General features: G+C 75.9%; 48 protein-coding genes and 4 tRNA genes (1 of these 52 cut by a window edge). 25 read left to right on the top strand and 27 right to left on the bottom strand.

What is annotated here, in order from left to right:
- Both ACI8AX_RS16290 and ACI8AX_RS16285 read left to right on the top strand, forming a co-directional pair.
- Nucleotides 1-147: the 3' end of a sulfate adenylyltransferase subunit 1 gene (locus ACI8AX_RS16290; protein WP_456550879.1), read on the top strand. 1,170 nt of this gene lie to the left of the window's left edge; the window shows 147 of its 1,317 coding nt (coding positions 1,171-1,317); its start codon lies beyond the left edge, outside the window; it ends in the stop codon at nt 145-147.
- Between the two features lie 38 nt (nt 148-185).
- Nucleotides 186-1,421, top strand: a complete 1,236-nt coding sequence (locus ACI8AX_RS16285; RefSeq protein WP_456550878.1) for an MFS transporter — start codon at nt 186-188, stop codon at nt 1,419-1,421.
- Here ACI8AX_RS16285 and ACI8AX_RS16280 read toward each other — a convergent pair.
- From ACI8AX_RS16280 to ACI8AX_RS16270, 3 genes are all read right to left on the bottom strand, one after another.
- The gene (locus tag ACI8AX_RS16280; protein WP_456550877.1) at nt 1,408-2,769 is read right to left on the bottom strand and encodes a cytochrome P450; all 1,362 of its coding nucleotides are present in this window, start codon (nt 2,767-2,769) and stop codon (nt 1,408-1,410) included. The genes ACI8AX_RS16285 and ACI8AX_RS16280 overlap by 14 nt on opposite strands.
- A 113-nt stretch (nt 2,770-2,882) precedes the next feature.
- Nucleotides 2,883-3,047 carry a hypothetical protein gene (locus ACI8AX_RS16275; protein WP_456550876.1) on the bottom strand — a complete coding sequence of 55 codons (165 nt, stop codon included), beginning with the start codon at nt 3,045-3,047 and terminating at the stop codon, nt 2,883-2,885.
- A gap of 84 nt (nt 3,048-3,131) precedes the next feature.
- Complete coding sequence (locus ACI8AX_RS16270; protein ID WP_456550875.1) at nt 3,132-3,521, bottom strand: ATP-binding protein; 390 nt, start codon at nt 3,519-3,521, stop codon at nt 3,132-3,134.
- A gap of 225 nt (nt 3,522-3,746) precedes the next feature.
- Between ACI8AX_RS16270 and ACI8AX_RS16265 the strand changes: the two genes are divergently transcribed.
- Nucleotides 3,747-4,127, top strand: coding sequence for a hypothetical protein (locus tag ACI8AX_RS16265; RefSeq protein WP_456550874.1), 381 nt, complete (start codon nt 3,747-3,749; stop codon nt 4,125-4,127).
- 51 nt (nt 4,128-4,178) lie between these two features.
- On the opposite strand, the gene hrpA is transcribed toward ACI8AX_RS16265, so the two are convergent.
- Nucleotides 4,179-8,135: an ATP-dependent RNA helicase HrpA gene (hrpA, locus tag ACI8AX_RS16260; protein WP_456550873.1), complete on the bottom strand. Its 3,957-nt coding sequence runs from the start codon at nt 8,133-8,135 to the stop codon at nt 4,179-4,181.
- 255 nt (nt 8,136-8,390) lie between these two features.
- Here hrpA and ACI8AX_RS16255 point away from each other — a divergent pair, with 255 nt between their 5' ends.
- Together ACI8AX_RS16255 and ACI8AX_RS16250 are read left to right on the top strand one after the other, a co-directional pair.
- Entirely contained in the window at nt 8,391-8,954 is a 564-nt protein-coding gene (locus ACI8AX_RS16255; protein ID WP_456550872.1) for a MarR family winged helix-turn-helix transcriptional regulator, read from the top strand.
- Complete coding sequence (locus ACI8AX_RS16250; protein ID WP_456550871.1) at nt 8,951-10,714, top strand: MDR family MFS transporter; 1,764 nt, start codon at nt 8,951-8,953, stop codon at nt 10,712-10,714. The genes ACI8AX_RS16255 and ACI8AX_RS16250 overlap by 4 nt, the downstream gene beginning before the upstream one ends.
- A gap of 107 nt (nt 10,715-10,821) precedes the next feature.
- Here the strand turns inward: ACI8AX_RS16250 and ACI8AX_RS16245 are convergent, their stop codons facing one another.
- Nucleotides 10,822-11,991, bottom strand: a complete 1,170-nt coding sequence (locus ACI8AX_RS16245; protein WP_456550870.1) for a zinc-dependent alcohol dehydrogenase — start codon at nt 11,989-11,991, stop codon at nt 10,822-10,824.
- On the bottom strand, nt 11,988-12,446 hold the full coding sequence (locus tag ACI8AX_RS16240; RefSeq protein ID WP_456550869.1) for a hypothetical protein: 459 nt from the start codon (nt 12,444-12,446) through the stop codon (nt 11,988-11,990). Before ACI8AX_RS16240 ends, ACI8AX_RS16245 begins: the two co-directional genes overlap by 4 nt.
- A 109-nt stretch (nt 12,447-12,555) precedes the next feature.
- Here ACI8AX_RS16240 and ACI8AX_RS16235 point away from each other — a divergent pair, with 109 nt between their 5' ends.
- Complete coding sequence (locus ACI8AX_RS16235; protein WP_456550868.1) at nt 12,556-14,352, top strand: acyl-CoA dehydrogenase; 1,797 nt, start codon at nt 12,556-12,558, stop codon at nt 14,350-14,352.
- Nucleotides 14,353-14,424: 72 nt separating this feature from the next.
- Here the strand turns inward: ACI8AX_RS16235 and ACI8AX_RS16230 are convergent, their stop codons facing one another.
- On the bottom strand, nt 14,425-14,601 hold the full coding sequence (locus ACI8AX_RS16230) for a hypothetical protein (RefSeq protein ID WP_456550867.1): 177 nt from the start codon (nt 14,599-14,601) through the stop codon (nt 14,425-14,427).
- Nucleotides 14,602-14,884: 283 nt separating this feature from the next.
- Between ACI8AX_RS16230 and ACI8AX_RS16225 the strand changes: the two genes are divergently transcribed.
- Both ACI8AX_RS16225 and ACI8AX_RS16220 read left to right on the top strand, forming a co-directional pair.
- Nucleotides 14,885-16,309: an MFS transporter gene (locus ACI8AX_RS16225; protein WP_456550866.1), complete on the top strand. Its 1,425-nt coding sequence runs from the start codon at nt 14,885-14,887 to the stop codon at nt 16,307-16,309.
- Nucleotides 16,310-16,409: 100 nt separating this feature from the next.
- Nucleotides 16,410-17,453, top strand: a complete 1,044-nt coding sequence (locus tag ACI8AX_RS16220) for a YihY/virulence factor BrkB family protein (protein WP_456550865.1) — start codon at nt 16,410-16,412, stop codon at nt 17,451-17,453.
- A 286-nt stretch (nt 17,454-17,739) separates the two neighbouring features.
- On the opposite strand, the gene ACI8AX_RS16215 is transcribed toward ACI8AX_RS16220, so the two are convergent.
- Entirely contained in the window at nt 17,740-18,447 is a 708-nt protein-coding gene (locus tag ACI8AX_RS16215; RefSeq protein WP_456550864.1) for a hemerythrin domain-containing protein, read from the bottom strand.
- A 150-nt stretch (nt 18,448-18,597) separates the two neighbouring features.
- Here ACI8AX_RS16215 and ACI8AX_RS16210 point away from each other — a divergent pair, with 150 nt between their 5' ends.
- Nucleotides 18,598-19,773: an acyl-CoA dehydrogenase family protein gene (locus tag ACI8AX_RS16210; RefSeq protein WP_456550863.1), complete on the top strand. Its 1,176-nt coding sequence runs from the start codon at nt 18,598-18,600 to the stop codon at nt 19,771-19,773.
- Between the two features lie 216 nt (nt 19,774-19,989).
- Here the strand turns inward: ACI8AX_RS16210 and ACI8AX_RS16205 are convergent, their stop codons facing one another.
- On the bottom strand, nt 19,990-20,832 hold the full coding sequence (locus tag ACI8AX_RS16205) for a class II aldolase/adducin family protein (RefSeq protein WP_456550862.1): 843 nt from the start codon (nt 20,830-20,832) through the stop codon (nt 19,990-19,992).
- A gap of 164 nt (nt 20,833-20,996) precedes the next feature.
- Here ACI8AX_RS16205 and ACI8AX_RS16200 point away from each other — a divergent pair, with 164 nt between their 5' ends.
- Together ACI8AX_RS16200 and phaZ are read left to right on the top strand one after the other, a co-directional pair.
- Nucleotides 20,997-22,799 carry a PHA/PHB synthase family protein gene (locus ACI8AX_RS16200; RefSeq protein WP_456550861.1) on the top strand — a complete coding sequence of 601 codons (1,803 nt, stop codon included), beginning with the start codon at nt 20,997-20,999 and terminating at the stop codon, nt 22,797-22,799.
- Nucleotides 22,789-23,628, top strand: a complete 840-nt coding sequence (phaZ, locus tag ACI8AX_RS16195) for a poly(3-hydroxyalkanoate) depolymerase (protein ID WP_456550860.1) — start codon at nt 22,789-22,791, stop codon at nt 23,626-23,628. The genes ACI8AX_RS16200 and phaZ overlap by 11 nt, the downstream gene beginning before the upstream one ends.
- A 22-nt stretch (nt 23,629-23,650) precedes the next feature.
- Here phaZ and ACI8AX_RS16190 read toward each other — a convergent pair whose 3' ends face one another.
- The 3 genes from ACI8AX_RS16190 to ACI8AX_RS16180 form a co-directional block, all read right to left on the bottom strand.
- A complete protein-coding gene (locus tag ACI8AX_RS16190) occupies nt 23,651-25,027 on the bottom strand; it encodes a neutral zinc metallopeptidase (protein ID WP_456550859.1) in 1,377 nt (458 codons plus the stop codon).
- Between the two features lie 113 nt (nt 25,028-25,140).
- Entirely contained in the window at nt 25,141-27,759 is a 2,619-nt protein-coding gene (locus tag ACI8AX_RS16185; RefSeq protein ID WP_456550858.1) for a putative bifunctional diguanylate cyclase/phosphodiesterase, read from the bottom strand.
- 75 nt (nt 27,760-27,834) lie between these two features.
- Nucleotides 27,835-30,801, bottom strand: a complete 2,967-nt coding sequence (locus ACI8AX_RS16180; protein ID WP_456550857.1) for an AfsR/SARP family transcriptional regulator — start codon at nt 30,799-30,801, stop codon at nt 27,835-27,837.
- A 179-nt stretch (nt 30,802-30,980) separates the two neighbouring features.
- Between ACI8AX_RS16180 and ACI8AX_RS16175 the strand changes: the two genes are divergently transcribed.
- Genes ACI8AX_RS16175 through ACI8AX_RS16165 form a run of 3 tightly spaced genes read left to right on the top strand, consistent with a single transcriptional unit; the run spans nt 30,981 to nt 33,552 of the window.
- A complete protein-coding gene (locus ACI8AX_RS16175) occupies nt 30,981-31,598 on the top strand; it encodes an FMN-dependent NADH-azoreductase (RefSeq protein ID WP_456550856.1) in 618 nt (205 codons plus the stop codon).
- On the top strand, nt 31,598-32,839 hold the full coding sequence (locus tag ACI8AX_RS16170; protein WP_456550855.1) for a PhzF family phenazine biosynthesis isomerase: 1,242 nt from the start codon (nt 31,598-31,600) through the stop codon (nt 32,837-32,839). The genes ACI8AX_RS16175 and ACI8AX_RS16170 overlap by 1 nt, the downstream gene beginning before the upstream one ends.
- 26 nt (nt 32,840-32,865) lie before the next feature.
- Nucleotides 32,866-33,552 carry a hypothetical protein gene (locus ACI8AX_RS16165; protein ID WP_456550854.1) on the top strand — a complete coding sequence of 229 codons (687 nt, stop codon included), beginning with the start codon at nt 32,866-32,868 and terminating at the stop codon, nt 33,550-33,552.
- A gap of 4 nt (nt 33,553-33,556) precedes the next feature.
- Here the strand turns inward: ACI8AX_RS16165 and ACI8AX_RS16160 are convergent, their stop codons facing one another.
- The 8 genes from ACI8AX_RS16160 to ACI8AX_RS16125 all read right to left on the bottom strand — a co-directional run bounded on the left by ACI8AX_RS16160 (nt 33,557) and on the right by ACI8AX_RS16125 (nt 39,832).
- A complete protein-coding gene (locus tag ACI8AX_RS16160) occupies nt 33,557-34,225 on the bottom strand; it encodes an enoyl-CoA hydratase/isomerase family protein (protein WP_456550853.1) in 669 nt (222 codons plus the stop codon).
- Between the two features lie 11 nt (nt 34,226-34,236).
- Nucleotides 34,237-35,685: an argininosuccinate synthase gene (gene argG, locus ACI8AX_RS16155; RefSeq protein WP_456550852.1), complete on the bottom strand. Its 1,449-nt coding sequence runs from the start codon at nt 35,683-35,685 to the stop codon at nt 34,237-34,239.
- 81 nt (nt 35,686-35,766) lie between these two features.
- Nucleotides 35,767-36,381, bottom strand: a complete 615-nt coding sequence (locus ACI8AX_RS16150) for a hypothetical protein (protein ID WP_456550851.1) — start codon at nt 36,379-36,381, stop codon at nt 35,767-35,769.
- A 190-nt stretch (nt 36,382-36,571) separates the two neighbouring features.
- On the bottom strand, nt 36,572-37,471 hold the full coding sequence (locus ACI8AX_RS16145; protein ID WP_456550850.1) for a hypothetical protein: 900 nt from the start codon (nt 37,469-37,471) through the stop codon (nt 36,572-36,574).
- On the bottom strand, nt 37,461-37,712 hold the full coding sequence (locus ACI8AX_RS16140) for a hypothetical protein (protein ID WP_456550849.1): 252 nt from the start codon (nt 37,710-37,712) through the stop codon (nt 37,461-37,463). Before ACI8AX_RS16140 ends, ACI8AX_RS16145 begins: the two co-directional genes overlap by 11 nt.
- Before the next feature lie 211 nt (nt 37,713-37,923).
- A complete protein-coding gene (locus ACI8AX_RS16135; RefSeq protein WP_456550848.1) occupies nt 37,924-39,096 on the bottom strand; it encodes an FAD-dependent oxidoreductase in 1,173 nt (390 codons plus the stop codon).
- Nucleotides 39,093-39,338, bottom strand: a complete 246-nt coding sequence (locus ACI8AX_RS16130) for a helix-turn-helix domain-containing protein (RefSeq protein WP_456550847.1) — start codon at nt 39,336-39,338, stop codon at nt 39,093-39,095. Before ACI8AX_RS16130 ends, ACI8AX_RS16135 begins: the two co-directional genes overlap by 4 nt.
- Nucleotides 39,338-39,832 carry a DUF2975 domain-containing protein gene (locus ACI8AX_RS16125; RefSeq protein ID WP_456550846.1) on the bottom strand — a complete coding sequence of 165 codons (495 nt, stop codon included), beginning with the start codon at nt 39,830-39,832 and terminating at the stop codon, nt 39,338-39,340. The genes ACI8AX_RS16130 and ACI8AX_RS16125 overlap by 1 nt, the downstream gene beginning before the upstream one ends.
- 148 nt (nt 39,833-39,980) lie before the next feature.
- Here ACI8AX_RS16125 and ACI8AX_RS16120 point away from each other — a divergent pair, with 148 nt between their 5' ends.
- Genes ACI8AX_RS16120 through ACI8AX_RS16105 form a run of 4 tightly spaced genes read left to right on the top strand, consistent with a single transcriptional unit; the run spans nt 39,981 to nt 43,734 of the window.
- A complete protein-coding gene (locus ACI8AX_RS16120) occupies nt 39,981-40,427 on the top strand; it encodes a helix-turn-helix transcriptional regulator (RefSeq protein ID WP_456550845.1) in 447 nt (148 codons plus the stop codon).
- Nucleotides 40,428-40,432: 5 nt separating this feature from the next.
- Nucleotides 40,433-40,852, top strand: a complete 420-nt coding sequence (locus tag ACI8AX_RS16115; protein ID WP_456550844.1) for a VOC family protein — start codon at nt 40,433-40,435, stop codon at nt 40,850-40,852.
- 28 nt (nt 40,853-40,880) lie between these two features.
- Nucleotides 40,881-43,256, top strand: coding sequence for an ATP-binding cassette domain-containing protein (locus tag ACI8AX_RS16110; RefSeq protein ID WP_456550843.1), 2,376 nt, complete (start codon nt 40,881-40,883; stop codon nt 43,254-43,256).
- Between the two features lie 58 nt (nt 43,257-43,314).
- Complete coding sequence (locus tag ACI8AX_RS16105; protein ID WP_456550842.1) at nt 43,315-43,734, top strand: hypothetical protein; 420 nt, start codon at nt 43,315-43,317, stop codon at nt 43,732-43,734.
- On the opposite strand, the gene ACI8AX_RS16100 is transcribed toward ACI8AX_RS16105, so the two are convergent.
- The 3 genes from ACI8AX_RS16100 to ACI8AX_RS16090 all read right to left on the bottom strand — a co-directional run bounded on the left by ACI8AX_RS16100 (nt 43,727) and on the right by ACI8AX_RS16090 (nt 48,108).
- Nucleotides 43,727-46,081, bottom strand: coding sequence for a lysylphosphatidylglycerol synthase domain-containing protein (locus ACI8AX_RS16100; protein ID WP_456550841.1), 2,355 nt, complete (start codon nt 46,079-46,081; stop codon nt 43,727-43,729). The genes ACI8AX_RS16105 and ACI8AX_RS16100 overlap by 8 nt on opposite strands.
- Before the next feature lie 552 nt (nt 46,082-46,633).
- Nucleotides 46,634-46,706 (bottom strand) — tRNA-Lys (locus ACI8AX_RS16095).
- On the bottom strand, nt 46,669-48,108 hold the full coding sequence (locus ACI8AX_RS16090) for a putative bifunctional diguanylate cyclase/phosphodiesterase (protein WP_456550889.1): 1,440 nt from the start codon (nt 48,106-48,108) through the stop codon (nt 46,669-46,671). Before ACI8AX_RS16090 ends, ACI8AX_RS16095 begins: the two co-directional genes overlap by 38 nt.
- A gap of 1,143 nt (nt 48,109-49,251) precedes the next feature.
- On the opposite strand from ACI8AX_RS16090, the gene gvpJ reads away from it, so the two are divergent.
- Nucleotides 49,252-49,614, top strand: coding sequence for a gas vesicle protein GvpJ (gene gvpJ, locus ACI8AX_RS16085; RefSeq protein ID WP_456550888.1), 363 nt, complete (start codon nt 49,252-49,254; stop codon nt 49,612-49,614).
- Nucleotides 49,615-49,817: 203 nt separating this feature from the next.
- Here gvpJ and ACI8AX_RS16080 read toward each other — a convergent pair whose 3' ends face one another.
- The 3 genes from ACI8AX_RS16080 to ACI8AX_RS16070 are packed head-to-tail and all read right to left on the bottom strand — an operon-like array spanning nt 49,818 to nt 52,085.
- Nucleotides 49,818-50,726 carry a hypothetical protein gene (locus ACI8AX_RS16080; RefSeq protein WP_456550840.1) on the bottom strand — a complete coding sequence of 303 codons (909 nt, stop codon included), beginning with the start codon at nt 50,724-50,726 and terminating at the stop codon, nt 49,818-49,820.
- Nucleotides 50,727-50,747: 21 nt separating this feature from the next.
- Nucleotides 50,748-51,623, bottom strand: coding sequence for a Rieske 2Fe-2S domain-containing protein (locus ACI8AX_RS16075; RefSeq protein ID WP_456550839.1), 876 nt, complete (start codon nt 51,621-51,623; stop codon nt 50,748-50,750).
- Nucleotides 51,624-51,632: 9 nt separating this feature from the next.
- Complete coding sequence (locus ACI8AX_RS16070; protein WP_456550838.1) at nt 51,633-52,085, bottom strand: VanZ family protein; 453 nt, start codon at nt 52,083-52,085, stop codon at nt 51,633-51,635.
- 167 nt (nt 52,086-52,252) lie between these two features.
- Here ACI8AX_RS16070 and ACI8AX_RS16065 point away from each other — a divergent pair, with 167 nt between their 5' ends.
- From ACI8AX_RS16065 to ACI8AX_RS16055, 3 genes are all read left to right on the top strand, one after another.
- Nucleotides 52,253-52,723, top strand: coding sequence for a GtrA family protein (locus ACI8AX_RS16065; protein WP_456550837.1), 471 nt, complete (start codon nt 52,253-52,255; stop codon nt 52,721-52,723).
- An 80-nt stretch (nt 52,724-52,803) separates the two neighbouring features.
- Entirely contained in the window at nt 52,804-54,318 is a 1,515-nt protein-coding gene (locus tag ACI8AX_RS16060; protein WP_456550836.1) for a metallophosphoesterase family protein, read from the top strand.
- 53 nt (nt 54,319-54,371) lie between these two features.
- Complete coding sequence (locus tag ACI8AX_RS16055; RefSeq protein WP_456550835.1) at nt 54,372-54,704, top strand: hypothetical protein; 333 nt, start codon at nt 54,372-54,374, stop codon at nt 54,702-54,704.
- A gap of 566 nt (nt 54,705-55,270) precedes the next feature.
- Here ACI8AX_RS16055 and ACI8AX_RS16050 read toward each other — a convergent pair.
- The gene (locus ACI8AX_RS16050; RefSeq protein ID WP_456550834.1) at nt 55,271-55,975 is read right to left on the bottom strand and encodes an AMIN-like domain-containing (lipo)protein; all 705 of its coding nucleotides are present in this window, start codon (nt 55,973-55,975) and stop codon (nt 55,271-55,273) included.
- A gap of 139 nt (nt 55,976-56,114) precedes the next feature.
- On the opposite strand from ACI8AX_RS16050, the gene ACI8AX_RS16045 reads away from it, so the two are divergent.
- The 3 genes from ACI8AX_RS16045 (at nt 56,115) to ACI8AX_RS16035 (ending at nt 56,385) form a co-directional block, all read left to right on the top strand.
- A tRNA-Glu gene (locus tag ACI8AX_RS16045) sits at nt 56,115-56,187 on the top strand.
- A gap of 24 nt (nt 56,188-56,211) precedes the next feature.
- A tRNA-Asp gene (locus ACI8AX_RS16040) sits at nt 56,212-56,285 on the top strand.
- A 26-nt stretch (nt 56,286-56,311) separates the two neighbouring features.
- Nucleotides 56,312-56,385: transfer RNA gene (locus ACI8AX_RS16035), tRNA-Phe, on the top strand.
- Nucleotides 56,386-56,449: the final 64 nt, after the last annotated feature.

The following is a 56,449-nucleotide window of genomic DNA, read 5'->3' as shown; positions in this document are numbered from 1 at the left end:
AACGACATCGGCCGCGTGAAGCTGCGCACCACCCAGCCGCTGTTCGTCGACGACTACCTGCGCAATCGGGTCACGGGGCGGTTCATCCTGGTCGACGAGGCGACGAACGCCACCGTCGGCGCCGGGATGCTGACCCCCGCGGGATGACGGACCCCCTCCTCCCCACCCCTCGCAGGCTCGGGGCGGTGCCCGGGAGGGGGCCGGGACCGACCCCTCGCACCCGCCTCGCCACCTGGCTGCTGGTCGCCGCCATCGTCGCGGTCGCGCTGAACCAGCGCCCGGCGGTGGTGGCGGTCGCGCCGCTGCTGGGCGACCTGCGCGAGGACACCGGGCTGTCCTCGGCGATGGCCGGCCTGCTCACCACGGTGCCGGTGCTCTGCTTCGGCGCGTTCGCCCCGGTGGCGCCCCGGCTGGCCCGGCGGATCGGGCTGGAGACCGCGGTCGGCGCCTCCCTGCTGCTCCTGGCGCTGGGCATCGCGCTGCGGCTGCTCTCCCCCGTCGCGCTGCTCTACGCCGGCAGCCTCCTCGCCGGCGCCGCGATCGCGCTGGCCAACGTGCTGCTGCCGGCCTACGTGAAGCGGGAGTTCCTGCGTCCGGGCGCTGTGATGGGCGTGTACTCGGCGTCCCTGAACGTCGGGGCGGCCGCCGGCGCCGCGCTGACGCTGCCGGTGGCCGGCGCCCTGGACCTGGGCTGGCGGGCCGGGCTGGGCCTGTGGCTCTTCCTCGCCCTCGGCGCGCTGGTGCTGTGGCTGCCGGTCGCCGGCACCGGCCGGCGGCGCACCGGCGACGCGCCGCCCGGCGGCTCCTGGGACCTGCTCCGGCTGCCGCTGGCGCGCCGGGTCTGCGCCTTCCTGGCGATGCAGAGCGTGCAGTTCTACGCCATCGCCGCCTGGCTGCCCACGCTGCTCGCCGACGCCGGGGTGCCGCGGTCCGAGGGCGGGCTGCTGCTCGGGCTGTCCAACGTGGTCGGGGCGGCCGGCGCCCTGGTCGCGCCCGCGCAGGCCGGCCGGATGCGCGGGCAGCGGCCGCTGGTGGTCGCCGTCGTGGCCGCCTACGCCGTCGGCCTCGCCGGCCTGCTGGTGCTCCCGGACACCGCCACCGTCGTGTGGGTCTGCGCGTGGGGCGTCGCGCAAGGTTCGGGCTTCGCGCTGGCCCTGACGCTGATCGTGCTGCGCAGCCCCACCCCGCTGGTCGCCGCACGGCTGGGCGGGGTGGCGCAGTGCCTGGGCTACCTCCTGGCCGCCTCCGGACCGCTGGTGCTCGGGGCGCTGCACGACGCGACCCGCGGGTGGTCGTGGCCGCTGGTCGTGCTGCTGGTCGCCGTCGTCCCGATGGCCTGGGCCGGGTGGGGCGCCGCACGCGACGCCGTCCTCCCTGCCCCGGAGGACGACGCCGTGCCGCAGCCGGTCAGCGCAGGCTGACCGGGAGCACCTCGAAGCCCCGCAACGTCCGCAGGTCGCGGCGCACCGGGCGCCCGGCGACCCGCAGCCGGGGGAAGCGCTCGCTCAGCGCCTGCAGCGCGACCTCCGCCTCGAGCCGGGCCAGGCCCGCCCCGAGGCAGTAGTGGACGCCGCCGGAGAAGGCCAGGTGATCGCGCGCGTTGGCCCGGCCGACGTCGAACCGGGTGGGGTCGGGGAAGACCCCGGGGTCGCGGTTGGCCGCGCCCAGCAGCACCGTGACGCGGCTGCCCGCCGGCACGGTCCGCCCGGCCACCTCGACGTCGTCCCGCGCGGTGCGGCCGGTGAGCTGGACGGGGCTGTCGTACCGGAGCGCCTCCTCCACCGCGTCGGCCCAGCCGGCCGGCTCCGCGCGCAGCGCGTCCCACTGGTCGCGGTGGGCGTCCAGGGCGACCACGGCGTTGCCGAGCAGGTTCACCGTGGTCTCGAAGCCGGCGCCGAGCAGCAGCATCACCGTGGCGTGCAGCTCCCGCTCGGTCAGCGCCTCCTCGCCCGGCAGCCCGACCAGACGGCTGACCAGGTCGTCGCCGGGGTCGCGGCGCAGCCGGTCGAAGTGCTGCCGGAGGAACCCGTGCATCGCGCGCAGGCCGCGCTCGGCGGCCACGTAGCGGCGCAGCGGCAGCCCGGGGTCGAGCGTCGCCGCCGCCGCGGCGCCCCACCGCAGGAAGTCCTCGCGGCGGTCGGTCGGCACGCCGAGCAGCTCGGCGATCACCAGCACCGGCAGCTGGGCGGCGTAGCGGTCGACGAGGTCGACCGGGCCGGCGCCGGCGTCGGCCGCGAGCTCGTCGAGCAGCGCGTCGGCGGTGCGGCGGATCATCGGCTCGAACGCGGCGGTGGCCCGCGGCGTGAAGGCACGGCTGACCAGCCGCCGGTAGCGGGTGTGGTCGGGCGCGTCGACCACGAGCATCGACGGCGGCTCGGCCACGCCCGTGGCGTCGAGCTCGTCGCCGAAGCGCAGGGCCCAGCCGACCAGGCCCGGGACGCGGGAGCGGTCCCAGCCGACGCCGAAGCGGTCCGAGCGCAGCACCTCCTGCGCCACGGCGTGGGAGGTGGTCACCAGCCCGAGGGCGCTGGGCACCAGCGGGCCGAGCTCGCGCAGCTGCTCGTGGACGGCGTAGGGCTGCTCGCGGACGGCGGGGTCGCGCAGCAGCCGGCCGACGAGGTCCCCGCCGCGGGCGGCGCGGGCGAGGTAGACGGCGGGCAGGCCGTGCCGGACGACGTAGCGGGCGGCGGTCCGGGCGGGCCGCAGCAGCGGCGAGCGGATCGGCTCGGGGGCCGGCGGGGACTGCCGCGGTGCGGTCAGCGAGGTCATGCGCGCCTCTCTGCGGGGGGACGTCGTCGTCCGCCGCAGTCTGTCAGCGCCCCGCGCCCGGCCCGGCGCCGCCCGGTCGTGCCGGGCGGCGACGGGCGCTCGTCAGGAGGGGCTCAGCCCTGGTCGGTGGGGGCGGGGGCGTCGAGGTCCTTCCCCGCCCAGTCCTTGCCCGCCTGGTCGGCGTGCTCGGAGGCGCTGTCGGTCTGGCCGGCGACGGTCTCCACCATCTCCTCGTCGGACAGGCCCTCACCGGCGCTGTGGGTCCCGGGCTCGGTCATCGCGCATCTCCTTCGACTGCGGGGACATCTCGTCCCTGCGCCCCTCCCCGGCGACCGGCGAGGTCAAACCCCCGCCGCGCGGAGTCACAGGCCGGGCGGACGCAGCTCGAACCAGACGCGCTTGCCGCCGCGGTGGTCCTCGGCACCCCACTGATCGGCGGTCGCGGCCACCAGCCGCATACCGCGGCCGCGCGGGTTCCCCGAGTCCAGCTCGCGGATGACGGGACGGACGCCGGAGCCGTCGACGACGCCGATCCGCAGCCAGTCGTCGGAGAGGGTCAGCTCCAGGGTGAGGACGCTCTCCCCGCCGACGTGGTCGACGACGTTGGCCACCAACTCGGTCACCAGCAGCGCCGCGTCGTCGGGGTCGTGCGGCGCGCGCCAGGACCGCAGCAGGTCCAGCACGAGGTGGCGGGCGACGGGCACGCTCCACGCGACGGGGAGCAGGTCGACGCTCGCGCGCAGGGTGGACACAGCCGGCCTCCGGGGTGCTGCAGGTGGGACCGGGACGGCGCGCCGCGGCGTACGCATGACGCGCCATCCCGTTGCGTGCAACGGAAGCATGTCCCGGGCGTCCTGCGCAACCCCCATTGCATGTCACCGGCCTTGCATGGGACGGGTGTTGCGTGCAATACCCGTTCAGATGCATAGTGGACAACTGAATCGCCATGACGAGGCGGGCGATCGACGGAGGACCTGGTGACGACGGACACCCGCAGCGGGGACGACGCGGCCCTGGGGGCACTGCGCGGCCTGGCGGCCGCCCTGGACACCTGCGCCGAGGAGCTCCGCCACGCCCGCGAGCGCGCCCAGCACCTCGTCGAGCAGCGGGAGACCGGCCGGCCGTGGCTCGAGATCGTGACCGCGGAGTCGCGCCCCCTGGTGGTCGAGCGGATCAGCACGGTGCTCGCCACGCTCGCGACGGCCGGCAGCGCCTGGCGCCGTGAGCAGGCCCGCGCCCTGCACGACGAGCAGGTCAGCATCAACCGGATCGCGGCGCTGTTCGGCGTCACCCGCCAGCGCATCTCCGCCCTGCTCCGCGAGCGGCCCGACGAGGACGCCGTGCCCGCGATCGACTGACGCCCGCGGAGGGGGTCCGCCGGCGTGACGCCCACGGACCCCTCCGCGACCTCAGGCGGAGATGCGGTCGATCGCCTTGTAGATGCGCTGCTCGGAGACCGCGCGCGGGGTGCCCAGCTGCTGGGCGAACAGCGCCACCCGCAGCTCCTCGAGCATCCAGCGGACCGCCGTGACCGGGTCGTCCGGCGCGCCGCCGGGCGGGACCTGCCGGCGCAGCTGCTCGTACTCGGCGGTCACCGCCTCCACCTGCTGCATCCACAGCGCGTCCCGGGCGGCGTTGGCCGGCAGCTTCTCCAGCCGGTGCGCCATGCCCTTCAGGTAGCGGACGACGTCGGGCAGCCGGCGGCGGCCGGTCGCGGCGACGAACCCCTTGTGCAGCAGCCCGGCCATCTGCCGGCGGAGGTCCGCGACCGCGGCGTCGGGGACCCGGCGGCCGGGCGCGGCGCCGATGGCGACGGCGACCTCGCGGGCCTGGGTGAGCACCGCCTCGACCCGCGTCACGGTGTCCTTCGTCAGCGGCGGCAGCTGCGCGCGTGCGGTGTCGACCAGCGCGGCGAAGGCGGCCGCCTCCCGCGGCGGGCCACCGGCCGCGGCGATCAGCTCGTCGGCGGCGGCGTCGACGCAGTCGGCGACCAGGTCGGGGATCTCCCCGTCGGGGTTGAACTGCAGCGCCAGCCGCGACCGCGGGCCGAGCCCCTTGGCGATCTGCCGGGCCGGCGACCCGGCGGCCAGCACCAGCAGCCGGCGCACGCCGCGCCAGTGCAGCCGCGCGGCCTCGGCCTCGGTGGCCACCACCCGGACCCCGGCGGTCTCGCCCTCGTCGACCACGGCGGGGAAGGCGGTGACAACGTGCCCGCCGCGGCTGACCTCGACGGTGCGCGGCAGGTCGCCGATCGCCCACGTGGTCAGGCCGGTGCGCTCGAGGTCGGCGGCCGCCCGGGCCAGGCTGGCACGGGCCTGCGGCGCCACCTCCGCCCGCAGGGCGTGCAGGTCCTTGCCGCGGGCCAGCGTGCGGTCGCGGTCGTCGACCACCCGGAAGGTGGCCCGCAGGTGGCCGGGCACCTGCTCGGGCGCCCAGGCGTCCGGCGGGACGACGACGGCCGCGGCCCGGCGCAGCTCGCGCTCCAGCGCCGGCAGCAGCGGCTCGGTCGGCTCGATCCGCGGCAGCACCTCCCGCACCCGGTCGGGGATCGGCACCAGCGCGCGGCGGACCTGCTTGGGCAGGGTGCGCAGCAGCGCGGTGACCAGCTCCTCCCGCAGCCCCGGCACGGTGAAGGCCAGGGAGCTGCCCGCCGTCCGCTCGGCGACGGTGTCGAGCACGGCCAGCGGGACGTCGACGGTCACGCCGTCCTCCGGCGCCCCGGGGGCGAAGGCGTACGACAGCGGCAGCGTGAGGCCCTGCGTCAGCGGGACGGCGTCGGGGAAGTCCTCCTCGCGGACCTGCCCGGCGGCCGCGGCGTTCGTGAGCTCCTCGACGGTGAGGGTCATCAGGTCCGGCGTGCGCCGCCGGGCCTCCTTCCACCAGCGGTCGAAGTGCCGGGTGGAGACGACGTCGGCCGGCACGCGGGCGTCGTAGAGCTCGAACAGCGTCTCGTCGTCGACCCGGATGTCCCGGCGACGGGCGCGCTCCTCCAGCTCGGCCACCCGCTCCAGCGCCCGCTGATTCTCCGCCCAGAAGCGGTGGTGCGTCGTCCACTCGCCCTGCACCAGCGCGTGCCGGATGAACAGCTCGCGGGAGACGACGGGGTCGATCGAGCCGTACTGCACCCGCCGGCCGACCACGAGCGGCAGCCCGTAGAGGGTGACCCGCTCGGTGGCGACGACCGAGCCGCGCCGGGCGTCCCACCGCGGCTCGGAGTACTCCCGCGTCACCAGGTGGTCGGCCAGCTCCTCGACCACCTCGGGGTCGATGCGGGCCACGGTGCGGGCGAACAGCCGGCTGGTCTCCACCAGCTCGGCGGCCACGACCCAGCGCGGCGGCTTCTTCGCCAGCGGCGTGCCCGGGGCGATGACGAAGCGGGCGTTGCGGGCGCCCAGGTACTCGCGGCCGCCGCGGCGCCGGTCGCCGTCCTTCTTGCGGGGGTCCTCGACCTGCAGGCCGATCTGGCTGAGCAGGCCGGCGAGCAGGGCGGTGGTGATCGAGCGCTCGTCGGGCTCGACGGCCGGCTCGGTGAGCGTCATGCCCAGGCGGCGGCAGGTGCTGCGCAACTGACCGTAGAGGTCCTGCCACTCGCGGATGCGCAGGTAGTGCAGGAACTCGCGCTTCACGGTGCGGCGGAACTGGTTGCCGCTGAGCGCGTCCTGCCGCTCCTCGAGGTACCGCCACAGGTTCAGCAGCGCGAGGAAGTCGGAGTGCTCGTCGGCGAAGCGGGCGTGTGCCTGGTCGGCGGCCTGCTGGTGCTCGGCCGGGCGCTCGCGGGGGTCCTGGATGGTCAGGCCGGCGGCGATCACCAGCACCTCGTCGAGCACGCCGCGCCGGTCGGCCTCGACCACCATGCGGGCCAGCCGGGGGTCCAGCGGCAGCGCGGCCAGCGACCGGCCGGTCGGCGTCAGCTTCCGCTCGGCGTCGAGCGCGCCGAGCTCCTCGAGCAGGGCCAGCCCGTCGGCGACCGCGCGGCGGTCCGGCGGGTCGATGAAGGGGAACTCCTCGACGGCGCCGAGGTCCAGCGCGGCCATCTGCAGGAGCACCGCGGCCAGGCTGGTGCGCAGGATCTCCGGGTCGGTGTACTCCGGCCGGGCGTCGAAGTCGTCTTCGGTGTAGAGCCGGATCGCGATGCCCTCGGACGTGCGTCCGCAGCGGCCCGACCGCTGCCGGGCCGAGGCCTGGCTGACCGGCTCGATCGGCAGCCGCTGCACCTTGGTGCGCGCGCTGTACCGGGAGATGCGCGCCGTCCCGGGGTCGACGACGTAGCGGATGCCCGGCACGGTCAGCGAGGTCTCGGCGACGTTGGTGGCGAGCACCACCCGCCGGCCGGTGTGCGGCTGGAAGACCCGGTGCTGGTCGGCGGCCGACAGCCGGGAGTAGAGCGGCAGCACCTCGACGCCCGGGAACCGGTCGGTCAGCGCCTCGGCGGTGTCGCGGATCTCGCGCTCGCCGGCGAGGAAGACGAGGACGTCGCCGGGTCCCTCGGCGACCAGCTCCTCGACCGCGTCGCCGATCGCGGTGACCTGGTCGCGGTCGGGGTCGGCCTCCGGGTCGTCGGGGTCCACGACGGGGCGGTAGCGGATCTCGACCGGGTAGGTGCGGCCGCTGACCTCGACGACCGGCACCTCGGCGCCGTCGTCGCTGAAGTGCTTGGCGATCCGCTCGACGTCGATCGTCGCCGAGGTGATGACGACCTTGAGGTCGGGACGGCGGGGCAGGATGCGGGCCAGGTAGCCGAGCAGGAAGTCGATGTTGAGGCTGCGCTCGTGCGCCTCGTCGATGATCAGCGTGTCGTACTGGCGCAGCAGCCGGTCGTGGGCGATCTCGGCGAGCAGCACGCCGTCGGTCATGACCTTGACCAGGGTGGAGTCCGACACCTGGTCGGTGAACCGGACCTTCCAGCCGACGACGTCGCCCAGCGGCCGCTCCAGCTCCTCGGCGATGCGCTCGGCCACCGTGCGGGCGGCGATCCGGCGGGGCTGGGTGTGCCCGATCCGGCCGCGCACGCCCCGGCCGAGCTCGAGCGCGATCTTGGGCAGCTGGGTGGTCTTGCCCGACCCGGTCTCCCCGGCGACGACCACGACCTGGTGCTCGCGCAGGGCGGCGGCGATGTCGTCGCGGCGCGCGGAGACCGGCAGCTCGGCCGGGTAGGTCACCGGCGGGACGGCGGCGCGGCGGCGGGCGATCCGCTCCTCGGCAGCGGCGACGTCGGCGACGACCCGCTCCCGCTGCCGGGCGCGGGCCTCGGGGTCCCGGGTGCGTCGGGTGCCGTCCAGCCGGCGGCCGAGGCGGTGCTCGTCCTCGACGGTCAGCGCGGCCAGCCGGGAGCGGAGGTCGCCGGTGGCCGGCGCGTCGACGGCCATGGCGGAGCTCCTCTCGGGTGGGCTGGTCCCGGTGTCCGGTCGGGACGGTCCGGCGCGCGTGGTGACCGGCTGGGCGGGTACCGGTCCTCCCAGGATCCCACTCCCCGCGACACGGTCCGGTCGAGGCAGCGGCCGGCGTGCCCGACGTCACGCTCGATGCGTCCTGCAACTGGATGCGTGCACTCAACAACCGGTTGTACCGTGCACCTGTTCCCGGCGCCGCGCCGCCGTCCCGCCTCCGATTCCGGAGACCTCGTGAGCCCTCCCGCACCGGCGATCCCTGACGTCCGCACGGCTCAGCTGCACACCCTCGGCGAGCAGTTGCCGCGGATGATGCGGGTGATCCACGCGCTCAAGGCCGCCACCGCGGGCGACAGCCGTGACCGGGCGGCCCACGTGCTGCTCTTCCCGCTCGTCCGGCTCGGGCCCCTGCGGCAGGGCGCTCTCGCCGACCTGGTGCACGCCGACCCCTCCACGGTCAGCCGGCACGTGGCCACGCTCGTCGAGGGCGGGCTGGTGCAGCGCGTCGCCGACGAGCGGGACGGCCGGGCCAGCCGGCTGGTCGTCACCGACGCGGGGCACGCCGCGCTCGCGTCGCTCCGGGCCGAGCGGGAGGCCGTCCTCGCGCGGGTCACCGCCGACTGGGACGACGCCGACCTCGCCGCCCTCACCGACCTCTTCGGGCGCCTCCTGGACGGCCTGACCGCCGTCCTGCCCTCCGACGCCACGCCCGACACCCCGCCCGACACCACGGCCGACACCACGGCCGACGCCACGGCCGACGCCACGGCCCTCCCCGATCCGAGAGAGACCCGATGACCCGGACCACCCCCGCGCCGACGCCCGCCGGGGCGACCGCCCCCGGCGACGACGGCGCCTTCACCCACCGGCAGATCGTCACGATCATCGTCGGGCTGATGGTGGCCATGTTCCTGGCCGCCCTGGACCAGACCGTCGTCGCCACCGCGATCCGCACGATCGCCGACGACCTCGACGGCTTCGACCTGCAGGCCTGGGCGACGACGGCCTTCCTCATCACGTCGACGATCTCGACGCCGCTCTACGGGAAGCTGTCCGACATCTACGGGCGGCGGCCGTTCTACCTGTTCGCGATCGCGGCCTTCGTCGTCGGCTCGGCGCTGTGCGGCATCTCGACGTCGATGTACGAGCTGGCCGTGTGGCGGGCCGTTCAGGGCGTCGGCGCCGGCGGCCTGATGTCGCTGGCGCTGGCGATCATCGGCGACATCGTGCCGCCGCGGGAGCGCTCCCGGTACCAGGGCTACTTCATGGCCGTCTTCGGCAGCTCGAGCGTGCTCGGCCCGGTCGTCGGCGGCTTCCTCGCCGGCCAGGAGTCGCTGGCCGGCCTGGCCGGCTGGCGCTGGATCTTCTGGATCAACGTGCCGCTGGGCATCCTCGCCTTCGCCGTCGTCATGCGGGTGCTGCACCTGCCGCACGAGCGCCGCGAGCACCGCATCGACTGGCCCGGCGCGCTCGCGCTGGTCACCTTCCTGGTGCCGCTGCTGATCGTCGCCGAGCAGGGCCGCATCTGGGGCTGGACCGACCCGAGGTCGGTCACCTGCTACGTCGTCGGCGCCGTCGGCTTCGTGCTCTTCGTCCTGGCCGAGCGCCGCTACGGCGACGACGCGCTGCTGCCACTGCGGCTGTTCCGCAACCGCAGCTTCAGCGTCGCGGGCGTCGGCAGCATCCTGGTCGGTGCCGGCATGTTCGGCGGCCTGCTGCTGCTCCCGCAGTACCTGCAGATCGTCAAGGGCTCCAGCGCCACCGAGGCCGGCCTGCAGATGATCCCGCTGGTGGTCGGGATCATGACCGGGGCGATGAGCTCCGGCATCGCGATCAGCCGCACCGGCCGCTACAAGGTCTTCCCGCTCGTCGGCATCGTGTTCATGGCCGCGGCCCTGCTCGGCATGTCGCTGCTCGTCGGGGTCGACACCTCGGTCTGGGCGCTCGTGCCGCTGATGGTCCTGCTCGGCCTGGGTCTGGGCTTCAACTTCCAGCCGGTGATCATCGCGGTGCAGAACGCCGTCTCCCCGCGGGAGATGGGTGTGGCGACGTCGTCGGTGACGTTCTTCCGGCAGATGGGCGGCACGATCGGGACGGCGGTGTTCCTCTCGGTGCTGTTCACCCGCCTGCCGGTCGAGATCGGCGACTCCTTCCGCGCCGCGGGCATCGACACCGCCGGCGGCGGGGTGGACCTGGAGTCGGCGCTGAGCGACACCTCGCGGGTCGCCGGGCTGCCGGCGCCGGTGGTGCACGCCTTCGGCGACGGCTTCTCCAACGCCATGGACCTGGTGTTCCTGATCGCCGCCCTCGTGGTCGCGGCCGGCTTCTTCGTGATGCTGTTCCTGCCGCAGCTGGCGCTGTCGAACAAGTCCGGCATCCAGGCCCGGCAGGCCGCCGACCAGGCCACCGCGACGGGCGACCCGGCGCCGGCCGACGACGCCGTCCGCGCCGCCGGCGCCGCCGCCCCGACGTCGGTCAGCCCGGCGCAGGGCCCGGCGGCCGGTGACGGCACGCAGGGCGACGGCGTGGCCGACCGCGGACCCCGCCACCGCGCGTAGCGGGGGGCCCTCGGTGTCGGCTCTGCGGGCGCCCTCCGGACGTTGCGGGCAGGATCAGGCCCGCAACGTCCGGAGACGGTCCGCAGGGTCGCGCCGCAGCGCCGCTGTCACGGCACGAAGACGGCGCGGACGCAGCCGTCCTGCTTCTCCTTGAACAGCTCGTAGCCGCGGGGCGCGTCGTCCAGCGGCATCACGTGCGTGGCGAGGTGCTCGGTGACCAGCTCCCCGCTCTCCATCCACTCCAGCAGCCGCGGGATGTAGCGGGGCCCGTGCACCTGCGCCCCGCGCAGGGTCAGCCCCTTGTTCATGAGGGCGCCGAGCGGGAACTTGTCCACCATCGACGCGAAGACGCCGAGGGTGAACACGCTGCCGCCCTTCCGGCAGGCCATGACCGCCTCGCGGACGGCGGTCGGCCGGTCGGTCTGCAGCCGCAGCTGCTGCTTCACCTGGTCGTAGGCGCCGTGGACGCCGGGGCTGTGCGCCTCCATGCCCACGGCCTCGATGCACACGTCCGGCCCGCGGCCGCCGGTGAGCTCACGCAGCTCGGCGGCCACGTCGGTGGTCGTGTAGTCGATGGTCTCCGCCCCGGCGTACGTGCGCGCCTGCTCCAGCCGCTCGGGGAGACGGTCGATCACGACGATGCGCTCGGCACCGACGAGGGCCGCGATCCGGGCCGCCATCTGCCCCACCCCGCCGGCGCCCCACACCGCGACGGTGTCGCCGGGCTGCACGCCGCCGAGGTCCACCCCGGTGAAGGCGGTCGAGGCGGCGTCGGAGGCGAACAGCGCCCGGTCGTCGGAGACGCCGTCGGGGACGACGAAGCTGCCGACGTCGGCGAAGGGAACCCGCACGTACTCCGCGTGGCTGCCGGCGTAGCCGCCGACGGCGTGCGAGTAGCCGATGCAGCCGCCGACGCTCTGGCCCCACAGCCCCTCGGTGATCCCGGGGTTGGGGTTGCTGTTGTCGCACAGCGAGTACAGCTCGTGGCGGCAGTACCAGCAGGAGCCGCAGGAGACGAACGAGGCGACGACGACCCGGTCGCCCACCTCCCGCTCCCGGACCCCCTTGCCGACCTCGACGACCTCGCCCATGAACTCGTGGCCGATCACGTCGCCGGCCCGCATGAAGGGGATGTAGCCCGACAGCAGGTGCAGGTCGGAGCCGCAGGTCGTCGTCCGCCGCACCCTCAGGATCACGTCGTGGTCGTTGAGCAGCTGCGGCTCGGGGACGTCCTCCACCGACAGCTGGTTGACCCCGGTCCAGGTCACCGCCTTCACAGCACGCCCTCCTTCTTGGCGCGCGCGACCGCGCCGTCGAGCAGCCGGCCGTTCGGCGTCTGCGCGCGGTGGCCGTGCGGGCGCGGGTCCATCCGCAGCACCTCGCCGACCTCGAGCAGCTGCTTGGCGGTGCGCAGCGCGGCCCGCAGCCGGCCGATCTCCTCCTCCGAGGCCTCCCCCCGGTAGCGGGCGGCGATCTCGGTGCCCTTGTCGCCGGGCGCGGGCGTGACCCGGACCTCGACCAGCGTCCCCAGCGCGGCCAGGGGCGCGGGCAGGGCGGCGGGGTCGACGTCGGACGGCGCGCACAGCACCGTCACCGCCCGCCAGCGCCGCGCGGCCCGCGCGGGATCGTCGGACACCGAGGCGGTGCCGACGCCCGGCAGCTTCAGGCCCTGCAGACGGCTGAGCAGGGCGCCACCGAGGTCGGCGGCACGGTCGAGGAGCGGGTTGGGCATGGATCCCCCTTGGCGGACGAGTCGTTCCCACCTACCCGCGAGACCGGCCGGGGCAACCGGCCTACGGTGAGGCGTACCGCCCGTCGCCGTGCGCTCCTGGAGGCCCCCCGTGCCCGCGTCCTCGCTGATCCTCAACCGCCGGGACCTGCAGTTCCTGCTGCACGAGTGGCTCGAGGTGGAGAGCCTGGTGAAGCGGGAGCGCTACGCCGAGCACTCCCGCGAGACCTTCGACGCCGTCCTCGAGCTGGCCGAGCAGATCGCCACCGAGCACTTCGCGCCGCACAACCGCACGGCCGACGAGAACGAGCCCCGGTTCGTCGACGGCCGGGTGGAGATGATCCCCGAGGTCAAGCAGGCCCTCGACGTCTTCGCCGAGGCGGGCCTGATGGCCAGCGAGTTCGACGAGCGCTTCGGCGGCATGCAGCTGCCGCACACCGTCGGGCAGGCGGTGTTCGCCTGGTTCAAGGCGGCGAACGTGGGGACGTCGGCCTACCCGTTCCTCACCATGGCCAACGCCCGGCTGCTCATCGCCCACGGCAGCCAGGAGCAGGTGGACACCTACGTGGCGCCGATGGTCGAGGGCCGCTGGTTCGGCACGATGGCGCTGTCGGAGCCGCAGGCCGGGTCCTCGCTGGCCGACATCACCACCCGCGCCGAGCGCCAGGACGACGGCACCTACCGGCTGACCGGCAACAAGATGTGGATCTCCGGCGGCGACCACGAGCTGACCGAGAACATCGTCCACCTGGTGCTCGCCAAGGTCCCCGGCGGGCCCCCCGGCGTGAAGGGCATCTCGCTGTTCGTCGTCCCCAAGTACCTGGTGGGCACCGACGGCGCCCTCGGCGAGCGCAACGACGTCGTCCTCGCCGGGCTCAACCACAAGATGGGCTACCGGGGGACGACGAACACGCTGCTCAACTTCGGCGAGGGCGTGCACACCCCCGGCGGGCGGGCGGGCGCGGTCGGGTACCTCGTCGGGGAGGAGCACCGCGGCCTCACCTACATGTTCCACATGATGAACGAGGCGCGGATCGGCGTCGGGATGGGCGCGACCGTGCTCGGCTACACCGGGTACCTGCACGCGCTGGAGTACGCGCGCACCCGCACCCAGGGCCGCCCGCCCACGGCCAAGGACCCGAGCAGCCCGCCGGTGCGGATCGTCGAGCACACCGACGTCCGCCGGATGCTGCTCGCCGCGAAGTCCTACGCCGAGGGCGGCATGGCGCTGGGTCTGTACTGCGCGCGGCTGGTCGACGAGGAGCAGACCGCGGAGACGCCCGAGGCCCGCGACCGCGCCCACCTGCTGCTGGAGATGCTGACCCCCGTCGCCAAGGCCTGGCCCTCGCAGTGGGGGCCGGTCGCCGACGACCTGGCCATCCAGGTGCACGGCGGCTACGGCTACACCCGCGACTACCCCGTCGAGCAGTTCTACCGGGACAACCGGCTGAACCCGATCCACGAGGGCACCAACGGCATCCAGGGTCTGGACCTGCTCGGCCGCAAGGTGCTGATGCAGGGCGGCGCCGGGCTGCGGCTGCTCGGCGAGACCATCACCGCCACCACCGCGCGCGCCGCCCGCACCGGCTGGGCCGGCTTCGCCGCGGACCTGGAGGCGGCGGTCACCCGGCTCGGCGCGGTGACCGGCACGCTGTGGGGCGCCGGCGACCCGGCGGTCACCCTGGCCAACGCCACCGCCTACCTCGAGGCGGCCGGGCACGTCGTCGTCGCCTGGCTGTGGCTGGAGCAGGCGCTGGCCACCCGCGAGGAGACCAGCGACTTCCACGAGGGCAAGCGCGCCGCCGCCCGCTACTTCCACCGCTACGAGCTGCCCAAGGTGCACACCCAGCTGGACCTGCTGGAGTCGCTCGACCGGACCGTGCTCGACACCGACGAGCGCTGGCTGTGACACACCCGCGCCCCGCGGCTCACGAGGAGCGGCGGGGCGCGGTGGGTGCGAGCCGGCGGGCGCCGGCCCGGGTCAGGCGCTGACGGCGGTCGCCGGCACCGGCTCCGCAGCGGTCGTCGCGGCGGACCGGACGGCCTGCGCGGCGCGCTGCTCGCGCTCGTAGCGGGCGGTGCTGGAGGACCCCATCACGATCACCAGTCCGGTCAGGACCAGGAACCCGAGGAGGGTCACGGCCGGCCAGAACATCATCGAGGACTTCCCCCTGTCGTACTCTCCGCCGGCCCGCCAGGTGCGCGGGGCGGCATGTCGTCGGGACCTGTGTTGCCCGTGGATCTACCTCTCAATCGTCGATACGTGATCACTTCCTGACTCCTGGTGATGCGATTCACAGGCCCGGCCGGCCCGGCGGACCTCCGCGACGGCGTGCTCTGATCCTGGGGTGACGCACCCACCCGCGACTCCGCGTCCGGTTCCGGCGGGTCCCGCCCGTCCGGCGCGTCACGGCCCGCTCGTGCTGACGCTCGCACTCGCAGTGACCACGCTCTCGCTCCTGCAGAGCCTGGTCGTGCCGCTGCTGGGGACCATCGCCGAGGAGCTCGGGGTCTCGGCGGCCGCCGCCGGCTGGGTGCTGACGGCGAACCTGCTCGCCGCGGCCGTCTCGACGCCGGTGCTGGGCCGGCTCGGGGACACCCGTGGCGAGCGGCCGGTGTTCCTCGGGATCCTCGCCGTGGTCGCGGCGGGCACCGTGCTGACGCTGGTGGCGACCTCGCTGCCGCTGCTGCTGGCCGGCCGTGCGCTCCAGGGGACCTCCTACGGCCTGTTCCCGCTCGCGATCAGCGTGCTGCGCCGGGAGCTGCCCGGCGAGCGGCTCAGCGTCGCGATGTCGGTGGTGAGCAGCACGCTGGCGGTGGGCGGCGTGGTCGGGCTGGTCGCGACCGGCCTGCTCTCCCGCGGCTCGGGCAGCTACCGGGACGCGTTCTGGATCGGGCTGGCCGTCGCGCTGCTGACCCTGGTCATGGCCGCGCTGGTGCTGCCCCGCCGTCCCCCGACCGCCTCCGGCACCGTCGACTGGTGGGGCGCGGCCACGCTCGGCGCCGGCCTGGTGCTGCTCCTGCTGCCGGTGTCGCAGGGCAACGCCTGGGGGTGGACGTCGGTCCCGACGCTCGCCTGCGCGGCCGGCGCGGTCGCCGTCCTCGCCGGGTGGGTGGTCCTGCAGCGCCGGCGCCGGGACCCGCTCGTCCGGCCGGCGCTGCTCACCGACCCGCGGACGCTGGCCCCCAACGTGGCCGGGCTGATGACCGGCCTGGGCCTGTTCGTGTCCTTCATCGCCGTCATGCAGTACGTGCAGACGCCGGCGGAGGTGGCCGGCTACGGCTTCGGGGCGTCGGTGCTCGAGGCGGCGGTGGTCTACCTGCTGCCGGGCGGTGTCGCCGGCATCGTGCTCGCGCCGCTGGCCGGCCGGGTCGTCGCGCGGATCGGCGCGCTGCCCACCCTGCTGGCCGGCGGGCTGGCGGGGCTGGTCGGCTTCGGGTTGCTGGCCCTCCTGCGCGGCGCGCCGGCCGGGGTGGTGGCCGGCGGGCTGCTGACCCAGGTCTGGGTGACCGTCGCCTACGCCGCGCTCCCGACGCTCGTCGTCCAGGCGGTGCGGCCGAGCGAGACCGGGGTGGCCAACGCCGTCAACTCGATCACCCGGTCGGTCGGCCAGGCGGTGGGGAGCGCCCTGACCGTGGCGCTGCTGACCGCCGGCACCGACCCGGCGACCGGGCTGCCCCGGGCGTCGGCGTTCACGCTCGTGTGCCTGATCGGCGTCGCCGCGGCACTGGTCGTCGCCCTGGTCAGCCTCGTCGCGATGCTGCGCGGGCGGGGGCGGCCGGCCGGTGGGCCGGACCCCCTGGCCGACGTCGAGCAGGCCACCGCGGGGTCGGGCGAGTGGTCCCCGGTGAGCGGCCTGCGCTGATCGCGGACGGGTCACGACACCCCGGCGCGGCGAATGGAACGGCGCCGTCCGGGGCACCGGGGACGGAGAACGCTGTAAACGCCCCGACCGGAGGACTCCGATGGCCCGATCCACCGGCTCCCGCAGCAGCGGCACCGCTGCGAAGGACACCCGCTTCTCCGGCAACGTCGCCGGCGACCCGGCACCCCACGACGACAAGGTCAACTCGACCCGGTTCGACAACGCCCCCCGCGGCGCGGACACGGCGCCCACCACGATGGGCACGATCAAGCGCACGGTGAAGGAGTTCAGCGAGGACCAGCTCACCGACCGTGCTGCGTCACTGACGTACTACGGCGTCCTCGCGCTGTTCCCCGCGATCATCGCCCTGCTGTCGATCGTCGGTCTGCTGACCGACCCGCGGCAGCTCTCCGACGCCCTCACCGCGGTCGTCCCGGCCGACGCGGCCGACACGCTCAACCCCGTGATCGAGCAGATCGCCGGCAACACGAGCACGGCCGGCTTCGGGCTGGTCATCGGTCTCGCCGCCGCCATCTGGTCGGCCTCCGGCTACGTCGGCGCCTTCACCCGGGCGGCCAACGTGGTCTACGAGACGCCCGAGGGCCGCAAGATCTGGAAGCTCAAGCCGCTCCAGCTGCTGATCACGCTGATCGGCGTCCTCTTCGCCGCGCTCATCGTCGCGATGCTGGTGCTCAGCGGCCCGGTCGTGGAGGCCGTGGGCAGCGCCATCGGGCTGGGCGACACCACGCTGACGGTGTGGAACGTCGTCAAGTGGCCGGTGATGGTGGTCCTGCTGGCCCTGATGATCGCGATCCTCTACTACGCCACCCCGAACGCGAAGCTGCGTGGCTTCAAGTGGGTGAGCCCCGGCGCGGGCGTCGCGATCCTCGTCGCCGTCGTGGCCTCGGCCGCGTTCGCGTTCTACGTCAGCAACTTCGGCAGCTACAACAAGACCTACGGCGCGCTGGCCGGCGTCGTGATCTTCCTGATCTGGTTCTGGCTGATCAACCTGTCGCTGCTGTTCGGCATCGAGCTCGACGCCGAGCTCGAGCGGACCAAGGAGCTCAAGGAGGGCGTGCCGGAGGCCCACAAGGAGATCCAGCTCGACGCCCGCGCCGAGCCCAAGCCGCGCCAGACGAACTAGCCGCCGCGGCACACGAGGAGAGGCCCGGTCCCCCGCGGGGGCCGGGCCTCTCCTCGTGCACGGAGTCGGGGGGGGGGGGGGGGGGGGGGGGGGGGGGGGGGGGGGGCGGGGGGGGGGGGGGGGGGGGGGGGGGGGGGGGGGGGGGGGGGGGGGGGGGCCGCGGGGGGGGCCCCCCCCGCCGCGCCCGCGGCCCCCCCCCCCCCCCCCCCCCCCCCCCCCCCCCCCCCCCCCCCCCCCCCCCCCCCCCCCCCCCCCCCCCCCCCCCCCCCCCCCCCCCCCACTCCGGTCAGCGGGAGGTGGGCGGGCGGTCGCCGTGCCGGGCCGGCGGTGTGCGCTCCACCAGCGCGGCCACCCCCGCCAGCCCACGGCTGACCGCCTCACCGACCGGCGCCAGCCGCTCCGGTGCCCGGCGGACGCCGGCGTCGACCCAGTCCCGCGTGCGGTCGAGCACCGACAGCGGCAGCGCCGACAGCGCGTTGCCCGGCGGACGGCGCGCCACGGTGGGGTGCGGGCGGGTGGGCGAGATCCGCCGCACCAGCTCCCACTGCCGGCCCAGCCGGCGCAGCTCGTGCGGGTCGAGCCGCTCCTGCAGCCGCGGCAGCAGCACGTCCTCCTCGTCCCGGACGTCCTCGCGCAGCACCTGCACCAGGCGGGCCAGGCGCGCCGGCCGCTGCGGGTCGTCCAGGCCGCCCTCCTCGAGCGCCGCCACGAGTTCGTTGACCTCCTGGTGCTCCTCCTCGATGCGCAGGGTGAGCTCCTCGCCGTCGGGCAGCACCCGGCGGACGGCGGGCCACAGCACCGCCTCCTCGGCGAAGGCGTGCGCGAAGACCAGCCGGTCGATGCGCTGCAGCACCTCCTCCTGCTCGCGGCCGGTGCTGCCGTCGAGCTCGTGCAGCAGCTCGTCGAGCCGGACGTGCTCGCGGCGCTGCCGGGTCAGGACGCTGCCGGGGCCGCCGAGGTCGGCCTCGGTCTGGTCGGCGATGGAACGGGGCACGGGGACGACCTCTCGATGCGGGACGGATCCGTCCCCCTCTTCCCCGCGGCGTCGTGCGGCATGCCACGCGGGCGCCCGGGTTGCCCGTCCCGCCCGCGCGGGTAGGCCCTGCGCCCGCGGACGACGGAGACCGCGGCCCGAGGAGGCACGATGACCCCGCCCGTGACGTCGGACTTCTACGAGCTCGAGGCGCTGCTGGACGACGCGGACCGCGAGGTGCTGCACCGCGTGCGGGCGTTCATGGACGAGCGGGTCGAGCCGGTCATCAACGACTTCTGGACCCGCGGGGAGTTCCCGCACGAGCTCGTCCCGGGCCTGGCCGAGCTCGGCGTCGCCGGCGCGCAGTACTCCGGGTACGGCTCCCCCGGCCGGTCGGCGCTGTTCGACGGGATGGTCGCGATGGAGTTCTCCCGCGGCGACCCGTCGATCGCCACGTTCATGGGCGTCCACGGCGGCCTGGCCATGGGCACGGTGCACCTGTGCGGCTCCGAGGAGCAGAAGGAGCGCTGGCTGCCGGCGATGTCCCGCATGGAGCTGATCGGCGCCTTCGGCCTGACCGAGCCCGACCACGGTTCCGACGTCGCCCGCGGCCTGCAGACGACGGCCCGCCGCGAGGGCGACGAGTGGGTGCTGACCGGCGCGAAGAAGTGGATCGGCAACGGCAGCTTCGCCGACCTGGTGATCATCTGGGCGCGGGACGAGGAGACCGACCAGGTGCTCGGCTTCGTCGTCGAGAAGGGGGCGCCGGGGTTCTCCGCCGTCGACCTGAAGGACAAGATCGCGCTGCGGGCGGTGCAGAACGCGCACATCACCCTGGACGGCGTCCGGGTGCCGGAGACCGACCGGCTGCAGGGCGCGAACTCCTTCCGCGACACCGCGCAGGTGCTCCGGGCGACGCGGGTGAGCGTGGCCTGGTCGGCGGTCGGGTGCTCGCGCGGCGCCTACGAGCACGCGCTGCGCTACGCCGAGGGCCGGCAGCAGTTCGGCAAGCCGATCACGAGCTTCCAGCTGGTGCAGGACCTGCTGTTCCGGATGCTCGGCAACATCACCGCCTCGGCCACGCTGTGCGCCCGGGCCTCGCAGCTGCAGGACTGCGGGATGCTCAAGGACGAGCACGCCTCGATGGCGAAGGCGTACAGCACCATGCGCATGCGCGAGACCGTCGGCTGGGCCCGGGAGCTGATGGGCGGCAACGGGATCCTGCTGGAGAACCACGTCGGCCGGTACGTCGCCGACGCCGAGGCCATCTACTCCTACGAGGGCACCCGCGAGGTGAACAGCCTCATCGTCGGCCGCGCCGTCACCGGCGAGAGCGCGCTGGTCTGAGCCGCCCTGCGGTCACGACCGTGCACTCCTCCACCGCACGACGGGTCCGTCAGGTGGCGGAGTGCACGACCGCAGCCCGGCACGCGCCTGGCGCCGGAGCGTCGTCCCTCTGCCGGCCGGCTCCGGGAGCCGATCGGCCGGTGACGGCCAACGCTTCGGGAGCTCACTCGTCGAGTGGCCACCCGGGCACCCGAGCGACGGGCCGGCGGCGGCGTCCTACTCGAAGAGGTCGGGCTGGTCGCGGCTGATCCGCTCCCAGATGGGCTGGAACTGGAACCAGCCGGCGAACTCGTAGCCGACCTGCCCGCGGGTGACCGTGGCCTCCTCGTGCCCGATCCGCCGCGGCGGGGTGCCCAGCCCGGCGGCCGCGGCGTAGGCGGTGAGCTGGGCCTGGGCGGTGCGCTCGAGCGTGAGGAACCACCAGGCCGCGCTGTCGACCGAGGTGCCGACGGTCAGCATGCCGTGGTTGCGCAGGATCACGGCCTTGTGCTGCCCGAGCGCGGCGCCGATCCGGCGGCCCTCCTCGGGGTCGAGCACGACGCCGGAGTAGCTGTCGTGCACCCCGATGTCCTCGTAGAACGCGCAGGAGTCCTGGGTGAGCGGCTCGATCGTCATGTCCAGGCAGGACAGCGTCTTGCCGTAGGGGCCGTGGGCGTGCGCGGCGGCCAGGACGTCGGGGCGGGCGGCGTGCACCGCGGTGTGGATGGCGATCGCCGCGCCGTTGACCGCCCGGTCGCCCTCGACGACCTCGCCGTCCTCGTCGACCCGGACCAGGTCGCTGCTGCGGATCATGCTGAAGTGCATCCCGAAGGGGTTCACCCAGAACGTGTCGGGCGCCTCGGGGTCGCGGACGGTGATGTGCCCGGCCACGCCCTCGTCGAGCCCCGCCCTGCTGAACATCCGGAACGCCGCGGCCAGCTTGGCCTTACGGTGCGCGCGCTCCTCCTCGACGGAGCCGAAGACCGGCGGCGTGGCCATCCGCAGCTGCCGGCCGGCGGCGTCGGTGTCGGCGGCCGCCGCGGGCAGCGGGGTCGGGGTGGACCGGTCGGTCACGGTCATCGCAGAACTCCTCCGCACGTGGGCGGCGCCGGTGCCGCACGCCTGCGAGTGTGCCCGACGTGACGGCGTCCGGGCGGGGCCACCCGGCCACCGCGCCGGAGCTGCGCGACTCTGGTTGAGTGGTCGGGGTCACAGCTGCCACCGAGCACCTCGAGGAGGCCGGCATGACCACGACCGCCCGCGACACCGCCCGTGACACCGCCGGGGACACGGAGTCCCCGCGCGGCGAGCCCACGACCGCGCCCGCGGCCACGCGCGAGCGCACCGAGACCGGTCCCGACCGGGCCCCCGAGGCGGCCGCCGAGGCCATGACCGGGCTGGACATGGTGCTCGTGGACGGCGCGCGGGGGCCGCTGCGCCGGCTGCTCCCGCCGGCGCGGACAGCGGTCCGCTTCGGGGCCTCCCTGGCCCGCCGGCCCGACGTGGTGGCCCGCCGGGCCGGCACGCTGGCGCAGGACCTCGCCCGCATCGCCGTCGGCCGCAGCGACATCGAGGCCTCGCCCAAGGACAAGCGCTTCGCCGACCCGGCGTGGACGGGCAACCCGCTGCTGCACCGCGCGATGCAGGCCCACATCGCCACCGCCCGCGCGGCGGTCGGCCTGGTCGACGACGCCGACCTCGACTGGCAGGACGACGAGCGCATCCGCTTCTCGCTGACCAACCTGGTCGACGCGCTGGCCCCGAGCAACGTGCCGCCGCTCAACCCGCTGATGTGGAAGGCGGTCATCGACACCGGCGGGAAGAACGCCGTCGAAGGGCTGCGCCGGCTCGTCGCCGACATCACCTCGCCGCCGCGCGTGCCGTCGATGGTCGAGCCCGACGCCTTCACCGTCGGCGAGGACCTCGCGGTGACGCCGGGCTCGGTCGTCCTCCGGACGCCGGTCTTCGAGCTCATCCAGTACCGGCCGACGACCGAGCGGGTGCGCGCCGTGCCGCTGGTCGTCGTGCCGCCGACGATCAACAAGTACTACATCACCGACCTCGCGCCCGGCCGCAGCATCGTCGAGCACTACGTGGGCGCCGGCCAGCAGGTCTTCATGATCAGCTGGCGCAACCCGACCGCCGAGCACGCCGACTGGGGCATCGACGACTACGGGCAGGCGGTGCTCGACGCGATGGCCGCCGCGGAGGAGGTCACCGGCAGCGACCGGGTGGCCCTCCAGGCGTTCTGCTCCGGCGGGATCATCACCTCGATGGTCCTGGCGCACCTGGCCGCCACCACGGGCCTGGACCGGGTCGCCGCGGCCAGCTTCGCCGTCACCGTGCTCGACTGGGCCCGGGCCGGGACCGTGTCGGCGCTGATGGACCCCGAGGCCGTGCAGCAGGCGGTGGAGAAGTCGCGGGAGAAGGGCTACCTCGACGGCGCGATGCTCGCCGAGGTGTTCGCCTGGCTGCGGCCCAACGACCTGGTGTGGAACTACTGGGTCAACAACTACCTGCAGGGCAAGCCGCCACCGGCCTTCGACATCCTCTACTGGAACGCCGACACCACCCGGATGACCGCCGGGCTGCACCGCGACTTCATCCAGATCGCCGTGCAGAACGCGCTGACCCGGCCCGGCACGGCGACGATGCTGGGCACCCCGGTGGACCTGTCGGCCGTCGACGTCGACACCTACGTGACCGCCGGCGTCGCCGACCACCTGTGCCCCTGGCAGTCCTGCTACCGGACGACGCAGCTGCTCGGCGGGCGCAGCCGTTTCGTCCTCTCCACCAGCGGGCACATCGCCTCACTGGTGAACCCGCCGACCAACCCGAAGTCGACGTTCCAGGTGGCCGCGGAGACGCCGCCCGACCCCGAGCGGTGGCTGGCCTCGGCCGAGAAGGTGAAGGGCTCGTGGTGGCCGGACTTCGCCGCCTGGCTCGGCGAGCGCTGCGGTCCGGAGGTGCCGGCCCCGGAGCGCCTCGGCTCGGCCGCCCACCCGCCCCTGCAGGACGCTCCCGGGAGCTACGTGCATGAGACCTGACGCGAGCGACGCCCGCGCTCCCGAGACGGTCCGGACGGTCACCGCCGCCGGCCGGACCCTGCGCGTGGCCGTCCGCGCCGGCACCGACGAGGACGTGCCGCCGCTGCTGCTGATGAACGGCATCGGCGCGAGCCTCGAGGTGCTCCAGCCGTTCGTCGACGCGCTCTCGCCGCGGCGGACCGTGGTCCGCTTCGACGTCCCGGGGGTCGGCGGCTCGCCGCGGCCCGTGGTGCCCTACGTGCTGGGGACGCTGACGCCGGTCCTCGCGGGGGTGCTGTCGCGGCTCGGGTACGACCGGCCGGTCGACGTCCTGGGGCTGTCGTGGGGCGGCGGGCTGGCGCAGCACTTCGCCGTCCAGCACCGGCGGCGGTGCCGGCGGCTGGTCCTGGCCGCCACCGGCACGGGGACGCTGATGGTGCCCGGCTCCCCGCGCGTGCTCGGCCGGATGCTCACCCCGCGCCGGCACCGGGACCCGGAGTACGCGCGGTCGATCGCCGGCGACCTGTACGGCGGCACGATGCGCTCGGACCCCGACCGCGCGGCGCGGGTGCTGCACGCGGCCACCCGGATCGGCCCGCGGCGCGGCTACTACTACCAGCTGGCGTCGAGCACCGGGTGGAGCAGCCTGCCGTTCCTGCGGCTCATCCGGCAGCCGACCCTCGTCCTCGCCGGGGACGACGACCCCATCATCCCGGTGGCCAACGCCCGGATCATGGGACGGCTGCTCCCCGACGCGCAGGTGCACGTGTACCGCGGCGGTCACCTGGCGCTGGTCACCGAGGCGCCGACGCTGGCCCCGGTGGTCGAGGAGTTCCTCGACCGCGACTAGGGACCGGGACTAGGGACCGCGGCTAGAGACCGCAGGTGCCGCCGACGAAGCCCTGGCGGAACGAGTCGACCAGCTCGAAGCCGCTGGAGTCCGAGCCGGGCAGCACGGTGTCCTGCTCGCCGTACTGCAGCAGGACGACGGCGGCCTCGTCGACGTCGCCGGGGGAGATCTCGACCGGGGCGTCCTCGACGTCCTCGCGGACGAGCTCGCGCGCCACCCACCCGGCGGTGCAGACGGCGCCGGCGAGGGCCTCGGGCCCCTCGGTCGGCAGCCCGAGCTGGTCGCGCACCGCCAGCGCGTAGGGGACGGCGAGCAGCGCGTCCACCGCGTAGTCGCCGATCTCGTCGTACGCGGGCTCGAGCAGCCCGTCGGCGTCGTAGCGGACGGTGCCGTCGCCGGGGCAGTACTGCAGGTCCAGCTCGGGCCCCTCCCCGGTGCAGACCGACCCGCTCCCCTCCCCCGCGGTGACGTCGGGCAGGGCCAGGTCCGCGGTCACCGGTGGGGCATCGGCGAAGCCGGTCGTGGTCGCCTGGGTCCAGAACGCGTCGAGCACCTCCTCGGCGGAGACCACCGAGTCCTCGTAGGACTGGTTGCCGCCGGTGTCCTCCTCCTCGGGCTCGAAGGGCTCCAGCGTGTACAGCCGGTCCTCGTCGAAGGCCGCGCAGGCCTGCGGCCCGTCGGCGTAGCCCTCCTGGAACGCCGACAGCTGGTCGAACAGGGAGCCGTGCGCGCTGGGGTCGTCGGGGTCGCTGCCGGCCGGGTCGCCGAAGTACAGGTAGCCGAGCAGGTACCGGTCCAGCTCCGACGGGCGGACGACGAAGTGCTGCGAGTTGCCCTGGACGACCCACTGCGTCCAGGCGCCGGCGAAGCACTCGGCCTGGGTCTCGGCGACGATCGAGGGGTCGTCCAGGTCGGCGTGGCCCTGGACGGCGTGCCCCATCTCGTGCGCCATGATCTCGGCGATCACGAACGGCCCGTACTCCTCGGCCAGGCCCTCCATCCACGCCCGGTCGTAGAAGACGCGGTCGTCGCCGTAGCAGTAGAAGGCGTTGCCCTCCAGCTCGTCGAGCGAGTCGAAGCAGGGGCTGTCGGGCAGGTCGTCCTCGTCGGTCTCGTCGGGGTCGATCGACCAGAAGCCGCCCTCGACCTCCCCGAACTCCTCGCCGTAGACCTCGGGGAAGGTCGCCGTCCAGTAGTCCAGGACGTCGGCGAGGGCGTTGCGGGCGATCCGGTCGGTCTCGTCGCCGTCCTCGGCCAGGCCGACGACGAGGTCGGCGTCGGTCGCGTCCATCCGCAGCCCCCCGGCAGGCGTGCCGACGCCGGCCACCGAGCTGGTGCAGGCGGTCAGCGCGGCGAGCGCCGCCACGGCTGCGGCCAGGATCGTCGGACGCACGCGCACGCTGGGGCCACCTGTCGTTCGGGCGGACGCCCGACGGGGTCCGGTTCGCCGAGCAGAAGGTGCCGCCCGGGCGCACCGCCGTCAACACGCGACGCCGCGCGGCGCGCCACGGGTCAGACCGGCAGCGCGGCGGGGACGGCGCCGAGCAGCGCGCCCGCCGCGTCCGCCGGCATCGGCCGGTGCAGCAGGTAGCCCTGCGCGTGGTCGCACCCCTCGGCGCGCAGCCGGGCGAGCTGCTCGGGCTCCTCGACGCCCTCGGCGACGACCGTGAGGCCGCTCATGTGGGCCGCGCTGACCATGAGCGACACCAGCTCCACCGAGCCGTGGTCGGCGGCCGCGACGAAGCTGCGGTCGATCTTGAGCGTGTCCACGGGCATGTGCCGCAGCTGCCGGATCGAGGTGTAGCCGGTGCCGAAGTCGTCGATGGCGACGACGACGCCCATCCGCCGCAGCGCCGCGAGGTGCTCGAAGGCGGCGGGCCCGCTCACCAGGACGGTCTCGGTGACCTCCACGACCAGCAGGTGGGGCGGCAACCCGGAGGCGGCGAGGGCGTCGGCGACGTCCTCGACGACGCGGGGCTCGGCCAGGTGCCGGCCGGAGACGTTGACCGCGACGGTCGGCCCCGGCCCGTCGGTGCCGGCCGAGCGCCGCCACTCCGCGAGCTGCCGGGTCGCCTCGCACAGCACCCAGCGGTCGAGCTCGCAGACCAGCGCGGACTCCTCGGCGACGGGCACGAACCGGTCCGGCGGGACCAGGCCGATCCCGGGCCGCTCCCAGCGGACGAGCGCCTCGAACCCCGCGACCGAGCCGTCGGCCAGGTCGACCACCGGCTGGTAGTGCAGCCGCATCTCCCCCGCCGCGAGACCGGCGGCGATCTCGGCCTCCAGCCGCGCGCGCTCGGCCAGCTGCCGGCGCAGGCCGTCGTCGAAGACCTCCGCGCGGCCGCGGCCGGCGGCCTTGGCGCGGTAGCCGGCGGTGTCGGCCTCGGCGAGGAGGGCGTCGGCGTCGGTGCACCCGTCGCGGCTGATCGCGATGCCGACGCTCGCGCCGACGCGCACCTGCGTGCCGGCGAGGTCGATCGGCCCGCTGACCGCGGTGATGAGCCGCTCGGCCAGCGCGAGGAGCTCCTGCTCGTCGGTCACCCGCTCCACCAGGACGACGAACTCGTCCCCGCCGAGCCGGAACACGGTGTCGCCGGCGCGGACCGACGACCGCATGCGGGCCGCCGTGGCCCGCAGGACGTCGTCGCCGCAGGCGTGCCCGTGCCGGTCGTTCACGGCCTTGAACCCGTCGAGGTCCACGAACAGCAGCCCGGTGGCGTCGCCGGAGCGCCGGGCCCGGTGCAGCGCCCGGGTGACGACGGTGCGGGCCTCGGCCCGGTTGAGGAGCTCGGTGAGCGGGTCGTGGCTGGCCCGGTGGGCGAGTGCCCGCTGCAGCTCCTCGCGCTCGCGGACGGAGGTGACGATCTGCTGGACCGAGGCGTGGACGACCTCGCCGAGGGGACCGGGCAGCGGCTGGTCGAGGACGGCGTCGTCCAGGTGCCCGCCGGCGACGGCGGCGGCCTGGTCCTGCACCCGGCGCAGGCTGGCCACGGTGGACCGCAGCGCGGCGGAGACGGTCCGCACCTCGCGCGGGCCGGCGACCGGGACGTCGACCAGCCGTCCCTCGCTGATCCGCCCGGCCTGCTCGGCGATCCCGCCGAGGGCCCGGCCCAGGCGCAGTCCCACCCAGGCCGCCGCGGCACAGCCGAGGACGAGGATCCCGACGCCCAGCTGCAGCGCCGTCTCCACCCCGTCCTGCGCGTGCTCGGCGTCGGCGGCGGCCAGGGACCGGGCGCTGGTGACGGCGTCGTCCACGAGCACGCCGAGCAGCGCGTCCCGCTCCGGCCCCTGGGTCAGCAGGACCACCAGCTGGTCCACGCCGAGGCGGGGCAGCGTCCGGTCGGCCTGCGCGGCCAGCAGGCCGTCCAGTTCGGTCATCAGCGAGGCGGACCGGGTGCGCTCCCAGGCCGCGACGAGCGCGGGCTGGGAGAGGTCGGCCATCCGGCGCTGGGCGTCCTCGTAGGCCAGCCACGCCGACTCCCCGGCCAGCCGGGACCCGGCCGACAGCTCTCCGGCGTCGAGCTGGGAGGCGAGGAAGAGCGGGAGGAGCCGCGCGGAGGCCTGCGCGAGGGCCGAGACGATCTCCACGTCGCGGGTGGCCCGCAGGGTCGCCGGCGGCACCTCCTCGGAGGCGGCGTCGGTGGCGGCGCGGTCCTGCGCCCGGGCGAGCGTGTTCGACACGTCGACGTAGTCGAAGTAGACGTCCTCGATGGCGTGGTCGCCGGCGTCGACCGCGGCGCGCAGGACCGCCAGCTCCTCCAGGGCCCGGACCACCGGCTCGGAGGTGGCCACGGCCGCCGGCAGCGCCGCCGTGGCCACGTCGGTGACCGCCCGCGACTCGGTCACGGCCCGGCGCATGTCCTCGGCCACCGCCTCGGCGGCGGACGCGGGGACGCCCAGGGACGCCGCCACCGCGGGGTCGTCGACGACCGTCCGCGCCAGCGCCGGGACGATCTCGTGCTCGACGCCGTTGCGGGCGGCGTCGAGCTGGGCCAGCGCCCGCACCGCCTGCTCGGCGCGCAGGGCGCCGTCGACCTCTTCCTGCTGGTGCACCACGACGGCGGCGGTCAGCACCCCGACCCCGACCTGGGGGACGAGCACCAGCGCGAGGAGGTACAGCCACAGGGGCACACCACGACGGGTGCTCCGGACCGACGTGCGCATGGGCCCGGTATCGGACGGAGGCGTTCCGGACCTGAGCGGGACTCACCCCACGGTGGTGGCCCTCACACGTCCGCCGGCGGCCGCGAGGAGGACCTCCGGCGACGCCGTCCCCCCTGCCGCCACCGCAGCGGCGTACCCGTCCCCGAGGGCCCCGGCGAGCCCGGCCGCCGTCCGGCCGACCGCGTCCTCCTGCGTCGGGGTGCGCGGCACCCGGTCCCGGGCCCGGACGGCGTCCGCGCAGCCGAGCAGTCCCGCGGCGGCGGCCGGGTCGCCGGCGGCCAGGGCGGCGGCCAGCAGCTCGAGCCCCTCGGCGGTGGCCGGGGCGTGGGAGAGGTCGCGGGCCCGCCGGACCGCGGTGAGGGCGGCGGTCCGTGCCGCGCCGTCGTCCCCCGTCGCGAGCGCCGCCCGGCCGAGGGTGAGCGTCGCCGCCACGACACCCTCCGGGTACCCGATCGCGGCGAACGCCGCGGCGCAGTCCCGGGCCAGCACCGCCGCCTCCGCCGGGCGCCCGAGCGCGAGGCAGGTGCGGGCGAGCTGCTCCCGGCACAACGCCACCAGGTGCTCGTCCCCCGTGCGGTCGAGGACGTGCCGGGCGTCGGCGAGCAGCTGCTCGGCCGCCTCCGCGTCCCCCTGCTCCAGGGCCGTGCGGGCCCGCTGGACGAGCCCGAGGCCGGCGCCGCTGTCGTGACCCTCGGTGCGGAAGAGGGCGACGGCCCGGTCCTGGGCGTCGGCCGCCTCGCGGAGCCGGCCGCGGGCCCAGTGCACCGTGCCGAGGTGCAGCAGGCAGCGCGCCTGCCCGCGGACGTCGCCGAGCTCGGCGAAGGCCGCCAGCGCCGTGCCGCACTCGCGCTGCGCGGTCCCCAGGTCGCCCAGCGACTCGGCGTGCATCCCGGCGGCCAGGTGCAGCCGGGCCTCGAGGCGCGGCTCGTGGGGGCCGGCCGCCAGGGCCGCCGCCAGCCAGCCGCGGGCCTCGGCGAAAGCGCCCTCGAACGACCAGAACCAGGCCAGCGACCAGGCCAGGCGCGCGCCGAGGGCGCGCTGGTCGCCCTCCGGGCCGAGGCAGTGCTGCAGGGCCGCCCGCAGGTCGGGCGCGGCCACGCGGAGGTCGGCCAGCCAGCCCGCCTGGGCGACGGCGCCCCGGAGGGCGCGGTCGGCCTCCTCGGCGAACTGGGCGTGCCAGCGCGCGTGCCGGTCCCGCGCCGCGCGCAGGTCGGCCGGCCGGCCGGCCAGCCGCTCGGCCGCGTAGGCGCGGATGGTGTCCAGGAGCCGGAAGCGGTCGTCGTCGGTGGCGGTCACCAGGCTCTGCCGGACGAGGCCGAGCAGGAGCTGCAGCCCGTCGGTCCCGAGCCCGGGGCCGGCCACCTCGACGGCGGCCTCCACGGGGAAGGGGCCGGCGAAGACGGAGAGGCGGTCGAGGAACGCGCCCTCGTCGGCGGTGAGCAGCCCGACGCTCCAGTCGACGGTGGCCCGCAGGTCGGCGTGCCGGGCCGGCCGGGCTCCCCCGTCGCCGGCCAGCCGCAGCCGGTCGGTCAGCAGCGCCGCCGTCTTGCCCGGGCTCAGCGCGGCGGCGTGGCCCGCGGCCAGCTCGACGGCGAGCGGGAGCCCGTCGAGCAGCCGGCACACCGCGGCGACGTCCGCCGCGTTCGCGGGGGTCAGGGCGAACCCGGGCCGGGCCCGCGCGGCGCGGTCGACGAACAGCCGCACCGCCGGTGCGGCCGCGGCCTCCTCGAAGCCCGCCCCGGCGCCCGGGACCGGCAGCGGCGGCACCGGCCAGGCGAGCTCGCCCGGCACGCCCAGCGGACGACGGCTCGTCACCAGCACCCGCAGTCCCGGGCACCGCGGCGCCAGGGTGAGGACCAGGCGGGCCACGTGCTCGGGCACCCGCTCGCAGGTGTCCAGCACCAGCAGCGCGCGCCGGTCGCCGATCCACCGGGCCAGCACGCCGGCCGGGTCCTCGTCGGTGGCCAGCGCCGTGCCGACGGCCGTGGCGACGACGGCGGCGACCCCCGCGGCATCGGTGACCGGGGCCAGGTCCGCCCACCAGACGGGACCGGCGGAGCCCTCCCCGGCCTCGATCGCCAGGCGCGTCTTCCCGGCACCCCCCGGGCCGGTCAGCGTCACCAGCCGGTGGCCGGCCAGCGCCGAGCGCACCCCGGCCAGCTCCGCCTCCCGGCCGATGAGCGGGGTCAGCACGGCCGGCACCCCGGCCGGCACGGGCGCGGGCGACGCCTCCGGCGACGGCAGGGGCGGGGCGGGCGGCGAGGCCGGGGGCGCGGCGGCCAGGCCGGGATCCTGGCGCAGGATCCGCCCCGCCAGCTCCTGGAGCTCCGGGCCGGGGTCCAGGCCCAGCTGCTCGGCCAGGGCGGTGCGGGCCCGGTCCAGCACCTGCAGGGCGTCGGCCTGGCGGCCCGACCGGTAGAGCGCCAGGGCGTACTGGCCGTGCAGCCGCTCCCGGAACGGGTGCGCGCGCACGAGCTGCCCCAGGTCGGGCAGCGCGTCGCCGTGCCGCCCCAGGTCCAGCAGCGCGGCCGCGCGCAGCTCGTCGGCCTGCAGGCGCAGCTCCTCCAGCCGGGCGACGTCCCCCTGGGCGAAGGGGTCGTCGGCCGCCTCGCTCAGCGCCGGTCCGCGCCACAGCGCGAGCGCCGCGGTCGCGGCCGCCAGCCGCCCGGCCGGGTCCGCCGCCGCGGCCTCCCGGACGAGCGCCTCGAAGCGGGTCATGTCGACGTCGTCCGGGTCGACCCGCAGCCGGTAGCCGGCCGTCCCCCGCTCGATGCCGAGGCCGGGACCGCCGATGCTGCGGCGCAGGTAGGAGACCAGCACCTGCAGGGCGTTGTCCGCGTTGGCCGGCGGCTCGTCGCCCCACAGCCGGTCGATCAGCGTCTCGGGCGCCACCGCGCCACCGCGCTGCAGCAGCAACGAGAGCAGCAGCCGCCGCGGACGGCCGCGGCGGACCGGCAGGAGGCGGCCGTCGCGCCACACCTCGAGCGGTCCCAGCACGAGGACGGACACGACACTCCTCGGTCTCGGGACGGGGAGCGAACGCTAACCCGCCGAACCGCCGGACGGTCGCGCGCCGTCCGCGGAGGCCTGACACGGGCCGCGACACCGACGCGTCAGGAGCGCGACAGCGCGCGGCCGAGGGTCGTGGACAGCCGGACACCCGCCCGGCTCCGACCGAGGAGACCCCCATGACCCGCCTGCTGCACCTGTCCGCCTCGCCCCGCGGCTCCCGCTCCGAGTCCCTGGCGATCGCCGGCACGTTCCTCGCCGCCTACCGCGAGGCCAACCCCCTGACCGAGGTCGACACCTGGGACCTGTGGGACGGCACCCTGCCCGCCTTCGGCCCGGACGCCGTGGCCGCGAAGATGGCGGTGTTCGCCGGCGAGACACCGGCCGGGGACGCGTGGGCGCGGGCCGAGGCGGCGTTCCGCCGGTTCGACGCCTACGACCGCTACCTGTTCACCGTGCCGATGTGGAACGCCGGCGTCCCCTACGTGCTCAAGCAGTTCATCGACGTGGTGAGCCAGCCCGGCATGGTGTTCGGGTTCGACCCGGTGGAGGGCTACACCGGCCTGCTGACCGGGAAGAAGGCCGCCGTCGTCTACACCAGCGCCGTGTACGGCCCCGGGCGGCCGGCGTCGTTCGGCTCGGACTTCCAGGCGCCGTTCCTCCGGGACTGGCTGGCGTGGGCCGGGATCACCGACGTCGAGGAGGTCTTCTTCCGCCCGGACCTCGCCACGGCCGACGCCGACGCCGGCCGGGTGCAGGCGCACGCCGACGCCGCCGAGCTGGCGAAGAAGTTCTGATGCGGACGGCCCGGCGGACGGCCGAGGACGTCGTCCGCGACCTGCTCGGCGACGTCCGCTCGGGCCGCGCCCCCGAGCGCGCCACCGACCTGCTCGCGCCCCGGGTCCTGGCCCACCAGGGCCGGCCCGGGGCCGAGCACGGCGTCGTCGAGCGCACGCCGGCGGGCTACGCCGACCACGTGCGCGTCATGCTCGCCGCGTCCGGACCCTGGCGGTTCGACTGGGAGACCACGCCGCTGCCCTCCGGGGACGTGGCGGCGACCTGGACCCAGCGCCGCACCGGCCGGCACCCGGTCGTGGAGCACGGCCGGGCGGTCTACCGGGTCCGCGACGACCGGGTCACGGAGTACTGGGTGGAGTACGACCGGCACGCCGGCCCGTGCCCGGCGCCGGCCGGGTGCCCGGAGGTGCTGCGCTACGCCGCCTTCGCCGACGACCCGGCCGGCGGCAACCCCGCCGGGGTGGTGCCCGACGCCCGGGGCATGACGGCCGAGCGGATGCTCGCGGTGGCCGCGGGCGTGGGCTACTCGGAGACGGCCTTCCTCGTCCCGGGTGCGGACGGTCACGTCGGCGTCCGCTACTTCAGCCCGCGGGCCGAGGTGGCGTTCTGCGGGCACGCCACCGTCGCCGCCGCCGTCGTGCTCGCCGAGCGCGAGGGCCCGGGCCGGCGGGTGTTCGACACCGCCGCCGGTCCCGTCGAGGTCGTGACCCGGCGGACGGCGGGAGGCGCCTGGCAGGCCTCCCTCACCAGCGTGCCGCCGGTGACCGTCGCGCTGCCGGACGCCGACCGCGCGGCGCTGCTGGCCGCGCTGCGCTGGTCCGACGCCGACCTGGACCCCGCCCTGCCCCCGCGGGTGTCCTCCGCCGGGAACCGCCACCCCGTGCTGGCCGCCGCCACCCGCGCCCGGCTGGCCGACCTCGACTACGACTACCCGGCCCTCGACGCCCTCATGGCCGCCCGCGGCTGGACGACGGTCGCCCTGGTCTGGCGCGAGTCGGAGACGGTCTTCGTCGCCCGCAACCCGTTCCCGCCCGGGGGTGTGGTCGAGGACCCGGCCACCGGCGCGGCCGCCGCGGCGCTCGGCGGCTACCTGCGCGCCGGCGGTCACGTGCCGCTGCCGGCCCGCGTCACGGTGCGGCAGGGCGAGGACATGGGCCGCCCGGGCGTGCTCCTCGTCGACGTCCCGGCCGATCCCGCCGCCGGCATCCGGGTGACCGGCACCGCCGTCCCCGTCCCCTGACCCCCACACGCCCTCCGGGAGGAACTGTGCGACCCCGGTCCACCGACCAGGTGCGCGGCGCGCTGACCGCCGGCGCCTGGGCGCTGCCGGTCTCCGGCGCGCTGCTCGCCGTCTCCACCGTCACCCACCAGCCGTCGTACTCCGACGACTTCCCCGGGTACGCCGCCTACGTGACGACCGGGCCGTTCCTGGCCGGCCACCTGGTCGCCAGCATCTTCGGCGCCGCGCTCGGCATCGTCGGCGTGCTGGCGCTGCTCGCCCTGGTGGCCGACCGGCTGGCCCGTCCCCGCGCTGCCCTGGCCGGCGCCGCGCTCACCGTCACCGGGCAGGTGCTCAGCACGGCGGTGTTCGGCGTGGCGGCCTTCGCCCAGCCCGCCATCGGCCGCGCCTACCGCTCGGGCGTCGAGGAGGCCGTCGCGTGGAACTCCGACGTGTACGGCCCGGCGCTGTTCGGGACGGTCGGCGTGGCGCTGCTCGCCTGGTCGGCCGGCGCCGTCCTGGTCGGCCGGGCGCTGGCCGCCGCGGACCGCTCGCTCCGGGCCGCCGGCCTGGTGTACGCGGTGTCGCTGCCGCTGTACTACGTCACCGGGCCGATCGGGTCGGTGCTGCAGCCGGTGACCGGCGCGGTGTTCACGGCCGCGGCCGTCGTCCTGGTGCGGCGGGCGTCCCGGCTGACCGGGGTGCGGCTGCCGGCTCCTGCGGCCGCCGGCTGACGCGTCAGGCCGCCGCGTCCCCCCGCCGCAGCGCGGCCAGCACCGGCCGGTACATCGTCGTCTTGATCCCGGCGAGCGCCGGGCCCGCGAGACCGGCCTGGGCGGCGGCCAGCCCGACCGCGGTCGACCGGACCGCCGTCTCCTCGACGGCGGCGTCGACGATCGCGGCGTCCCGGGCCTCGGTGCCGCCGTAGCGGCGCCCGGTGGTCATGGCCTCGTGCGCGACCTGCGGGGCCAGCCGCGCCTGGATGAGGGCGGCCATCCCCGGCTGGAAGGGCAGCCCGAGCGCGGCCTCGGGCAGGCACCAGAAGCCGCGGTCGGCGCGCATGACCCGGGCGTCGTGGGCCAGCGCCAGCATCGCGCCGCCGCCGAAGGCGTGCCCCGGCAGCGCCGCGACCGTGTACAGCGGCGCCGCGAGGACCCGCGCGAGCAGCACCTCGATGCGCGCGGCGTACCCCTGGCCCTCCGCGGGGTGGGCCAGCAGCCAGTCCAGGTCGAGGCCGTTGGAGTAGAACCGCCCGCTCGCGGTGGTCACCAGCGCCCGCGCGCCGTCGGTCGCCTCGACCTCGTCGAGGGCCTGCTCGGCCTCGGTGAGCCAGTCGAGGGTGAAGCGGTTCTCGCCGTCGCCGAGGTCGAGGACGAGGACGTCGTCCTCGCGGGTCAGTGTGGGCACGGCCCCGGACGCTAGTCGGTGCCCGACTCCATGGCGGCGCGGTCCAGCAGCTCCTCGTCGGGCGAGACCTCGCCGCGGGAGGCGATGGTCTCGGCACCGCCCTCGGACAGGGCGCCGATCAGCCCGGTGGAGGCCGCCTGCGCCGCGCCGACCAGCGCCGGCTGCGCGGTGCCGACCATGCCGAGACCGGCGTACTGCTCGAGCTTGGCGCGGGAGTCGGCGATGTCGAGGTTGCGCATGGTCAGCTGGCCGATCCGGTCGGTCGGGCCGAAGGCCGAGTCCACCGTCCGCTCCATGGAGAGCTTGTCCGGGTGGTAGCTGAACGCCGGGCCGGCGGTGTCGAGGACCGAGTAGTCCTCGCCCCGCCGCAGGCGCAGGGTGACCTCGCCGGTGACGGCCATGCCGACCCACCGCTGCAGCGACTCCCGGAGCATGAGCGCCTGGGGGTCCAGCCAGCGGCCCTCGTACAGCAGCCGGCCCAGCCGGCGGCCCTCGGAGTGGTAGGTGGCGAGGGTGTCCTCGTTGTGGATGGCGTTGACCAGCCGCTCGTAGGCGATGTGCAGCAGGGCCATGCCCGGCGCCTCGTAGATGCCGCGGCTCTTGGCCTCGATGATGCGGTTCTCGATCTGGTCGGACATGCCCAGGCCGTGCCGGCCGCCGATGGCGTTGGCCTCGAGCACCAGGTCGACGGCGGAGTCGAACTCCTTGCCGTTGACGGTCACCGGCCGGCCCTGCGCGAAGCCGATGGTCACGTCCTCGGTGGGGATCTCCACCTCGGGGTCCCAGAACCGGACGCCCATGATCGGCTCGACGATCTCCAGCCCGGTGTCCAGGTGCTCCAGCCGCTTGGCCTCGTGCGTGGCGCCCCAGATGTTGGCGTCGGTGGAGTAGGCCTTCTCGGTGCTGTCCCGGTAGGGCAGCCCGTGGGCGACCAGCCACTGCGACATCTCGGTGCGCCCGCCGAGCTCGCTGACGAAGGCGGCGTCCAGCCACGGCTTGTAGACGCGCAGCCCCGGGTTGGCCAGCAGGCCGTACCGGTAGAAGCGCTCGATGTCGTTGCCCTTGAACGTCGAGCCGTCGCCCCAGATCTGGACGTCGTCCTCGAGCATCGCCCGCACCAGCAGCGTGCCGGTGACCGCGCGGCCCAGCGGCGTGGTGTTGAAGTAGGCCCGCCCGCCGGAGCGGATGTGGAAGGCGCCGCAGGTCAGCGCGGCCAGGCCCTCCTCGACGAGCGCCGCCCGGCAGTCCACCAGGCGCGCGATCTCCGCGCCGTAGGCCGCGGCGCGCCCGGGCACCGAGGCGATGTCCGGCTCGTCGTACTGGCCGAGGTCGGCGGTGTACGTGCAGGGCACCGCGCCCTTGTCACGCATCCAGGCGACGGCCACCGACGTGTCCAGCCCCCCGGAGAAGGCGATCCCGACGCGCTCGCCGACGGGCAGGGAACTGAGGACCTTGGACATGCTCCTGATTATGCACGCTTATGCATGACCATGCACAGGCAGCCCCGGTGGACCCGCCCGGGCCCGCACGGGCGGGCGGGCTCAGACCGCCCGGCGGACGACGTGGCCGCTGCCGCCGCCGAAGGGCTCGACGGCGAACCCGCGGACGGCGAGGACGTCGGCCAGCGCCCGGTTCATGACCTGCGCGACCGCGGCGTCCGCGGCGGCGCCGTGCACCTGGTCGACGCTCATCCGCTCGTGCTGGCGCCAGGTGACCACGATCCCGTCGAGGTCGGGCTGGCAGCCCAGGCAGGCGCCGCCGAGCGCGCCGTCGTCCCCGGTGGCGTCGTGCAGCGGCAGTCCGGCCTCGGCGAGCGCGGCGGTGATCTCGACGACGAGCGTGGTCAGCGGGTCCTCGTCGTCGACGACCTCCTCCCACTCGGCCGGCAGGCGCTGCAGCTGCTCGCCGAGGTAGGCCAGCCACGCCCACTCCTGCGGCGAGGGACGGCGCTTCACCCGCCCGTCGGGACGGCGGACCCCGTACACCGTCTCCACCGAGCCGGGCGCGTGCTCGGTGGCCGCCCAGCCGGCCTCGGCGCGGGTGGGGAAGGGCCCGGCGACGACCGGGCCGCGGCCGTCGTCCTCGACCTCGGTGAGCCACCAGCCCAGGGCCGTCGCACCGCCGAGGGCGATCCCGCTGACAGGCAGTCGACTCACGCTGTGCACCACCACTCCTGAGCTGGACCCGACGCCGGGGAGAGCGCCGGTGCCGCACGTCGCCGGGAGCCGGCGCCGTGGGCCGTTCGAAAGGTAGGAGCCGGGCCGCCACCGGACCGGCGTCCGGCGGGGGCCGCTCCCGGCGCGTCGCGCGGACCTCGCGCGGCGGCCACGGGGAGTCGCCGCCCGCTCACCGCGGACCGGGCGTGACCATCCAGCAGCCGCTGGACCCGAAGGGCTCGACCTCGAAGCCCGTGGTGCGCAGCAGCTCGGCCACGGCGGCGCTCATCGTCCGCTGGACGGCGGCCTCCATCGCCGCGCCGCGTACCCGCTGCACGCTCATCCGGTCGTGCTGGTGCCAGGTGACCAGCACCCCGGCCAGGGCCGGGCCCGGGCTCAGGCAGACGCCCCCGGCGGCACCGTGCCCGGCGCAGTCGTGCAGGGGCAGCCCGGCCTCGACCAGCGCCGCGGCGACCTCGACCACGAGCGTGGTGAGCGCGTCGTCGTCCGACACGAGCTCGTCCCAGTCGTCGCCCAGGCGGTCGAGCTGGTCGCCGAGGTCGGTCAGCCAGGCCCGCTCGGTGGGCAGCTGCCGGCGGACCACCGTGCCGTCGACCCGCTGGGAGCCGTAGACGACGCGGGTGGTGTCGGCCAGGCCGTGCGCCAGCAGCGCCCAGTCGGCCTCGACCCGGTCGGGGAAGGGGCCCGCGACGGCGTGGCCGCCGGGGGGGGGGGGGGGCGCGGGGCCCCGCCACCACGCCGGGGGGGGGGCCGGGGGCCCGCCCCGCTTGACGGGGGGGGGGGGTGAGCCCCCCACCGCCGTCTGCCCGGCGCGGGCCTCCTCCGCGGCGCCGTCCACCGCGACGGGCGCCACCTCGGCCGGACGCGGCGCGGCGGCGACCGCGGCCGCCGGCTCGGCGGCGGCCACCACCGGCGCGGCGGCCCGCTGCCGGTGCGCCTGCACGGCGTTGCGCTCGAACTCGTACTGCGCCGTCGAGCCGCGGCCCAGCGCGACCACGAGGGCCGCCAGGAGCAGGAAGCCGAGCAGGGTCACCGCCGGCCAGAGCAGGAGGACCTCCTCACCAGGCACGCCAGGCTCCCTCCGGGCCGGCGCCCCACGCGGCCGCGCGCTGCGACGACGCGCGGGTCCAGGCGAGCAGGCGGGCCCCCGACTCCCGCAGGGTCGGGCGGGGGCGGGGCGGCGCCGCCACGGTGGTCCTGGCCGGCGCCTCCTCTGCCGAGAACAGTTCCAGCAGCGCCGTCAGCCCCGTCTGCTCGTCCGTCTCGGAGGGCGACGGAGGGCGGGTGGCCAGTGCATGGGGCGCGTTCACGCGGGTGCTCCTCGAGGCGTCCGTCGCGGCCGGGGAAGTGCCGCTGACACGAGGAATGGTGGGGTCCGCGACCCCCGCCGGAGGCCCGCCGGACGCGCCGCGGACGGCGCCGCAACACAACCGTTGTGAAGGTCCTCACCCGGGCCGGTGACCCCGCGCCGGGCCCGCCGTCATGTCGACATACGGCGAGGTCAGGAGCGTGGGGAGGCGCTCAGGACCGCGCGGTCACACCCGGGCGCGGCATGTCGCGGCCGGGCAGGGCGACCGGGTCGGGGAAGGAGCGGTCCCCGAACAGCACGCGCCGCGCGGCGGCCCGCCCGAGAGGGGTGCGCAGGAGCGCGAAGCCGGCCGACGCGGCGGCCGGCGTGCGGACCCCGGCGAGTCCCCGGCGCAGCAGCAGCCGGCCCCGGAAGCTCGCCCGCAGGGCGGCGCCGTCGTAGGCGGCCAGGGCGTCGGGCCGGCCGGTGCGCAGCGCCTCGTCGAGGACGGCGGCGGCGTGCGCGGACAGCCGCAGGCACGGGTCGAGGCCGCCGGCCGTGAGCGGGGAGACCGCGCCGGCGGCGTCGCCGACGAGCAGCCCCTCCGGGGAGGCGATCCGCCGCAGCAGCCCGCCGACCGGGATCGGGCCGCCCCGCCGCTCGACGTCCCCGGGTGCGGCCGGCGCGGGCCGGCCCGGCGCCGACGCGGCGAAGCGGTCCAGCGCCGCGCGCAGCCCGTCGGGGAACCGCCTGGCGTAGCCGGCGACGCCGACGTGGGCGTGCCGGCCGTCGTCGACGACCCAGGCGAGGTAGCCCGGGGCCAGCGAGGGGTCGAGCACGCAGTGGAACGTGGGCGGTCCGGCGGACCCGGGCACCGGGAAGACCTGCTCCGCGCCGACGAGGAGCCGGCGGTTGCGGTCGAGGCCGAGGTCGCGTGCCACCGCCGACCGGGCGCCGTCCGCCCCGACCACGAACCGGGCCCGCACCCGCAGCGGTCCGTCCGGGCCGGCCAGCAGGGAGACGCCGTCGCGGCGGCCGGCGTAGCGGGTGCCCAGCGCGATCCGCACCCCGGCGCCGGCCGCCTCGCGGGCCGCGGCGAGGTAGAGCGGGCCCATGTCCCCGACGCGGAACTCGTCGCGGTCGCTGTCCAGGGTCACCGGCCGCCGGAGGTCGGGCGGGTACAGCACCACCCGCCGGATCGGCGGCCCGAGGTGCTCGGGCGGCAGGGGGAAGTCGTCGAGGGTCCGGCGGACGAAGATGCCCGTGGTGCGGATCGCCCCGGCGAGCCCGGGACGGCGTTCGGCCAGCAGCACCTCGTGCCCGCCGCGGGCCAGGACGGTGGCGGTGTGCAGGCCGGCGAGCCCGGCGCCGACGACGAGCACGTCGGCGGACCGCTGCGGCGTCATCGGGTGGGCTCGGGCGCCGGCACTGGGGCGTCGTGCTCGTCGGGGACCCACTCGAGGAGGTCGCCGGGCTGGCAGCCGAGCACCCGGCACATCGCCTCGAGGGTGCTGAAGCGGACGGCCTTGGCGCGGCCGTTCTTCAGCACGGCGACGTTCGCGGGGGTCAGCCCGACCCGCTCGGCGAACTCGCCGACGCTCATCTTGCGGCGGGCCAGCTCCACGTCGATGCGGACGACGATCGGCATCAGATGACCGCCTCCATGTCGGTCCGCAGCGTGGTCGCGTGCCGCAGCAGGGCGCGCATGACCACCAGGAGCAGCCCGACCACCGCCCCGATCAGCAGCAGCACCAGCAGCAGGACGGGCAGCGCCGGGCCGTCGCTGACCTCGTCGACGACGAAGTAGTAGGAGCAGACGAAGGCGGCGGCGAGCAGCGCCTCGCCGACCGCGACCGCCCGCACGATCGCGTCGACCCACGGCAGCGCGTCGGCGCTGAAAATCCGGTCGTCGGCGACGAGGGTCAGCAGGCGCCACGTGCACACCACCACCACCTGCACGCAGGCCAGGCCGAGCACCGAGGCGGCGAGCATGACCACCCGCACCACCGACTGCTCCAGCGACGGGTCGGCGATGTCGGGGAGGACCTCGGGCAGCGCCCACACCTGCGCGGCGAGCAGGGCGGCGAAGACGACTCCGAGCAGGACGCGCAGCGGCAGCACGACGCGGGGGATGCGGGACATGCACCGACTCTCGCGAGAGAGCTATCGATTGTCAATCGACACCGAGCGAGTGTCGGCAGATCGGGTGGTCCTCGGTGTCACCGCGGCGATCCCGCGACCACGCGACGGGAGCCGACACCGTCGTCCCGACCCGGCAGGATCTGCGGTCGTGACGAGCACGCCGGCCGAGCAGCGGTTGCGCGACCTCGCGCGGCTGCGGCGCGTGCGCGACCGGATCGACCGGGAGTACGCCCAGCCGCTGGACGTCGAGGCGCTCGCCCGCGGCGCGCACATGTCGGCCGGCCACCTCGGCCGCGAGTTCAAGCGCGCGTACGGCGAGTCGCCGTACTCCTACGTGATGACCCGCCGGATCGAGCGGGCGATGGCCCTGCTGGAGCGCGGCGACCTCAGCGTCACGGAGGTGTGCTTCGCCGTCGGCTGCTCCTCCCTGGGCACGTTCAGCACGCGGTTCACCGAGCTGGTCGGGATGTCGCCGAGCGCCTACCGCCGCGAGCGGGCCGGGGTGACCGCCGGGCTGCCGCCGTGCGTGGCCAAGCAGGTCGCCCGACCGGTCAGGAATCGAGAAGCACCGGCACCCCCGCCGTCCCTAGCGTGACCGCCATGACCAGCACGGACATCACCGTCCACCAGACGTTCCTCCCCCACGACGACCCCGAGGCCTCGCTGGCCTTCTACCGCGACACCGTCGGCTTCGAGGTCCGGCTCGACGTCGGGCAGGGCCCGATGCGCTGGATCACCGTCGGACCCGCCGGCGGCGAGGGCACCTCCGTGGTGCTGCACCCGCCGGCCGCCGATCCCGGCGTCACCGAGGAGGAGCGCCGCACGATCGCCGAGATGATGGCCAAGGGCACCTACGCGAGCCTCATCCTCGCGACGAAGGACCTCGACGGCGTCTTCGAGCGGATGCAGGCCGCCGGCGCCGAGGTGGTACAGGAACCGGTCGATCAGCCGTACGGTGTACGGGACTGTGCGTTCCGGGATCCCGCCGGGAACATGCTCCGCATCCAGCAGCTGCCCTGACCCGCCCCTCCCAGCAGACGGAGACCCCATGAGCTCCCGCTCCGACCAGCGGCACCCGGCCGACGGCCACGACCTGATCCGCGTGCTGGGGGCGCGGGTCAACAACCTCAAGGACGTCAGCGTCGAGATCCCGAAGCGCCGGCTGACGGCGTTCACCGGCGTCTCCGGCTCGGGCAAGAGCTCGCTGGTCTTCGACACGATCGCCGCCGAGTCGCAGCGGATGATCAACGAGACCTACAGCGCGTTCGTGCAGGGCTTCATGCCGACGCTGGCCCGGCCTGAGGTCGACCGCCTCGAGGGGCTGACGACGGCGATCCTCGTCGACCAGGAGCGGATGGGCGCCAACCCCCGGTCCACGGTCGGCACCGCCACCGACGCCAACGCGATGCTGCGCATCCTGTTCAGCCGGCTGGGCACGCCGCACATCGGCCCGCCGACGGCGTTCTCGTTCAACGTCCCGACCCGCAAGGCCAGCGGCGTCATGAGCACCGAGAAGGCCGGCGGGCGGGTGCAGAAGGACGTCGTCCGCGACGTGACGTACCTGGGCGGGATGTGCCCGCGGTGCGAGGGCATGGGCTCGGTCTCGGACTTCGACCTGACGGCGCTGTACGACGCGTCGAAGTCGCTGGCGGAGGGCGCGCTGATGGTGCCCGGCTACAGCATGGAGGGCTGGTACGGCCGGATCTTCAGCGGCTTCGGCTTCGACATGGACAAGCCCGTCGGGCAGTTCACGAAGAAGGAGCTCGACGACCTGCTCTACAAGGAGCCGACGAAGATCAAGGTCGAGGGCATCAACCTCACCTACGAGGGCGTGATCCCGAAGATCCAGAAGTCGATGCTCTCCAAGGACGTCGACGCGATGCAGCCGCACATCCGCGCCTTCGTGGAGCGGGTGATCACGTTCCAGCGGTGCCCCGAGTGCGAGGGCACGCGGCTGACCCCGGAGGCGCGGTCGTCGCGGATCGAGGGCAGGAACATCGCCGACCTGTGCGCCATGCAGATCAGCGACCTGGCCGAGTGGGTCCGCGCGCTCGACGCGCCGTCGGTGAAGCCGCTGCTCGACGGCCTGCAGCACCTGCTCGACTCGTTCACCGAGATCGGCCTGGGCTACCTGTCGCTCGACCGGCCGGCCGGCACCCTGTCCGGCGGCGAGGCGCAGCGCACCAAGATGATCCGGCACCTCGGGTCGTCCCTCACCGACGTGACCTACGTCTTCGACGAGCCGACGATCGGGCTGCACCCGCACGACATCGAGCGGATGAACGGCCTGCTGCTGCAGCTGCGGGACAAGGGCAACACCGTGCTGGTCGTCGAGCACAAGCCGGAGACCATCGCCATCGCCGACCACGTCGTCGACCTCGGCCCGCGGGCCGGCTCCGCGGGCGGCGAGGTGGTCTACGAGGGCACCGTCGAGGGGCTCGGGGCCAGCGGCACGCTGACCGGGCGCCACCTGCACGACCGCGCGTCGCTGAAGCCGGCGGTGCGCACTCCGTCCGGGGCGCTCGAGGTCCGCGGCGCGAGCACCCACAACCTGCAGGACGTCGACGTGGACATCCCGCTCGGGGTGCTCACGGTGGTCACCGGGGTCGCCGGGTCGGGCAAGAGCTCGCTCGTCCACGGCTCGGTCGCGCCCCGGGACGGCGTCGTGGTCGTCGACCAGGGGGCCATCAAGGGCTCGCGGCGCAGCAACCCCGCCACCTACACCGGGATGCTCGAGCCGATCCGCAAGGCCTTCGCCAAGGCCAACGGCGTGAAGCCGGCGCTGTTCAGCTCCAACTCCGAGGGCGCCTGCCCCACCTGCAACGGCGCCGGGGTCATCTACACCGAGCTCGGGGTGATGGCGACCGTCGAGTCGCCGTGCGAGGACTGCGAGGGCAAGCGGTTCCAGCCGGCGGTGCTGGAGTACACCTTCGGCGGCAAGGACATCGCCGAGGTGCTGGCTCTGCCGGTCACCGAGGCCGAGGCGTTCTTCGGCGAGGGCGAGGCCCGCACCCCGGCCGCGCACACGATCCTGCGCCGGCTGGCCGACGTCGGCCTCGGCTACCTCACCCTCGGCCAGCCGCTCACCACGCTGTCCGGCGGCGAGCGGCAGCGGCTCAAGCTGGCCGCCCAGATGGCGGAGAAGGGCGACGTCTACGTCCTCGACGAGCCGACCACCGGCCTGCACCTGGCCGACGTGGAGAACCTGCTGGGGCTGCTCGACCGGCTCGTCGACTCGGGCAGGTCGGTCATCGTGATCGAGCACCACCAGGCGGTCATGGCGCACGCCGACTGGATCGTCGACCTGGGGCCCGGTGCCGGTCACGACGGCGGCCGGGTGGTCTTCGAGGGGACGCCGGCCGACCTGGTCGCCGCCCGGTCCACGCTGACCGGCGAGCACCTGGCGGCCTACGTCGGCGCCTGAGGCGGACCTGCGCCCGGGAGGGCCCCGCCCCGGCGCGGCGGTCCTAGGCTGCGCCGCCATGACCGCCGCCCTCGCCCGCCTGTCCGCCGCCCAGCTCGCCGCCGGCCTCGCCGGTCAGGTCCTGGCTGTCGCCCGCCGGGCGCACTACGACATCCCGTTCGCGACGGGGCGTCCCGAGGACGTCGTCCGGGACTCGCTGTTCATGGGGACGGCGTTCAGCGCGCCGGTGGACATGCTGGCGCTCCAGGCGTGGGCGACGGCGCGGCTGGCCCGCCGCCCCGGCGACGTCCTGGCCCGGCGCGTGCTCCGCGGCCTGGGGACGGTGATGGTCGCGGGCTACCTGATGGAGCGACGCGACCGCGAGCGGCTGACCCGGGGCGGTGCCGACGCCGTCGAGACGCCGCTGGTGGTCGTCTCCCTCGCTCTCGCCGCCGCGATGGCGCTGGGAGGACGTCCGCCGCGTCCGGCGCTCAGATGAGCCGCGTGCGCTGGAGGTGCACGAAGGCGAGCCAGCCGACGGGCGCGGGCAGCCAGAAGGTGGCGGTGCGGAAGGCGAGCACGGCGGCCAGCGCCGTGGCCACCGGCACGCCGACCGCGGTCAGGCCGCCGACCAGGGCGGCCTCGACCGCGCCCAGGCCGCCCGGGGTCGGGGCGACCGAGCCGACCGTGGAGGCGACCAGGTAGACCCCGACCAGCGTGGGCAGGGAGACCGACCCGGAGAAGGCCCGCAGCGAGGCGTCGAGCGCGAGCACGTTGCCGGCGTTGAGCACCAGGATCCCGAGCAGCGCGGTGCCGAGTCGCCGCGGGTCGGTGGCCGCGGTGAGCAGCTGGGGCAGGGACTGCTTGACGAGGGGTTCGAGCAGCCGCCGCAGGGAGCCGCGGACCTGGGGCACGGCGACCAGCGCACCGACCGCCAGGACCGCGCCGAGGAGCACGAGCAGCACCTGCCCGCTGGGCAGCAGCGACAGCCGCGCCGTCGTCACCCCGCTCGCCCAGCCGGCGACCAGCAGCAGCGCGACGGTGACGACGACGGTCGCGACCTGGCTGACGGCGACCGTCGCGGCGGCCGCGGCGACCGGCAGGCCGGACCGCTGCAGGAACCGCACGTTGAGCCCGACGTGGCCGACCGTCGGCGGCGTGACCAGCGTGAGCCACGACGCCGCGACCTGCACCAGCGTCGTCCGCGCGAGGGAGACGGCCGACGGCGCGAAGGCCACCAGCGCCAGTGCCGCACCGAGGTAGGTGACCGCCGACCCGACCACCGCGGCGGCGAACCACCAGGGGTCGGCCTCGCGCAGCTCGGAGAGCAGGCTGACCTGGGACAGCTGCGTCGCCAGCAGGAAGGCCGCGACCACGGTGGCCGCCACGGTGAGGATGGTCCGGATCGAGAAGCGCTCCAGGCGCGGCGCGGCGACCGCCGCGCCGTCGGGGCCGGTGAGCTGCTCCCGGAGCGGACCGAGGACGTCGGCGCGGCGGGCCGGCCGGCGGACGGCCGGGGGCAGCGCCAGCGGCCGGACCAGCGCGCTCAGGCGGGCCTGGGTCCCCGGGTCGCCGGTGTAGTCCGACCGCAGCGCCGCCACCGACTCCGCCGCGCCGGCGTGCACCGCGCCGACGGCCAGCAGCGCGACGACGTCGAGGTCGCGCTGCAGCTCGCCGGCGGCGGGCTGCGCCGCGCCGAGGTCGGTGAAGCCGGCGTCCCCGTCGGCGGTCAGGACGACCGAGTCGGCGCGGATGGCCCCGTGCGCCAGCCCGTGGTCGTGCAGCCGGCGCAGGGCCCGGAACGCCGCGCCGAGCCGCGCCGGGGCACCCGCCGGTCCACCGGCGTCGGTCAGCGGGGTCCCGGCCAGCGGCCGCTCGACGAGCAGCAGCGCCGGGCCGAGGGAGAGCACCGCCAGCACCGCCGGCACGGCGACGCCCGCGGCGGCGGCCAGGGACGCGCTCAGCGCCTGGCGCTCGACCAGGCCGCGCTGGGTGAGGGCCGGCCGGCCGACCACCGCGGCGCGGAAGCGCAGCATGCGGACCAGGCGGCGGGCGGCCGAGGGCCCGCGGCCGTCCGGGTCGACCACGATCACGCAGACCTCGCCGTCGGCGTCCGTGCCGACGTAGCGGGCCCGGCCGGTCGACTGCTCGGTCAGCCGCAGCCCGTCGAGCACCACGCCGGCACGGGCCAGCACCGACCGGACGGCGTCCTCCGCGGGGCGGGCGGGGGCGACGCCGACGGCGACCCGCACGGCGCAGCCGACGACCGCGGCCAGCAGCAGCGCGCCGATCGCACCGGGCACGGTGACCGGCCCCAGCGCCACCGAGATGGCGGCGGCGGCCAGCACCGCGCTGCGCGCGGGGCCGAGCCAGCGGCGGCGGCGCTGCAGGTCGGCACCGACGAACAGGGCGGTCGCGGCGGTGACCGGCACGAGGGCAGCGTCGTCGCGCGGGCCGGTCAGCGCGTGGGCGACGACGCCGCCGGCCGCGTCCCCGAGACGTTCGGCGACCGCGGCGAGCACCAGCGCGACCACGCAGGCGAGCACCGCGGTGAGCAGCGCCCGGCGGCGCGAGCGCGCGGCGTCGACGACCACGGCCGCCAGCACGCCGAGGGTGCCCAGCGAGGCCGCCACCGAGGCGATGGACAGCAGCACCCGGAACGGTCCGGCCGTCGCCGAGGGGACGGCGTCGGCGACGTCCTCGGCGACGTCGGGGGCGAGCAGGGCGCCGACGACCAGGAGGACGAGGCCGGCGAGGGCTCCGCCGAGGCGGACCAGGTCGGAGGGACGGCGGACCCGCGGCCCCAGCCACGCCGACCAGGGCGCCCCGGTGCCGACGCCGTCCACCCGGCCATCATTCACAGGTCCGCCACGGACTTCCGCGCAGGCGTACCCGGCCGTGCGCGGGCGAGCACCGGGGGGAGCGGTCAGCTCCGCGACGCCGGAGGGACGGACACGAGCCGGAGGTCCTCGCGGGACCGGACCACCGGGCGGCGTCCGCGCGGGCTCAGGGGTTGTCGACCCCTCCGCCCCCGCGGTTCCAGAACTGGTCGCAGTTGCCGACGGGCTCGGCCGCTCGCTCCTCGTCCCTGGCGCTGCATGCGGCGGCGCCGGTCACCCCCTCGTCGAACTGCCGGTCGAAGACGTCCGTGCACTCGTCGGCCCGGTGGGGGAACCGGGCGACTCCTCCGGTGGAGAGGCCGGGGCGCTCCCGGCTCCCGTCGTCAGCGCCGCCACCGTGACCGCGACGCCCACGAGTGCTCGCATCGTCCGCATGCCCGCCGTCCCCTCGTCGAGGCGACCGTCGGCCCGGTCCCCGGGCACCCTGGACTGTCACGCGGACCGCCTCGAGCCGACGTCCCACCCACGCCGCTGGTCATCGCGGCTGGCTCAGCGCGGTGGGCCCCGTGGGGATCGAACCCACAACCCGCGGATTAAAAGTCCGCTGCTCTGCCAGTTGAGCTAGAGGCCCGGTGGGTGCGGTGGTCGCGGCCCGGCCCGAGGCTACCGCCGGTCAGGCCGGGGAGGCCGACAGCGGACGGGGCGCCGCGCTCCTCGAGCCAGACGGCGAGGTCGGCCGCCGTCACCGGCCGCTGGTGCAGGTGGCCCTGGACCGCGGTGATGCCCGCGTGCCGCACGAACTCCTGCTGGGCCGCGCACTCGACGCCCTCGGCCACGGTCTGCAGCCCGAGCCGGTCGGCCATCTGCGCGATCGCCTCGAGCACCGCCTGGTCGGCGACCTCGGTGGCCGCCCCGGCGACGAAGGACTTGTCGATCTTCACCACGTCCACCGGCAGCGTCCGCAGCGTGGTCAGCGCCGAGTAGCCGGTGCCGAAGTCGTCGACCGCGATGCCGACCCCGACGGCCGCCAGCACGTCCAGCGTCCGCTGCACGGCCGGCGCGTCGAGCACCGTCGACTCGGTGATCTCCACGACCAGCTGCTTGGGGGCCAGCACGTGCCCGGCCAGGCAGTCCCGGACGACGGTGACGAACCGCGGGTGCGCCAGCTGCGACGGCGAGACGTTCACGTGCAGCGCCACCGCCCGTCCGCCGTCCCGCCACCCGGCGGCGTCGGCACACGCCCGGCGCATCACCTGCTCCCCGATGGCCGCCACGATCCCGGTCCGCTCGGCCACCGCCAGGAACTGGTCGGGCGCCAGGAGGCCGCGGACCGGGTGGTCCCAGCGCACCAGGGCCTCGACCGCCACGCAGCGGCCGTCGGTCGTCGCCACGATCGGCTGGTAGTGGACGACGAACTGCTCCTCGAGCACCGCCTGCCGCAGCTCGGCCTCCAGCGTCGCGGTGCCGTGCGTGTCGAGCAGCTCCTCCGAGAAGCCGTGCACCTGGTTCTTGCCGGCCGTCTTGGCCGCGTACATCGCGACGTCCGCGCGCTGCACCGCCGTCGCAGCGGCGAGCCCCGGCTCCAGCCAGGCCAGCCCGACGCTCGCGCCGACCTGGGCGAAGCGGCCGTCCAGCCGGACCGGCGCCGACAGCAGCTCGACCAGGCGCTGCGCGACCCGACGGGCCTCGCCCTCCCCGGCATCGCGGAGCAGGACGGCGAACTCGTCGCCGCCCAGCCGGGCGCACAGGTCCACCTCGCGCAGGGCGCGCAGCATCCGGGAGGTCACGTGCCGCAGCAGCTCGTCGCCGGCGGCGTGGCCGAGCCCGTCGTTGACCACCTTGAAGTCGTCGAGGTCGAGGAACAGCAGCCAGGCGCGCTCGCTGCCCGAGCGCACGACCTCGTCCAGGGCGGCGGTGAAGGCGGTCCGGTTGGCCAGCCCGGTCAGGACGTCGGTGAGCGCCTGGGCCTCGAGGTCCCGGTGCGCCTGGCTGCTGCGCAGCGACAGGGCCACCTGGTTGTGCAGCGACTGCATGGCGGTGGCGGCCTCGGCGGACACGCCGTCCGGCGACCCGAGCAGCATCCACGCGCCCGGGAAGTGGTCCGCGTGGTCGGGGAAGGCCGGGAGCGGCATCCGCAGCCACTGCCGGCCGAAGCCGGTGGCCGCGGCCAGCTCCCCGGTGTCGCGGACCTCCTCGACCTCGCCGGCGGACTCCCCGGCCGGCACGAGGTCGAGCGGCAGGGTGACGGGCCGCCGGTCGAACGCACCGGCCGTCTCCACCACCCGCAGGACGCCGGCGTCGGCGTCCACGGCCACCGCGAGCGCCCGGAGCCCCGGCGTCATCCGGCAGATCTCCTCGACGCCCCACCAGCCGGTGTCACGGATGGCGCGCGGGTCGGTCAGCCCGAGCAGCCCGGCACCGAGGGCCAGCAGCGCCGAGTCCCGCCCCCGGGTCTGCTCCCGCTCCAGCATCTGCCGGACGAGGTGCCGGGCCCCCACGGCGGTCAGGCCGAGCACCGGCAGCGCGGCGACGACCGCCTCCGTGTGGGCGCCGTGCCCGCCGCCCGCCGCGAGGGGCCACAGCAGCGCCGCGGCGACCAGGGCCGCGCCCGTCCCGGCGGCGTAGGCGGCGACCCGCCGGGTCCGGCCGTACATGGCCCGCGACCACACGGCCGGCAGCGCGATCCCGTAGGCCACCGCCGGCATCGCGCAGGCGAGCGCGAAGGCGCCCACCGCGAGCACGTCGACGACGTCCAGGACCGGCGACGCGGACCGCGCCCGGTACCGGGCGCTGGACGAGGCGGCGAGCACCAGGCACGCCCCGGCCAGCGGGAGGAGGGCGACGTCGCCGCTCCCGGCGACCGCGCCCGGAGCGGTCAGGACCAGCGACGCGAGCGCGATGAGGAAGAAGACCCAGCGGGTGTGCTCGACCGGGTCCACCGGCCGGGCCAGCAGCGCCCGGGCACGCCGCCACGGCGACGGAGCGGCGGTGCTGCTGCTCATCGGTGTCCTCGGGGGGGTCGGGGGTGGGCCCAGGTGCCCGCGTCCGCCATCGGCACCCACCCGCCGGCGCTGGAGCCCGGGCGGACCCGATGGGGTGAGGCCGGCCACCGGACGCCGTTCGAGGACCTGCGGGCACGGGTACGGCCCGGGGGTCCACCGGACCGGGGAGCCGCCATGCCCGTCACGACCGCCGACCGCTCGCCGCGGCCCAGCAGCCTGTCCGACGTCCTCGACGTCGTGCTCGACAAGGGCATCGTCCTCGACGCCTACGTCCGCGTGGCCCTGCTGGGCATCGAGCTGGTCACCGTCGACGCGCGGGTGGTGATCGCCAGCGTCGACACCTACCTCCGCTTCGCCGAGGCGGTCGACCGGCTCGACCTGTACCCGGGGAGCGAGCCGAGGGGGCTGCCCGGCCTCTTCGAGGACGCCCTCGAGGGCGGCGCCGAGATGGTGGTGAAGCGGAAGCTGGCCGGCCCGGCGGAGAAGGTCAAGGACATCGCCGGGAAGCTGACCGGCCGCGGGGACGGCGACCGCTAGCCCGCACGCGGCGGCACGGAGGGTGACGCAGCCCGCACCCGGCCGGGCGGCGTCACCCGGTCAGGGGATCGCGGCGGCCCCGCCGGTTACCTAGCGTCATGTCCGTTCCGCCGGGAAGCCGCGCACAGCGCGCCGGACCGGCGGACGCCAGGCCCCGGCCCGGCCGCCCCGTTCCCCCCGGGGCGGCCGGGCCGGTCTCCATCTCAGGCCGGCACGCACACCCGGTCGGTCAGCAGGCGCAGCATCTCCCGCTGCGCGTCGTCCAGCGGCAGGTCCACCGGCACCTCCTCGGCGCCGTCCACGGACAGCGACAGCGGCATCAGGTACGGCTGCTTGACGTCGGCCAACGCGTGCGGGTCGCACCGGGCCGTGGTGAAGGTCAGCTCCACGGACGCCTCCCGCTCCCCGGCGGCCAGGGTGAGCGGGAGCGGCGCGTCGGCGAAGTAGAGGACGTTGCCCTCGACGCGTGTCGCCGTCACGGCGCGGTCGTCGCTGCCGGTGCGGGTGAGCACCAGGCGGCCGGTCAGGGACTCGGCGCCGGCTTCCAGGTCAGCGACGGCCACGGTGACGACCTGCTGCACGCCGATCGCGGCGCACATCCGCGCGTGCACCAGGGCCAGCACCTCGGCCGCCAGCGGCACCCGCAGCTCCTCCACCGCCCCACCGGGCCGGACCACGGTCAGCCGCGCCGCCGCGGGCTCCGCCGCGGTGTCGCACACCGGCGCCCCGTACGGCGTGGGCAGGTCGATCCGGCGGCCGGGCACGAACGAGGCGGTCACCGGGACGGCGGCCAGCGGCGCGAAGCCGGGCGAGTCGATGGCCACGGAGGTCACCGAGAACGGCTCGGACCCGGTGTCGGTCACCTTGACCTGCACCTGCCCGCCGGCGGCGCGGTCGGTCCGGTTCTCCACCACCTCGGCCGCGATGCCGGCCACCGGCGGCACGGGTGGACCCGACCGCAACGCCGGCGCGGAGGACGACGGGCCGGCCGACGGGGACTCCCCGGACGACGGCGCGGACGACGACGGCTCGCCCGAGCCGCACGCCGTCCCGCCCAGGAGCACGGCGAGCGCCACGACCGGGACGAGCGACCGGGCCGCCGTCCGCCTCACACCGGCAGCGTAGGAGCGGGACTACCGGTTGTGGCTGGGCAGCCGCGCCATCACGCGGCCGGCCTGCATCCGCACCTCGAGCTTCTCCTGCGGGTTGGCCGCCGGCCCGCGCCGCGGCTCGCCGTTGTCCAGGTCGAACGCCGAGTCGTGCCACGGGCAGACCAGGCAGTCGTGCCCGCGCACCTGCTCGACGGAGCCCTCGTACAGCGGCCCGGACAGGTGCGAGCACGCCCCGACGAAGACGTCGACCCGCGCCCCCCGCCGGACGGCGGCCAGCGGCACCGCCACCCCGCTGCCGGCGCCGGTGCGCAGCGCCGGCCGGCCCTCGGGCAGGTCGTCGAGCGGACCGAGGTCGATCCAGTCCGACGACAGCGCCCGCGCCGCCGTCGCGGCGTGCGAGGCGCCCGAGGACTGCGCGTAGGACATGTGGCCGCCGATCGCCGCCGAGCTGCCGGCCACCCCCAGCCCGGCGTAGGCCAGGACCCGCCCGAGGGTGCCGCGGCCCTGGGCGCGGACGGCGAGCGAGCCGACGTACAGGCCGAGCGCGACGGTGTTCAGCGCCGCGTGCACCGCGCCGAGCCGGCGGACGCCGATGCCCTGCTCCGACCAGTCGGCCGCCCCGGACGCCGCCGCGGGCAGCGCGGCGGCCACGCCGGTGCCGATCAGCACCGTGGCGGCCGGCCGCATGCCCGGGATCGCGTCGAGGACCCCGGCCGACACCCACGCGCCGACCGGGACCTGCACCAGCACCGGGTGCACGGGGTGACCCAGCCAGGTCCCGTGCAGCAGGTCCTTCACCGCGCTGGGGACCGACTGCACGGCCTTGCGCGCCGGTTCGATCGCCTTGTCGAAGGTGTCGACGTCGGCCAGCCGATCGAGGAAGCCCATCAGACCCATGGGCGCCCCCTACCCGCGGTTGCCGTCCGGCAAGCCGCCGACCCGGGGCGCGGTCACCGCGGCCGCGAGCAGCCCCCCGGCCACCGCGCCGGCCGCGTTGAGCAGGGCGTCCACCGGCGAGACCACCCGGCCCAGCGGCAGCGCCCACTGGAGCAGCTCCACCGCCGTCCCCGCCGCGAGGGCGGCCGCAGCGAGGGGGACCGGCCGGCGCAGGACCGGCCGGCGCAGCACCGCGAGCACCGCCAGCGGCGCGAGCAGCAGCACGTTGCCCACCAGCTGCAGCACCACAGACGGCGAGCCCAGCCCCGAGAGGTACCAGTGCAGCTCGGTGACCGGGTCGGCCCACGTCCAGCCCGCCCCCGCCGGGCTCAGCGTGACCAGGACGACGGGCAGCGCGGCCGAGGCCAGCGCCGCGCCCGGGACCTGGGGTACTCCCGTTGCGTGGGTGCGCCGTGGTGTCATGCAGGCACGGTCCCCGGCCGGCCTGTGCGGCGGCTGGACGCCACCTGGGGGCCCGCTCCGCCCACACCCGGGTGAAGCCACAGGTCACAGCCGGAATACCGCTGGCGTCCAGGCGGCTCCCAGGAGGAAGCTGCAGAACTGTCTGCGTGTCCACCCAGGAGCTGACGATGTCGTGCCCGACCCTCACCCGCTCGCGGGCCGAGTGGGTCGAGGCCGTCCTGGGCCGGGTGCGCGGGGACGACGCCCTCGCCCAGTTCGCCCGCTTCGTGCTCGTCGGCGGCTCCACCAGCGCCCTCTACGCCCTCATCTTCGTCGCCCTGCACGGTTTCGGCGAGCAGCCCGCCAACTGGATCGGGTCGGTGGTCACCTCGGTGCTGGCCAACGAGATGCACCGGCGGCTGACCTTCCGGGCCGGCGAGCGCGTGGGCTTCCTGACCGCGCAGGTCGAGGGCGGCGCGCTGTCCATCGCCGGCCTGGTGTCCACGAGCCTGGCGCTGGCCTGGCTGACCGCCGCCACCGACACCGACGACCCGGTCCTGCAGTTCGGGCTGGTGGCCCTGGTCACCGCCACGATCGGCACCCTGCGCTTCATCGCGCTGCGCTGGCTGTTCCGCCCGAAGGCCGCGCCGGTCGACTGAGGAGGGACCGCGTCCCCCTCGTCCCTCGCAGGCCCGGGACGAGCCTCTGGCCGGGGTCGGGACGTCTCTAGCCTGGGGCGATGACCGAGCCGACCGACGTCCCGCCGCCGGCCGTCACCTCCCCTGCCGACGCAGGTGCGCCGGACCGCACGGCCGCCCGCCGCGACCGGCTGCGCGCCATCGGCCGGCACACGGGGCGGTGGGGGCTGTGCGCGCTGGTCGCGCTCACCGGTGCGGTGGTCGGCGTGCTGCTGTTCGGCCGGGTGGACGCGCCGCTGGGGCCGTTCGACGCGCGGTTCAGCGTCAGCCCGACCGGCGGCGGCGTCGGACTGGACATCCCGCCCCTGGGTTCCCTGGACGTCGACGCCTACGACGGGCCGCTCGGCCTGGACGTGCAGCTGCAGCGGGCCGACGAGGCCCGCATCCGGGCGCTGGTGGAGGACCCGCGCCGGCTCGACAGCCTCGTGGACCGGGTCACCGACGACCTCGGCGACGCCGTCACCGACCTCGTCGTGCGCTCGTCGCTGGCGGCCCTCGGCGGCGCGGTGCTGCTCACGGTCGTGGTCTACCGGCGCCGGTGGCGCGAGCCGCTCGTGGCGGCCGGGACCGTGGTCGTCGTCCTCGCGGGCGCCGGCGGCATCGGCGCGGCGACCTGGCGGCCCGACGCGCTGGCCCAGCCCACCTACACCGGCCTGCTGGCCAACGCCCCCGGCCTCATCGGCGACGCGCAGGACATCGTGGCGCGCTTCGACGCCTACCGGGCGTCGCTGGAGGACCTCGTCGGCAACGTGAGCACGCTCTACGCGGCCCTGTCGGCGCTGCCCGCGCCCGGCGGGGACGCCGACACCGTCGCCCTGCTGCACGTCTCCGACATCCACCTCAACCCCGCCGGCTTCGACCTCGTCAGCCAGGTCGTCGACCAGTTCGCCGTGGACGCCGTGCTCGACACCGGGGACATCACCGACTGGGGCAGTGAGCCGGAGAACCAGGCCATCGCCTCGATCGGCCGGCTCGGCGTCCCCTACGTCTACATCCGCGGCAACCACGACTCGGCGGTCACGGCCGGCCTCGTGGCGTCCCAGCCCAACGCCACCGTCCTGGACGACACGGCCACCACGGTCGCCGGCATCACCGTCGTCGGCGCCCGCGACCCGCGCTTCACCCCCGACCCGGCGAACGACGTCGGCGAGCAGACGCTGGAGGCCAGCGGGGAGCAGCTGGCCGAGGTCGCCGAGGAGCAGCCCACGCCGCCGGCGATCGCGATGGTGCACGACCCGGGGCAGGCGCCGCCGCTGGACGGCGTCGTCCCGCTGGTGCTGGCCGGGCACACCCACGAGCGCGACGTCTCCACCCTGGAGGAGGGCACCCGGTTGATGGTGCAGGGCTCCACCGGTGGGGCGGGGCTGCGGGCGCTCCAGGGCGACTACCCCGAGCCGCTGACCTGCACGGTCCTCTACCTCGACGCCGCCACCGGCCAGCTGACCGGCTACGACGAGATCACCCTCGGCGGCCTGGGCGAGACCGAGGTGACCATCGAGCGGACGCTCGTGGCGCCCGACGACGGCGACGTCGCGGACGACGGCACCGCCGACTGACCGGACCGGGCGAGGTCCGCGGGACGGCGGCCGGCCCGCCCTACGCTCGGGGCATGACGACGACCCGCACCGCCCGACTCGCCGGCGCGCTGCTCGCCGGCGGGACGGTCCTGGCCACGGTGGCCGGCTGCTCGTTCACCTCGGAGAACTTCTCCTGCGACACCGACTCCTGCACCGTCACGCTCAGCGGGGACGGCGCCGAGGTGGACCTGCCGATCGGCCCCTCCATCCGGCTCGGCGGCGTCCAGGACGGGCGGGCGTCGATCAGCGTCGGCGGCGCCAGCGTCTCCTGCGCCGAGGGCGAGAGCGTCTCCGCCGGCGGCCTGGCGCTGGAGTGCACCTCGGTCTCCGGTGACGAGGTCGAGCTGACCGCGTCGCTGAGCTGACCCGTCCGGCCCAGCCCAGGGCCAGGGAGCTGGCGGTCAGGGCCAGCGTGCGCAGGAGGTCGGCCCGCAGCAGGCTGTCGATGGTGGCCGCCGACCGGCCGGCCTCGTCCAGCCGGTCGTGCATCGGCACTGCCCAGAAGGCCGTGGACGCGAGCGAGACGACCCCACCCACCCCGACGACGGCCGCCGGCTCCGCCGGCACCTCGGGCGGGCGGGTCCACGGGAACGCGGCGCCGGCCAGGAACGACACGACGCCGGGCACGACGACCACCAGCGGGACGGCCTCGTCGTACTGCCGGTGGTGGTCGGCGAACTCCGCCTCCCCCACGGCGCGGAACAGCGGGTAGGAGACGACCTGGCCTGCCAGCCCAGCGCCCTCGAGTACGCCGTCAGCGCGGTGGGGCCGGCGAGGTGGAGGGAGCGCCACCTGCCGGTCGCCCGGCCCGGTGCGCTCCCGGGCCGTCGGGGACGACGGAGCGCGGCGGTCGGCATGCGGGCTCCCGGAGCCGGGGTGTGCCCGTGATGCTGCCCGGACGCGCGGCCGCGCACCTAGGCCCGGCGGGGACTCAGGAGGGGTCGGCGACCTCGACCACGACCCGGGTCGGGCCCTCGAGCAGGTACACGCGGAACGGCGACTCCGCCGTCGTCCCGACGAAGGCCTCGGTGGTCCCCTCGAAGGTCGCCCCGAGGACGACCTCGGTGACCGCCGTGCCCGACCCGGCCACCGGGCCGCCCGGCTCGAACTGGTCGACGCCGGTGTCGAAGGGGTAGCCGACGCCGGTCAGCGTCACCATCAGCACGGCCTCGCCGGCCACCTCGACGGGTTCCCCGCTGCCCTGGGAGGTCGGGTCGTCGACGTAGCGGACGTCCCAGCCGGGCAGGCCCTCGCCGGCCACCTCGAACACCACCCGGTCGAAGCCGTCGTGCCGGCCGGTGCGGACGTCGGTGACGGTGACCTGCGCGCCGGCGGAGGCCTCCTGCTGGTCGGGCTGCGCGTCCGACGGGAACGGCGGGGCGTCGGCCGACCCGTCGCCGCCGTCGTCGGAGGAGCCGCCACCCGTGGAGCCCCCGTCGGAGGAGCCCCCGTCCGAGGAGCCCCCGTCCGAGGAGCCGCCGTCCCCGCCGGTGCCCGATCCGTCCGCCGCCGTCCCGCTGGAGGCCGAGCCCGTCGAGGAGGCGGGCTCGCCGTCGTCCTCCGTGGCGCAGCCCGCGATCAGCAGGGCGGCGGCCAGCAGGGCCGGGACCGGGAACGCGCGTCGGCGGGTGCTCACCCGCCGAGCGTGGCAGGAACGGCCCACCGACCGGGGCACCCGCGGTGTCGTGTCGCCGGCCCGACACCCCGGGGGCAGCCCCCCGTCAGGGCCCGTCCGGAGGCCATGTACAGTTCTCAGCGCCCCCGGCGAACACCGAGCCCCCATCGTCTAGCGGTCCAGGACGCCGCCCTTTCAAGGCGGTAGCACGGGTTCGAACCCCGTTGGGGGCACGCAGCACCAGAAGTACACAGCAAGGCCCTGTAGCGCAGTTGGTTAGCGCGCCGCCCTGTCACGGCGGAGGTCGCGGGTTCGAGTCCCGTCAGGGTCGCTTTCGGCGGCACGCACGCCGGATCGGGGCAGGTAGCTCAGTCGGTACGAGCGCTCGCCTGAAAAGCGAGAGGTCGGCGGTTCGACCCCGCCCCTGCCCACACCTCTTCCCCGCGGCGGCCCCGGCCGGACCGCGGCCTCCCGGGCGCGACGCCCGGCCACCCC

Source organism: Blastococcus sp. SYSU D00813, assembly GCF_054050735.1.
Note: the sequence above shows the minus strand (reverse complement) of the source record. Positions and strands in the feature narration are given on the sequence as shown.

Bases quoted from the DNA above. Each gene is read 5' to 3' on its own strand.
- ACI8AX_RS16210 (WP_456550863.1), top strand. From the start codon at position 18,598: ATGACCCCGCCCGTGACGTCGGACTTCTACGAGCTCGAGGCGCTGCTG.
- ACI8AX_RS16055 (WP_456550835.1), top strand. From the start codon at position 54,372: ATGACGACGACCCGCACCGCCCGACTCGCCGGCGCGCTGCTCGCCGGC.
- ACI8AX_RS16250 (WP_456550871.1), top strand. From the start codon at position 8,951: ATGACCCGGACCACCCCCGCGCCGACGCCCGCCGGGGCGACCGCCCCC.
- ACI8AX_RS16240 (WP_456550869.1), bottom strand. From the start codon at position 12,446: ATGCCCAACCCGCTCCTCGACCGTGCCGCCGACCTCGGTGGCGCCCTG.
- argG (WP_456550852.1), bottom strand. From the start codon at position 35,685: ATGTCCAAGGTCCTCAGTTCCCTGCCCGTCGGCGAGCGCGTCGGGATC.
- ACI8AX_RS16135 (WP_456550848.1), bottom strand. From the start codon at position 39,096: ATGACGCCGCAGCGGTCCGCCGACGTGCTCGTCGTCGGCGCCGGGCTC.
- ACI8AX_RS16175 (WP_456550856.1), top strand. From the start codon at position 30,981: ATGACCCGCCTGCTGCACCTGTCCGCCTCGCCCCGCGGCTCCCGCTCC.
- hrpA (WP_456550873.1), bottom strand. From the start codon at position 8,135: ATGGCCGTCGACGCGCCGGCCACCGGCGACCTCCGCTCCCGGCTGGCC.
- ACI8AX_RS16200 (WP_456550861.1), top strand. From the start codon at position 20,997: ATGACCACGACCGCCCGCGACACCGCCCGTGACACCGCCGGGGACACG.
- gvpJ (WP_456550888.1), top strand. From the start codon at position 49,252: ATGCCCGTCACGACCGCCGACCGCTCGCCGCGGCCCAGCAGCCTGTCC.
- ACI8AX_RS16115 (WP_456550844.1), top strand. From the start codon at position 40,433: ATGACCAGCACGGACATCACCGTCCACCAGACGTTCCTCCCCCACGAC.
- ACI8AX_RS16130 (WP_456550847.1), bottom strand. From the start codon at position 39,338: ATGCCGATCGTCGTCCGCATCGACGTGGAGCTGGCCCGCCGCAAGATG.
- ACI8AX_RS16220 (WP_456550865.1), top strand. From the start codon at position 16,410: ATGGCCCGATCCACCGGCTCCCGCAGCAGCGGCACCGCTGCGAAGGAC.
- ACI8AX_RS16065 (WP_456550837.1), top strand. From the start codon at position 52,253: ATGTCGTGCCCGACCCTCACCCGCTCGCGGGCCGAGTGGGTCGAGGCC.
- ACI8AX_RS16205 (WP_456550862.1), bottom strand. From the start codon at position 20,832: ATGACCGTGACCGACCGGTCCACCCCGACCCCGCTGCCCGCGGCGGCC.
- ACI8AX_RS16075 (WP_456550839.1), bottom strand. From the start codon at position 51,623: ATGGGTCTGATGGGCTTCCTCGATCGGCTGGCCGACGTCGACACCTTC.
- ACI8AX_RS16230 (WP_456550867.1), bottom strand. From the start codon at position 14,601: ATGATGTTCTGGCCGGCCGTGACCCTCCTCGGGTTCCTGGTCCTGACC.
- phaZ (WP_456550860.1), top strand. From the start codon at position 22,789: ATGAGACCTGACGCGAGCGACGCCCGCGCTCCCGAGACGGTCCGGACG.
- ACI8AX_RS16070 (WP_456550838.1), bottom strand. From the start codon at position 52,085: ATGACACCACGGCGCACCCACGCAACGGGAGTACCCCAGGTCCCGGGC.
- ACI8AX_RS16090 (WP_456550889.1), bottom strand. From the start codon at position 48,108: ATGCAGTCGCTGCACAACCAGGTGGCCCTGTCGCTGCGCAGCAGCCAG.
- ACI8AX_RS16105 (WP_456550842.1), top strand. From the start codon at position 43,315: ATGACCGCCGCCCTCGCCCGCCTGTCCGCCGCCCAGCTCGCCGCCGGC.
- ACI8AX_RS16110 (WP_456550843.1), top strand. From the start codon at position 40,881: ATGAGCTCCCGCTCCGACCAGCGGCACCCGGCCGACGGCCACGACCTG.
- ACI8AX_RS16275 (WP_456550876.1), bottom strand. From the start codon at position 3,047: ATGACCGAGCCCGGGACCCACAGCGCCGGTGAGGGCCTGTCCGACGAG.
- ACI8AX_RS16125 (WP_456550846.1), bottom strand. From the start codon at position 39,832: ATGTCCCGCATCCCCCGCGTCGTGCTGCCGCTGCGCGTCCTGCTCGGA.
- ACI8AX_RS16170 (WP_456550855.1), top strand. From the start codon at position 31,598: ATGCGGACGGCCCGGCGGACGGCCGAGGACGTCGTCCGCGACCTGCTC.
- ACI8AX_RS16280 (WP_456550877.1), bottom strand. From the start codon at position 2,769: ATGACCTCGCTGACCGCACCGCGGCAGTCCCCGCCGGCCCCCGAGCCG.
- ACI8AX_RS16060 (WP_456550836.1), top strand. From the start codon at position 52,804: ATGACCGAGCCGACCGACGTCCCGCCGCCGGCCGTCACCTCCCCTGCC.